Raw genomic sequence first — 44,741 nt, forward strand, 5'->3', positions numbered from 1 at the left:
GCTTCAATTTATTGATTTAAAACAATGTTGCCAATCGCTATAATTTTTTGTCATGTACAGAGTAAATAACCTATAATTTAGTGCAATCAAAAAATATTTATTGACAATATTATTAATCAACGTATATTAGACGCTAGCTAGAAAATAGATTTACCCTCTGCTTACCATTTCGATATCTCTTCTGTAGTTCTTCGTCCTGTTTGTCATTTTGTAATATCCAAATTTACCAGCTAGACCCGCCTAAAAAGGCGTTAATTTTCAAATTTTTATAGGACACATTATGTCAACAATGACTACAGGCACAGTTAAATGGTTTAATTCAGAGAAAGGCTTTGGCTTTATCGAACAACAATCAGGCCCTGACGTTTTCGTACACTTTCAACAAATCAATAACGCCGGTGGTTACAAATCACTGGATGAAGGCCAAAAAGTACAGTTTACCGTAGCACAAGGCCAAAAAGGCCTGCAAGCTGAAAATGTTACTGTAATCTAAAGCCTGATCAAAAAGTCGCGGCCTTTCTGGCCGCGACACTGCTTAACCGCAAACAGTTAGATCTTATACAACACAAATCAAACTGTATGAATCACAAAAGCGCATTAACTTTGTGCGTATCAGCTTAAAAATTCACCTTATCATTTTGGTTGATTTTAAACTCATGGCATTGCACACTGGTGTAGCATTTCTTTGCGGTGGAAGGCGTGCATAACCTAAACGTAGATGTTGCGGCGGTAAAGCTATTGTTTGCAATAAGGCGTTCGGTGAGCTTAAACAAGGAATCGAGCCGGCACACAACTTACGGAATACACGGATTGCCTGCTTTTACTTACCTCAGACTTCACAAATCACATCTAATTTATTCGTTTTTTTGGTCAGTTTCATCATTCTTTTCAGCATCATCACCATAATCACGCACCGTTTTATCTAACTTATTCTCGTTTGCGGACACCTTCATCATGAATACCATTCCGACAACAACCACTATCACCATCACTACTTCCATCACCATTCGCATCATTGTCAGCACCACTGTTATGAAATTAAGAGCTAGCGGCACATCATGATCCGCCATCTTGCAGGCTTACTCTACCAGCTTGTAGACCTCATTCGCCAGCCTGTCAACCTCTTTCAGAATTCTGCGATTATTTTAATGGTAATTTCCGAACGGTTTACGTATTAAGTCAACAAGAAGAATGGCTTAAGCTGTTGCGTCCCAGTTTATAGAAAATCTATCCTGCTATCCGATAAAGTAATATTAAAATAATAATCATCAGAATTACAGATAATCCCTGCCAAAAACGCAAAGGATTACGCTGTAGCAACGGAATATTATCTTCAGTGCGCATAAAGCTGGGATTCGGGGTATTCAGGTCGTATAAAAATTCCGATATTTCGTTATAACGCAGCTGTAGTGTAATAGAGGTGGCTTTTTTTAACGCGCCATCCATCCAGGTCGGCACTAATGGGTTATGATGCAAACTGGGTACATAACGTAAACTGGCCAGATAACCAATACTGGGGTTTTCCGGCATGTCCTGGCCAAATGGCAAGCTACCATTGAGCATTTCATAGGCAATTACCGCCAGCGAATACAAGTCTGATTTTACCGTACCCCGATGTTCGGTGTGATATTCAGGAGCAGTATAATTAAGCGTACCCAAAATATTATCGTTACTGTCAACACCCAGCGGCGCAATTTCAGCAATCCCAGCAATTTTTACCGAGCCAAAATCAATAATTTTTACCGTGCCGTTAGGAGCAAACATAATATTTTCCGGCTTCAAATCCTGGTGCAGCATCTCTTTACGGTGGAAGGCGTGCAAGCCTTTGGCAATCTGCTCCACTATTTTTCGAACCGTCACAATGTCGGCTTTGGGGTGGGCATCCATCCATTGCCTTAAAGTACGGCCATCCAAATATTCAGTAACATAATACACACAGCTTTTGGTGCGGTCGCTGCTGATAATTTTCAGCACGTTGTCATGATGGATGCGTTTACCAGCCCATTCTTCATGCAAAAAATGTTCGATAAAATGAGTGTCGTCGTCATACAAAATAGAAGGGGTTTTTAAAATGACCTGCTTACGGGTATGAGTATCCAGCGCCCGATAAATTTGCGTGCGTTTACTGGCGTGCAATTCCGCTTCTATGCGGTAGCCATCCAATAACATGCCCGGCTGCAAAAGCGGTGGGAATGGCAGGTTGGCATGGCGACGCAAGATTTCATCTTCTTTGGCATCGGGCAAACCGTCAACGCTAAGTAATTGGCAAGTTAGGTTGTCATCACTGTTATTGTCTTTGGCCTGTTGCACAATGCTAGCTGCACGCACCGATAATGCAGTGTCACCGATGAGTAGCTGCTTTAAGGTTTTATCGTCAATAAAATCATGGATACCGTCGGTGGTCATTAAAAACAAGTCGTCTTTTTCCAGGGGCAAGGTTTTGTAATCGACTTCAAGGCGCGGTTCTATGCCCATTGCACGGCTTAAATAGTTTTTATCATTGGCCAGATAAATGCGGTGGTCACGGGTCAGTTGTTCAAGATTGCCTTGGCGCAGGCGGTAAATACGGGAATCACCGACATGAAAGATATGCACGGTAGTAGATTTTAAAATGACAATACTCAAGGTACTGACCATGCCCTTGGTCGATTGGTAACGGATTTGCCCCTGGCTGTACAACCAGGAATTGGTCGCCGACAATATCTTTTGCCCTGCCTGTTTAACAGACCAGCTATCGGGTGTGCTGTAATAATCGCTTAAAAAACTGCCAATACAGGACTGGCTGGCCAGCTGGCCAGCCTCGCTACCACTCATGCCATCGGCAATCGCAGCAGTGATGCCTTTGTGGGTGAGTTGCGGTTCGTTGGGGATAATAGCACCGACAAAATCTTCGTTGTCGGCTTTGATGCCTTTATCGGTGGCAAAACCTACGCTGGCTTTGAGTGTGGATGTGGTCATATTACTTGTAACCCTTTAACAATAAAAATAGAACACAGCTGACACATCATATATCTCAACGATAGATTACCTTGTATAGCATGACAACCATGCTATCATTTCAGTATGATTGAATCATTCAAGGATCAAGCCACCGAAGATATTTTTAACGGCATCAACTCAAAAGCCGCTCGAAAAGTTTTCCCTAGAACCCTGTGGAACGTTGTAACAAGAAAATTGGATCAACTTGATTCTGTTCAATCACTGGATGAGTTGAAAATTCCACCTGGCAATCGACTTGAAAGTCTTTTAGGTGACAGAAAAGCCGAACACAGTATTCGCATCAACGAACAATATCGAATATGTTTTATCTGGGACAAATCAGGCCCTTGTAACGTAGTAATCACCGATTATCATTAAGGCATCATTATGGTTCGTATTCCAACCCACAGAGAACCCACGCATCCTGGCATCATGCTGCGGGATGAATTTCTTATACCCATGAACATCAGCCAACGTGACCTTGCCGACGCAATCCATGTGCCTTATCAACGCATCAATGAATTGGTCAACCAGAAACGCGGTATAAGCCCCAGCACCGCATTACGCTTGGCCAAGTTTTTTGGTATGTCGGCTGATTTCTGGCTTAACTTGCAAATCCGCTGGGATCTGTTCAAAGCACAAGCAGCAGAAAAAAATGAGCTGGAATTAATTCAAGATTTCCACCACTTACAAAAATTAGCTTAATTCAATCATCTCAATAGAGCCATCTTCCAAAACTTCTGCCATGTGGCCTTGCGGTTCGTCAATAAACTGCACGGCCAGCAACACAGTAACCGCTACCCCACCCATTACCAAGAAAAAAATTGACGGCGTAACAAACGACAGGATAGTCAAAAACAACACGCCGCCAACGTTACCATAAGCACCGACCATACCGGCAATCTGCCCCGTCATACGGCGCTTGATTAACGGCACGATGGCATACACTGCACCACAACCACCCGATACAAAGCAAGAACACGACATGGTGAGCAACACCACCACAACGATCGGCCACTCGGCAGTAATGGAAGACATAATAAAATAACCCAGCGCCATGCCGGCCATAAATACCGTTAAAGAAAATTTACGTCCAAACTTGTCGCTAAACCAGCCGCCCATAGGCCGCGCCACCAGATTGATAAAAGCAAAACAGCCGCCTAACAAGCCCGCTTGTATCATGGTGATGCCTTGCGTTTCATGAAAAGTTTCAAAAAAGAACATCGGCAACATTGATACTACGGCCAGTTCTGAACCGAAAGCAATCATATACGCCAAGTCTAAAATCGCCACTTGTTTAAACTTGTATTTATGAATCTCCTCAATAGGCTTTTGCAAATGCTCTTCATTAATATGCACGATTTTGTAAACGTTATAAGCAAACAGACACCAGATAGCAATATGGATGAAAACCGCTGTGGTATCTGATATCAGGCTAGTGAAATTAGCACCGCCAAATGAAGATACCTTCCAAGTGATCAGGCTTAACGCCGCATACAAAGGAATATTCATCAGCACGTAAAAAAACAGATCCCAGATACTGGACACTTCCATCGCACCGGCTTTTTTGGGTTTAAAGTAGGTTGAACCTTTGGGGGTGTCGGTCACGCTAAAAAAATACACCACTGAATACAGCAAGGCGATAACACCGGTGCAACCAATGGCATAACGCCAGCCGTCATCACCGCCGAACATCAACGCCAGTGATGGCAACGCGATAGCCGCAGCGGCCGAGCCAAAATTACCCCAGCCACCGTAAATGCCTTCAGCAATGCCCACTTGCCGTGCCGGAAACCATTCACCGACCATGCGGATGCCGATAACAAAACCCGCACCAATAAAACCCATTAAAAATCGTGCCAGCGCCAGCTCTTGAAAGCTGTCTGCCGTGGCGAACATAAAGCACGGGACACTGCCCAGCGCCAGTAAGGTTGAATAGGTACGCTTAGGACCAAATTTATCCACCAGAATACCGATAATAATACGCGCCGGAATGGTCAGTGCTACATTTAATATCAGAATGGTTTTGATTTCCGGCTGACTGAGATTAAGCGTTTTAGCTATCGACAGCATGAGCGGCGCATGGTTAAACCACACCACAAAGCTGATGAAGAACGCTATCCAGGTCATGTGCAGGATTTTAATGTTCCCCGAAAACGAGAACAGGTTGAGTTTGGGTGATGACATGATGAGTTGCTCCATCAAATAAAAGTTACGTTATTTTAGGTAAAGCAATAGTTATGCCATAAAGTGAATTTGTGATTAGAGCTGGATTGAATCAGTGATGCTGCGCCTAATTTGGTGCGTGTTACGCTTGTTTTCTAAAAATAATGCTGCACGGCAGGTAGAAAAGCCTCCTTAATTAATTAAGATAATTCACTTTGATAGCCGTCTTTTTGCACTATAACGGCGCTGTACGCACTGTTTTAATGCGTCAATACGCACGATTATCGCACCTACTTTAAAAAAAACTATTAATATCAGCTGCATATAGTTATGGCACACGAATTGCTTTATCTAAACAAGAGATCAATCGCGTTATTGGAGTAAAACATGAGTACAAAAAAATCGCTGGTCGTTATCGGTAATGGCATGGTCGGGCAGCACTTCTTAGCCAGCTTAGTCGCAAGCCAGTGCAAAGACAGTTATCACATTACGACTTTCTGCGAAGAGCCACGCGCCGCGTATGATCGGGTGCATTTATCGTCTTTTTTCTCAGGCAAGACCGCCGCTGATCTGGCTTTGGCTGATGAAGATTTTTTTGCCAATAATGATATTACCCTGCATCTGGGCGACAAGGCTGCGAATATCGACCGCAATAACAAGACAGTCACTTCAGCCAAAGGCTTGACTATTGCTTATGACACGCTGGTATTGGCGACTGGATCATACCCTTTCGTGCCACCTGTGCCAGGACATGATCGCCCCAATTGTTTAGTGTATCGGACTATTGAAGATTTAGAGGCGATGGCCAGTGCCGCGAAGACCAGCAAGGTCGGCGTGGTGGTAGGTGGTGGTTTATTAGGTTTGGAAGCCGCCAAAGCATTAACTGATTTAGGCCTGGAAACCCATGTTGTCGAATTTGCGCCGCGCTTAATGGCCGTGCAGCTTGATGAAGGCGGCGGTGCCATGCTTAGGCGCAAGGTTGAAGCTTTGGGCTTGCAGGTGCATACCGGCAAAAATACCACCTTGATTACCGATGGTGAGCAGTGTGTGAACAAAATGTGCTTTGCCGATGGTGAGGAGCTGGAAACCGATATTGTACTGTTCTCAGCCGGTATCCGTCCGCGTGATGACATAGCCCGTTCTTGTGGACTGGACGTTGGGCCACGCGGTGGTATCGTGATCGACAACCAGTGCAAAACCTCCGACCCTGCTATTTATGCCATTGGTGAATGTGCGTTATGGAACGGCATGATTTACGGTCTGGTTGCACCTGGCTATAGCATGGCGCGTACTGTTGTCGCTGATTTAGCTGGGGAAGAAGGCAGTTTTACCGGCGCGGATATGAGTACCAAACTCAAGCTGATGGGTGTTGACGTGGCCAGTATCGGTGATGCCCATGCCAAGTCGCAAGGCGCACTGGTGTACACCTATCAAAATGGTGCCAGCGAAGTCTATAAACGACTGGTGGTCAGTCAGGACAAAAAACAGTTGCTGGGCGCGGTGTTGGTCGGTGAGGTATCGGGTTACGGGACTTTATTGCAGTACTGTTTGAATGGTATCGAATTGCCGGAAAACCCCGACTCGCTGATTTTACCGCCACGCGGTGATGAATCGGTAGGCTTGGGGCCGGATGCCCTGCCGATGTCGGCACAAATCTGTTCTTGTTATGATGTGAGCAAAGGCGCAATCTGTCAGGCGATAGAGGCGGGCGCTATCACCCTGGGCGCTTTAAAAGCACAAACCAAAGCCGCGACTGGCTGCGGTGGTTGCGGAGCGTTGCTAAAATCGGTCATGGACTGCGAATTGACCAAGCACGGTATCGCGGTCAGCACCGATCTGTGTGAACATTTTCCCTACACCCGCCAAGATTTATATAACCTTGTAGTCGTCGAGCAAATCAAGACCTTTAATGACCTGCTGGAAACACACGGCAAAGGCAGTGGCTGTGACATCTGTAAACCCGCCATCGGTTCTATCCTGGCCTCGTACTGGAATGAATACGTGTTGGCCAAGGAGCATCTGGGCTTGCAAGATACCAATGATACTTTTCTGGCCAATATGCAAAAAGACGGTACGTATTCAGTCGTACCGCGTATTACTGGCGGGGAGATCAGCCCCGACATGCTGATTGCGCTCGGTCAGGTCGGTAAAAAATACCAGCTGTACACCAAGATTACCGGCGGCCAACGGGTTGACTTGTTTGGTGCGCGGGTCGACCAGTTACCGCACATCTGGAAAGAATTGATTGATGCGGGCTTTGAATCAGGTCATGCTTATGGCAAATCCTTACGCACGGTTAAATCCTGTGTCGGTAGTTCCTGGTGTCGCTACGGTGTAGACGATAGCGTCGGTTTGGCGATAGAGCTGGAGAACCGTTATAAAGGTTTGCGTTCCCCGCACAAGCTTAAATTTGCCGTTTCCGGCTGTACCCGCGAGTGTGCTGAAGCACAAAGCAAAGATGTCGGCGTGATAGCGACGGAAAACGGCTGGAATCTATACGTGTGCGGAAATGGCGGCATGAAGCCACGCCATGCCGATTTATTTGCCACCGGTTTGGATAAAGAAACCTTGATTAAATACATCGACCGTTTCCTGATTTTCTATGTACGCACGGCAGCGCGTTTGCAACGCACTTCCGTTTGGATGGAAAACATGGAAGGTGGCTTGGATTATCTAAAATCAGTGGTGATTGATGACAAACTGGGGCTGTGCGGGCAACTGGAACAACAAATGACCTATGTCATTGACACCTACCAATGCGAGTGGAAAACCACGATTGAAGATGAGAACAAGCTGAAACGCTTCCGCCACTTTATCAACAGCGACCAGCCCGATGATAACGTGGTGTTCGTGGAAGAACGCGGCCAAATTCGCCCTGCAGATGAAGAAGAGCGCAAGCATTTTAAAATCATGGAGGTGGCTTAATGATGCCCTGGAAAGATGTGTGCAGTAGCGATGATTTGCAACCGGATTCGGGTGTCTGCGCGTTGGTTGCCGGTCAACAAGTGGCGGTTTTTTACAGGGTCAAGGAACAGGCGGTTTATGCTATCCATAACTACGACCCTATAGGTAAAGCCAATGTGCTGTCGCGTGGCATGATAGGTGATGTAAAGGGTGAGCCTGTGGTGGCATCGCCTTTATATAAACAGCATTTTAGCCTGAAGACCGGTGTTTGCATTGAAGATGAACAGATTTCTGTTCCTGTGTATCCGGTGCGCCTCCATAACGGTCGAGTAGAAATACAGGTAGCACTGTCCAATAACGGTGAGATGAAAACGTCTATTCATGAAGAGGCCAGCGTATGAAAATCGACTACTACATCGCGGATGTCTTCACCACGCAACTGTTTAACGGGGCGCAAATAGCGGTATTTCCCTACGCCGACGGCTTAAGCGACAGCACCATGAAGCTGCTGGCCAGGGAGTTGAATCTATCGGAAACGGTTTTCGTGTTTCATCCCGACGCTAGCGACACCACCCGCAAGATGCGTGTGTTCACCCCTAAAAAGGAAGTCGATTTTGCTGGACATCCTATTATTGCCACCGCTTATGTTCTTGGCTTGTGTGGTGATATTGCCTTAACTGAGAAAATTACCAACATTGTTTTGGAACAGAATATCGGGCCGATTGCCGTCAGTATTACGGCAGTTGATGGCAAGCCAAGCTTTGTGCAGTTTGCCCGTAAAGTGACTTCGATCATTGACCGGTTTGCGCCGACTGATGATGAATTATCCAGCTTTCTAGGCATCAAACAATCGGAACTGGATCATAAAAAATACTCGCCGCGTTTGGTGTCGTGCGGCTTTCCGTATTTGATCGTGCCGGTGTGGAATTATGATAGCGTCAGACATGCCAAATTTAACAGTGCGGCCTGGAGCCAATCCATTGCGCCACAAACCGCTGCCCAAGAGATTTTGCTGTTTGCACCGAAAACACCGTTTGCAGATTCTGATTTTAATGCACGTTTGCTAGGGCCGCACATTGGCCTTTATGAGGATCCACCGATAGGGTCTGCTATGCCAGCATTTGCATCCTACCTATGTTCATTTGAACATACTCAAAAAGGTACGCATGTGTTTGCGGTTGATCGGGGGGATGCCGAGAGTCGGCGCAGTGTGATTAATCTGGAAATGGACAACAAAGGTTTAGAGCAACTGGCATTGCGGGTCGGTGGCGCGGCGGTATTGTTTGCCCAGGGTACGATTGATTGCGGGACTAAAATATCAGCGTAGGGTAGGCAAAGTTTTCCTGCCCACGCAGAATAAATAATCATTTACGGTGGGCAGTAAAGCGCTGCCCACTCTACGACAGTCAGGATTGACAAGTATTTATGCAAGCAGAAATTCGCCCGATGAACCTTGATGCGGAGTTCTTTACGCCTGAATTGTGTTATATCAATGAGCTGTCCAATACCGTTAATAATCCCGATGTATCGATAGCGCGGGCTAGAATTGAGCTGGGTAGAACAACACGATGGCATAGGCTGCATGGCATTACCGAACGTTATGTCATCTTGCAGGGAGAAGGGCTGGTTGAAGTGGGTGATTTGCCCGCACAAAAAGTTGTGGCAGGCGATGTTGTGTTAATACCACCGGAATGTCGGCAGCGTATTGCCAATATCGGTAGGGACGATCTGATTTTTCTCGCTATCTGTTCGCCGCGTTTTCAACAACAGGCTTACGAAGATATAGACGAATAGAGTACTGATTTCCAAACGCGAGCTTAGAAACCAATACTAAAATCAGCACTACGATTATGATTTTTTACCCACACCAAAGCTTATTTCCAAGGCATGTAATGCATTAACGCAATCTTGCGATGAATTAATTTCAGGATTATCGTGACACAATTGGTTTTTTGCTTTGGCTTCAGGAATATTGGCGGCATACCAGGCAACGCTTTGGTTGGCTTCAGGACTTGCGGCAGGCATATTTTTCGCTTCTAAGGCTGCCACAGTAACGGTAACAGCGGCTAAGGCAATCGCCGCTGTACGGATGATGATGTTTTTCTTCGTTGCTATGATTTGGGTAAGGTTAATTTTCTTCATGGTTTATCTCTTTAATTAAATAGGAAAGGGGATTAGCTCACAGCATGCTCAGTAATGTGGCAGTGGTAGTTTAATAAAGAATTAAGCTATTGAAAATGTGACATATTGCCGCGCGACATATTGACGCGCGGCAATATGTCACCCCCAAAAAAAGCACGACAATATAAATGTAACAGCGGACATTATCATTATGCTATTTGGACGATACAAAAAAAATCCCATCAAAATGGCCGACAAGGGTGTGGTCGACTGGACGTATTCAACTTGCGGTTATTGCTCTACTGGTTGCTCGATTGAAATCGGCACCAATGCAGTCGGCAAGCCTGTTGCCTCACGCGGCGTAGGTGGCGCGGATGTCAACCGTGGCAAACTGTGTCTGAAAGGCATTTTTGAATACGAGGTTTTTGAAGCCATAGGCCGCGCCTCCACCCCGCTAATCCGCGACCATATTCATGAGCCGTATTCAGTGAGTTCATGGGATCCGGCACTGGATAAAATGGCCTCGGAAATCAAGCGCATTCAGGCGACGTATGGACGAGATTCGTTTGCGGTAGTCTCCACAGGCCAAATACTCACCGAAGAGTTTTATACCCTTGGCAAGCTGGTACGCGGTGCAATCGGTACTAATAACTACGATGGTAATACCACCTTGTGCATGGCTTCTGCTGTGTCCGGCTATAAACGCTCTTTTGGTTCCGATGGCCCCCCTGGTTGCTACGAAGATTTTGAACACACCGATTGCCTGATCGCTTGGGGTTCTAATCTGCCCGAACAACACCCGATTATCTACTGGCGTATGAAAGATGCCATGGAAAAAAGGCGCTTCCCGCTCATTGTTGTTGACCCGCGCGTGACTATTTTTGCCCAGAATGCCGACATTCATTTGCCTATTACTCCAGGTACGGATGTGGTGCTGCAAAACGCTTTGATTCACGTTATTCTTAAAGAAGGTTTGGAAGATCTGGACTACATCAACGCCAACACCACCGGTTTTGACGAGCTGGCCAAAGAAGTCGAAAACTATGACCCCACCAGTGCGGCCAAACTGTGTGGCATAGACGAAGATACCATCCGCACGGTAGCGCGTTTGTACGCCAAAGCCAATCGAGCCATGAGCATCTGGACGATGGGTATTAACCAAAGTACCCACGGTTCCGATGGTGTGGTGGGTATCAATAACCTGAATCTGGTGACAGGCAATATCGGCAAACCCGGTGGCACAAGTTTATCGATTACTGGCCAATGCAATGCGATGGGTACACGCGAGTGGTCATCGTGCTCTGGCTTGCCGGGCTACCGCGCCTTGGAAAAAGCGGAAGACCGAGAAGAAATCGCCAAATTTTGGGGTATCGATCCTGAGTTCTTCCCCAAGAAACGCGGCCTAACCGAAACCGATATTTTCCCCGCGATAGAAACAGGGGAAATCAAAGGGCTGTGGCTGGTGGCCACCAATCCTATGACTTCGATGGCCAACACCGCACGTATCCGCAAAACGCTGGAAAAGCTGGAATTCCTCGTAGTGCAAGATGCCTATACCGATGTGGAAACCAGCCAATACGCACATGTTTTTTTACCGGCAGGGATATGGGCAGAGAAGGAAGGCGTGTTTACCAATACCGAGCGCCGCGTTAATATCACGCGGCAGGTAACACCACCTTTTGAAGATTCAAAATCTGATATGCAGATTTTTAACGAATTGGCTAAACGGTTTGATAACGGTCAAAAAATCCATTTCCCCGAACGTCCTGTCGATGTATTTGAGGAGATGAAGACGCTCTCCAAAGGGCGTTTGTGTGATATTTCCGGTATGAGTCATGATCTGATCGAGCAAGAGCGCGGCATACAATGGCCGTACACGGAAGAGCATGCGGCGCAAGGTGCAAAAGGTACGCAGCGCTTGTACACGCAACCGGCAACTTTTTGCTATGCCAATGGCAGGGCTAAACTGATTCCCTTGCCGTTTATCAACAACAACGAAGTGCCGGATGAGCAGTACCCGTTCTGGCTGAACTCTGGTCGTTTGGTGGAGCATTGGCATACCCGCACCAAGACCGGCAAGATTGGCAATAACAACAAGTTCAGCCCGATACCGTTTATGGAGATGAGTCCTGATGCAGGGCATGAGCTGGGCATCAAACATCAGTCTTATGTTCGGGTAACTTCGCGCCGAGGCGATGCGGTGGTTATGGTGATGCTGACCCATCGCGTACCCAAGAACATGGTGTTTATCCCGTTCCATTTTTATGATTGCGTTAATCGTTTGACTTTGGGCTTACTGGATCCGCATTCCAGACAACCGGCCTTTAAGCAATCGGCAGTGGCGATTGAGCAAGTTGACCAGGATTATGCGGCGCGGTTGAGCAAGGAGTCGCGGACTTATTAATGGTTGTGCATATTGATATGCATTAATAATACGCATATAATGAGCGCATTATTAATCCACAAAGGAATTATGTCATGCAAGCATTATATGATGTATCAGCAGCTAAAAAACCAACGAACGTCAGTGTAAACAGCGACTTAATAAAGAAGGCTAAAGCCTTAAACATTAATTTGTCAGCTGCAATGGAGCAAAAACTCATTGAGTTAATCAGGCAACAACAAGCGGCAGATTGGCTGGCATCCAACCAGACGGCGATTACAGGTTATAACCAACTGGTCGAAGAACACGGCGTGTTTGCTGACGAACTGCGGAGTTTTTAATGGCGCAATTCGATGTGTACGAAAACAGACATCCAAAAACCAGAGGGTTACTCCCTTTTTTGTTGGATGTGCAAAGTGACTTGTTATCTGATCTGGCCACTACAGTTGTCATACCCTTGTGCCTTGCAATAGGAGGGAAGCCATTGGCAATGGCTAGGCTTACGCCACGGTTGTTGATTGAAACCGACTATTATTTAGCATTAACGCCGCAGCTTGCCGGAATAAGCCGAAAAGAATTGGGGGCTGTCGTGGATAATGTTTCAGGTTATAGAAATGAAATTATTGGTGCACTGGATTTTTTGATAACGGGTATTTGATATTTCTGCCTAAACAACGGGGACGGTGTATAAGCGGAATAAATACAGATTTGTAGGTTGGGATGACGTAAGAAATCCCAACGAAACAACGCACCCAATGTTGGGGTTCGTTACCTCACCCAACCTAGATTAGGATTGATTATGTTTGAACCACGCCCAGACGAACCCCTATACGCTTTCCTTAGAGATCAGATCACAGAGGATGAAAACCGCTACGGCCAAAAAATTGAATTGACCGAACCGGACAGCGATTTGCGCTGCAAAAGCCTGAACATCAACGGCGATACGGCGATTGGTGAAAACCCCAACCGCTATAAACAGCACGGCTTTTATTTTAATTCCGATAACTGTATCGGTTGCCACGCCTGTGAATCAGCCTGTAGTGAAAAGAACGATGTGCCCGCGCACATTGCGTTTAGATCTGTGGGTTTTGTCGAGGCGGGTACGTATCCTGATTATCAGCGCACCAATATCTCAATGGCGTGTAACCATTGCGATGACCCTGTGTGTTTAACTGGTTGTCCCACCCGTGCCTATACCAAATTTGCCGAATACGGTGCGGTGCTACAAGACCCCGACATTTGCTTTGGCTGTGGCTACTGCACCTGGGTATGCCCGTACAATGCGCCGCAACTTGATCCCGTTAAAGGCGAAGTCTCCAAATGCAATATGTGCGTAGACCGCCTGGAAGTTAACCTGAAGCCCGCTTGTGTGGCTGCTTGTTTGGGCAATGCGCTGGATTTTGGTGTCATCGAAAATATCCCTGAAAACCGTATCCAGGCTAAAACTGAAATTCCAGGTTTCCCTAGCACTGACATTACCCACCCCAATATCCGCTTTCAGAACACGCATAACACGCACCGAGAAGTAACCCGCACCGACGACATGCCGCTGAAATATCACCGCGATGATGAGCTGGGTAAATTCAAGCCCGTTGTCGATGAAAAACAGGGCAGAGAACAGCACTGGAATTTCCGCAAACTACTGACCAGCCACGAAAGCGCCCATGTGCTTTTTACCTTATGTACACAAGCTACGGTAGGCGCGTTTTCCATGTTAATGCTGGGTAATTGGCTGGGGATTGATGCCATTGTTGCACTAAAAAATTCCAGCGCATTTGTTCCGTTAATTTTGTTGATCTTTGCCGTCAGCACCTTCGGCTTGTTTAAGTTGAATATGCACTTGGGCAAACCACATCGTTTTTACCGTGGCTTTAACAATTTGAAATTATCGCCGGTTAGCCGTGAAATTGCTGGCGTATCGATGTTTTATACAGGGCTGTTAGGCTATGTGGTTTTTGGCTTATGGGATGTGGGTTTACTGAATGTAATAGCTAACATATTTGCTTTTATTGGTGTGCTGAGCGGCGCTATCGGTCTGTATTATATGTACAAACTATATAGAATCCCTGCTCGGCCATTTTGGAATCATTGGCAAACAGGTTCTGCCTTTGTCGGCACGCTGCTCAGTTTTGGCGCATTGCTGATTGCCGTTGTCAGCGTTGCTCTTCTGCCATTAGCTGGTAGTCAGGGATTATTACAAGGCTTGGCGGCAATCATTGCTATCGGTTTAGCTGTTGAAGGCTACGGGCATATTGCCCATGCCCGTGATATGGAAGGCGCTAGCCACGAAGGGGCGGCTTCTTATTACCATCAGGTCACTGAATATGGCAAATCCTATAGCCTGCGCAATGGCTTGCTGGCCTTCAATCTGGTTTTAGTGACTGTCATTGCTGTGATGGGATTATCAGGGGTTATCGGTTATTTGGCTGGATTGGTGTTGGTGATTTCCATGCTGGTGATGGCGGCATTTGGGCGCTCCTTATTCTTTGTGCTGGTGATACCGACTACCATGCCTGGTGCATTCTTCTGGAAGAATAAGGGCTTTGTCGAACACGCCAGAGCAACTGGTTTGGCCGATGCACCGCAGCATGGCGTAGCTTATGAACGGCATCATGCGTTTAAAGTGGATGAGCTGATTAAGACCATTAAAGAAACTTCAGTTGCGGAGATGCTTGAACATATTAGGGGGATTTTTGGCAAATAACGTATCTCTATCAAAGAAATTCAGCCTATCTGTTTAACCTAAGGAACGTGCCTGAAATAACTTGAACAACTTAAACGCCACCACCGTTCGTACTGAGCCTGTCGAAGCATGAACTTGCTCAAGTTATTTCGTGCGCGTTCCTAAGCAGCTTTCGCTATCAACATAAAAATAGCGCCCTCTACCCTACCCTCTGTCTTGTGTTTTGTTAGCTATAACAACACACAAGACAATCAACCCACACAAGCTGTTCGGCAACAAATAACTTGCCATAATCTTATCAAGCATAGGTTAAATTAAGCGAACAGCGAGGCTAAAATCCCTTGTGGTAAAATCTGTTGTTTTGGGATTTATAAATAATGTCCAGTAGTAAAGCTAAAACAGTGAATAGACGCTTCTGCGTTGCGCCCATGATGGATTGGACGGATCGTCATTGCCGTTATTTTCATCGCTTGATTTCACAGCATGCGCTGCTGTACACCGAGATGGTAACAACCGGCGCGTTAATTCACGGCGATAACCACCGATTTTTACAGTTTAATACACAAGAACCCCCCTTAGCCTTGCAATTAGGCGGCAGCAATCCACAGGATTTAGCCACTTGCGCGAAAATGGCCGAAGATTACGGTTACGATGAAGTCAATCTAAATGTCGGTTGCCCCAGCGAACGCGTGCAAAATGGTCGTTTTGGTGCCTGTTTAATGCTAGAACCAGACCTGGTCGCCGAATGCGTAGCGGCAATGCAGCAGGCGGTTGGTATTCCTGTTACCGTTAAATCCAGAATTGGTGTGGATGAGCAAGATTCTTACGAAGCACTGGTTAACTTTGTTGCTACACTGACACAAGCGGGATGTGCAACTTTTATTATTCATGCCAGAAAAGCGTGGCTGAGTGGCTTGTCGCCCAAGCAAAATCGAGAAGTACCGCCGTTACGTTACGATATTGTCTATCAATTAAAAACTGATTTCCCTGATGCGGAGATTATTTTAAACGGTGGCATTACCACATTAGAACAAGCCGAAGCCGCTTTACAGCATGTCGATGGCGTAATGGTGGGCAGAGAGGCTTATCATAATCCTTATATAATGGCGGATGTGGACAGGCGATTTTATGGTGCAGTACGCGAACCACTAACGCGTGAAGCTATTTTAGACTTGTTGATACCGTATGTTCAGCAGCAATTGCAAGCGGGCATGCGTTTAAACACCGTAGCGCGGCATATTTTGGGTTTGTTTCACGGTATGCCGGGCGGTAAATTGTGGCGGCGGCAAATCAGTGAAAATGGCTGTAAATTTGGCGCGGATGAAACGGTTTTGTACAAGCCTGTTATCTTGGAGCATTAGTATTTTTGGCTACCGGCTAATCGACTGCCGTGTTCGATTAAACAGGTTATTTTTTGTTATCGCCCAAATTATTTGACATAAAAAGTCTATTTTATTTACATTGAACAGCGTAAATTATTTTAAATTGCGAGAAAAAATGATAGCTTGTCATTAAAACCGTAAATAAAAATAAACACATGTTTTGTAAAATATTGCACTATTTTACAATTTTAAAATTGCACAGAAAGTGCATAAAAATACGCTATTTTCCATTTTTCCTACCCGCTCAATGTCAGTTTTTATCCCATTCAAAATCTAATCTTGAAGGTGGCACAGAACATTTACAAGCCAGCTTTTCACCGATAAAACCTAAACAGTGATTACACCATTAACTAACGGATTAAAAAAAATGACGGATTACGATGTAGAAAAATTGAGTATAGCTGTGTCGGGCAACCAAAAAATTGTATAGTAAATAAACTTTAGCTATCACTACTATACAAGTCATTGCAAATAATTATAATATTAGCAAACAATTTGTAAAAAACAACAAATATATTGAATAAAAACACAAGAAAAAATCTTTTCAAATTATTATCCGCACACAACCGACCTTAGCTTTAGGTCACAAGATTTTTTTTTGTTGCTAATATGAAAACCTAAAAATGTATTTTTACTTTATTTTCAATATATTGTACACTTGTCACAGCGTAACAAATGCCCTGATTTTTTTTTAAAATTATTTTGTTTACGTGTTTTTTAGTTATGGCTTTGACATCACACCTTATATCGTGATAAAAATTACGCCGTTGTTTAAGGTTGATTCGACAACCAGCTCGTGACGAAGTGTGTTCGAGTTGCTCCCTTGAGGAGAGGGATTAAAAAAATATTAATAACTATAGAGGATTTTAAAATGGCTGAAGCACAAGAAAAAGATAACACTTGGGTATATGTTGGCGTTGCTATTGCATCAATTATACTGTTGGTCGTTCTGTTGAAGAAAGACGAAACAAAGCATTTGTCTAGTGGTGCTGTTGCTGCTTCTAATGCTGAAGTTGACGCTAAGTTGGCTGCTAAAAGATCAGCAACTTCAAACAAAGCTGAATAAGCTGGGTTAGAGTTGTCTACCCCCGCGCCATTAAGGTGTGGGGGTGGTTTTAACTCCTGCTAGTTTTTTCCCTCTTCCAGTACACGTATTTTTTCCTCCAGCAGCTTCATCTTCTTCACAAGTTCAGGTAATTTGCTGAGTGCAATTTGCTCTTTGTAAGCTGTTTTTTTATCCTTAGCGGGACTACCAAAAACCTGCGCTCCAGCTGGTATGTCGTTAGCCACTCCAGAACGTGCCATAACCACCGCCCCACGACCAATAGTAACGTGATCAGCAATCCCTGCACTACCCGCCAAAATAACATAATCCTCGATAGTACAAGAGCCTGATACACCAGTATGCCCACACATAATGACTCCCTTACCTACTTTATTGTTATGGCCAATTTGTACTAAGTTATCTATTTTACTGCCTGCACCAATCACTGTACTGCCTAACGCCCCCCGATCTACGCAAGTATTTGCGCCGATTTCCACATCATTACCAATGACTACATTACCAACTTGCGGCACTTTAACGTGTACACCCTCTCTAAATTTATAGCCAAAACCGTCTGCCCCAATAATAGCACCGGAATGAATAATGACGTTATCGCCAAGCTCTACATCGTCATAAATGACAGCATACGGATATATCTGGCAATTTTTACCTATTTTTACATTATTGCCCAAATAAGCATTTGCCAGTATCTTACTGCCATCATCGACGCGGGTGTTTTCACCAATGACAGCATAAGGCCCAATGTATACATCCCTACCTAAACTGACTGAGGCGGCCAGTACAGATTGGGGTGCGATATGCGCACAATAGACTCTGGCAGGGTGTAATAATTCAACTGCTTTAATAAAACTAATTTCAGGGTCGCTACAGACTAATAACGCCATATGCGCAGGGATATTCTCACCTGTGAAGCTTTCGGCGATAAAGCAGGCTGTAGCTGCCGAATGTTCAATATACTTGCTGTATTTGCTGCTGGTTAATTGAGTAACTTGCCCTGACTGTGCCGACGTAATGTCTGACGCAGAATAAATACTGGCAGATGGATCGCCGCCTTTAATGACAGCACCACAAAAATCAGCAAGTTGTTTTACGGTAATCGGCATGGTCATCTCGTCTGTTGAGTTGTTAACTGAAAAATATTACACCAGAATATGGGTATGTGTTCACTCCCCCTTTGAAAAAGGGGAGTGAGAGGGATTTATTTAAAAAAGCTCCCCTAACCTCTCTTTTTCAAAGAGAGGAACTAAATAATTACGAATATGGCACTTATTACGGCTAGAATAAAGGCTCGACTTAAAAACAGGCAAAGACTTAAAAATGCGCTATTCGCGCAACCAATGCCCTGACTTACCACCACTTTTTTCCACTAATTGCACAGATTGAATAACCATACCTCGATCAACCGCTTTACACATATCGTAGACAGTCAACAGGGCAATCTGCGTGGCATTAAGCGCCTCAATCTCCACGCCAGTTTGCCCATTGGTTTTCACTGTCGTTTGGCAACGAATACGATTTTTATCGGCCTCGATACCAAAACTAATTTCCACTTGTGTTAAAGGTAAGGGATGGCATAGCGGAATCAAGTCGGCCGTTTTTTTACTGGCCATAATACCGGCTATACGCGCTATAGCCAGCACATCGCCTTTTTTATGTTGATTAGTGATAATTAAATGCAGGGTTTCCGGCTGCATTTGAATATAGCCTTCGGTGATAGCAATACGATGCGTCACGGCTTTATGCCCGACATCGACCATATGCGCCTCGCCAGATGAATTAAAATGAGTTAATAACGTCATTGCTTGTAAAATAGGTGATGAAAAATAAATACCGACCATTATCTAACTTTTTATGACAGCGTGAATACTATGACAATTAAAATTCGCTATTTTGCAAGTTTGAGAGAACGGCTCGGTCGCTCAGAAGATACGGTGGATTTTTACGAAGCGCTAACTGTCAGTGATGTATGGTATCGCGCCAATGCAGACCAGCCATTACCTGTGAATGTTCTAGCTTCTGTCAACATGGATTATGTTGCTCTTGATAGCGTAGTACAAGACGACGATGAAGTGGCATTTTTCCCGCCTGTAACCGGTGGTTAACCGTGGCAGTTAAAGTTTGCACTGGGGCGTTTGAGCCTTGGCAAGAGATTCAGGATTATCAAAACGCACAGATTAGCGGTGGCTTTGGCGCAACCACTGTCTTCATAGGCACTATGCGCGATTTTAACGACGGTGATGACGTTAAAAGCATGATGCTGGAACATTACCCTGGCATGACCGAAAAACAACTGCAAAACATCGTATACGCCGCAAGGCAGCAATGGTCGATTATCGATGCACTTGTCGTACACCGAGTCGGCACGATTATGCCTAATGACGCTATTGTGTTAATTGCTGTATGGTCAGCGCACCGTGGCGCGGCATTTGATGCCAATCGCTATATCATTGAAGCGTTAAAAACAACCGCTCCGTTTTGGAAAAAAGAACAGTTAACAACCAAACAAGCGCGCTGGGTTAGTAAAAACACAGACGGTTACACGGCTGGTTAACACAAATTTAGGATTGGCATGCAAGGGCATTTAAAAAAATTACGCACAGCACTGAATACACCGGTTGACTATGCGCTACCATTAGGTGATCAGTTAATCCCGCTAAACCCGTTAATAGGGCGAACAATCCGCTTGGTTTATACCGGCAAGATTGTCTGTGTGCATTGCAATACGCCCATTAAAAAAAGCTTTAACCAGGGCTACTGTTATCGCTGTTTTATTAGCCTCGCGCAATGTGATATGTGTATCATGAAACCCGAAATATGCCATTTTGCCGCCGGAACGTGTAGAGAGCCCGCATGGGCTGAAAAATTCTGTTTTCAGCCGCATTTTGTGTATTTAGCCAATTCCAGCGGCATTAAAGTAGGAATTACACGACACAATCAAATTCCTACCCGCTGGATAGACCAAGGCGCTGTGCAGGCATTACCTATTTTTAAAGTAGCGTCGCGGCAACAATCCGGCTTTGTTGAGATGGCGCTGGCTCAACATGTCAGCGATAAAACCAGCTGGCAAAAAATGCTTAAAAATGACATAGAACCGATTGATTTGATCGCCAAACGAAACGAGTTACTGGCAATTTGCGCTGTGGAACTGGCAGACATCACTCAGCGTTTTGGAGTAGATTCGCTTACATTATTACCCGATGAACCGGTAGTTGATATTCATTTTCCAGTGGATAATTACCCCACCAAAATTAAATCTTTTAATTTTGACACCAATCCCGAAGTAACTGGCGTTTTACATGGCATTAAAGGCCAATATTTGCTACTGGATACAGGGGTAATTAATATCCGTAAATACACGGGCTATGAAGTGGCGTTTTTTCAGTAACACTCAAATGCGAGCTACTCAGTAATAAGTTCATTACCATTCATCAGCGTATTACCGCGCAAATTCGCCACCGCCGTATTAGCAACACCATGAACATGGATATGCCGCTTAATGACAGTAGAATAATTCTCATGCAAATGGCCATGAAAAATGGTTTTTACATTCATCGCCGCCGCTAAATCACCCACCACATGAAAGCCATGCCGATGTGAGCCAGGGGCTTCATGCGAGACCAAAATATCGGCTTTTAAAGCTTTTAATGCCTGAAATTCATCATGCCAAATTGCCGATTTATATTTTAACGACAGCTCAACACTTTTATTATTAATTTTTTGAGAATTAAGATAGTGCGCCTTGTCTTTCCATTTGGGCGGCATAGGCGGATACCAGACGCGACCTAAAAAAATACCACCCAAGCCAACAATTCTGAATCCTGCAACCTCTACGACTTTTAAGTGCAGGCTTTTATCTGCTAACGCTGAATGGAACAGATTTTTATATTTGGTAGGCGTTTCAAAATCATGATTACCTGGAATCCACCAGATTTCAGTAATATCGGCGATTTCACGTAAGCAATATTCTAACGGCTTGTCCAGATCGTAATCCCCTAATAACACCACCGCTTCCGGCTCATATTCCTGCACAGCCGCGACCAATGGTTTAAAATTACCATGCGGATCGCCTGCGAATAAAATTCTGTTATTTGGGTTCACTTGAGTTTATCTTCTACTAACCAACGCCTACACCTAAAAATAATCCGATTATTGTGCCATATTACCCGTGCGATAGTGCAAGCCCAATCACGCCGTCTCTGTACGAGTTTATCAGGCGTTGTACGTATTCGCCCATTTTAACGTTACTGCAATACAAATTGATAGGTTTCCTATATCTTTATATTATTTTAGGTTAGAATAGACGGTTTTCGATGCTGGTCTGTGCGTGTATAGCAACGGTGACTTTTACGCTAGCACGATGGCCTTGGTTAGTTTCAAGCTCATGTTTCATAAGTCTTATGATTTTAATCGCTGCGGCTAAAGCGAATCTTTATCCATAAGGATTATATCTGTGTTGTTTCAAACCCCAGCACGAACTTTTCTGGATATTAAGACCAGAGTAGTCACCAAAAAGTTTTTTATGCCCAACTTTTAGAGTAAACACATGACAGATTTATCGCTATATAGAAACATCGGTATTTTCGCGCACGTCGATGCCGGTAAAACCACCACCACCGAGCGGATTTTAAAGCTCACCGGTAAAATTCATAAAATCGGTGAAGTGCATGATGGCGAAACCACTACCGACTTCATGGATCAAGAACGTGAGCGCGGCATTACCATTCAGTCTGCTGCCACCACCTGTTTTTGGAAAAACTACCGTTTTAATATCATCGACACCCCAGGTCACGTTGATTTTACTATCGAAGTTTATCGTTCATTAAAAGTACTAGACGGCGGTATCGGTGTTTTCTGCGGTTCTGGTGGTGTTGAGCCGCAATCAGAAACCAACTGGCGTTATGCGAATGATTCCGAAGTTGCCCGCGTTATTTATATTAATAAATTAGATCGTATCGGCGCTGATTTCTATCGTGTTATCAAACAAGTTGAAGAAGTATTGGGTGCAGTACCTGTGGTCATGACCTTGCCTATCGGTACCGAAGACCAGTTCGTCGGCGTGGTAGACTTATTGACCGAAAAAGCCTGGGTATGGGATAACTCTGGCGATCCAATGAACTATGTCATTCAAGACATTCCAGCAGACATGGTAGCGGATGCCAAAAAATGGCGTGAAAAAATGATCGACCAAGTGTCTGATCAGTTTGATGATGTCATGGAAAGATATTTGGAAGGCGAAGAACCTGATATTGAAACCATTAAACGTTGTATCCGCAAAGGTACCATTAATCTGGATTTCTTCCCAACCTTCTGCGGCTCTTCTTTCAAGAACAAAGGTGTACAGTTGGTATTAGACGGCGTGATTGATTATCTGCCTAGCCCCACCGACGTTAAGCCACAGCCTGAAGTGGATTTAGAAGGCAATGCAACCGGTCTTTTTGCTATCGTTGATGCTAACAAACCGTTACGTGCGTTAGCGTTTAAGATTATGGATGACCGTTACGGCGCGTTGACTTTCTTGCGTATTTATTCTGGCAAACTGGAAAAAGGCACTAACGTACTGAATACCTTTACCGGCAAAACCGAGCGTATTGGGCGTATCGTGGAAATGCACGCCGATTCACGTAATGAATTAGACTCTGCACAAGCCGGTGACATCGTTGCGGTATTGGGTATGAAAAACATTCAAACCGGCCATACCTTATGCGATCCTAAATTCCCAGCGACTTTAGAGCCGATGGTATTCCCTGATCCCGTTATCTCGCTGGCGATTTCGCCTAAAGACAAAGCGGCATCTGAAAAAATGGGTATCGCGTTAGGTAAAATGATCCAGGAAGATCCATCCTTCCACGTTGAAACCGACGAAGACAGCGGCGAAACCATCCTAAAAGGTATGGGCGAATTGCATCTTGACATTAAAGTGGATATTTTAAGACGTACCCACGGTGTTGACGTTATTGTCGGTAAACCGCAAGTAGCCTACCGCGAAACCATTACCAAGTCTGTTGAAGATGAATACACCCACAAGAAACAATCCGGTGGTTCTGGCCAATACGGCAAGATCAACTACCGCATCGAGCCAGGTGAACCAGGCAGTGGTTTTGTATTTGAATCAGCGGTTACCGGTGGTAACGTGCCGCGCGAATACTGGCCAGCAGTTGAAAAAGGCTTTAAGAGCATGTTGGGCAAAGGCGTTTTGGCCGGTTTCCCCTGTTTAGACTTCAAAGTCGTGTTAACCGACGGTGGCTTCCACGCGGTGGATTCGTCCGCGATTGCCTTTGAAATTGCTGCGAAAGCCGCGTTCCGTCAATCGATTCCGAAAGCCGGCCCACAATTGATCGAACCGATCATGAAAGTGGATACCTTTACACCGGATTCGCATGTCGGTGACGTGATCGGCGACCTTAACCGTCGTCGTGGCATGATTAAATCGCAAGATGCCGGTATTACTGGCGTGCGTATTAAATCTGACGTGCCGTTGAGTGAAATGTTCGGTTACATCGGCGATTTGCGTACCATGACTTCAGGTCGTGGCCAGTTCTCGATGGAATTCTCGCATTATATGCCGTGTCCTAAAAACGTGGCCGATGAAGTGATTAAAGAAGTCACCGAGCGCAACAAAGCCAAGTAGACTTGCCGACACTGAAGCCGAGCAGCCCCCTGTTGCTCGGCTTTGTTTTATCTGACCACTTGCTTTTTGTGCTAGCCAACGATGTCTAGTCGTTACTAAACAGGCAAGTCCGTTGTATACACACCGCTCCATTGCTTAGATAACGCCATGTCGATTTCTGAAATAGCCAGTGAACTCAACCAGCGTAGAACCTTCGCTATCATTTCTCACCCTGACGCGGGTAAAACCACGCTCACCGAAAAATTGCTGCTGTTTGGCGGCGCTATTCAGTTAGCCGGTTCAGTCAAGGGTCGCAAAGCCGCTCGCCATGCTACCTCCGATTGGATGGAGATGGAAAAAGAGCGCGGTATTTCGGTAACCACCTCGGTGATGCAATTTGTGCATAACGATTGTATTATCAATCTGTTAGATACGCCTGGTCACGAAGACTTTTCCGAAGATACCTACCGGACACTCACTGCTGTCGATTCTGCCTTAATGGTGATCGACGTGGCCAAAGGCGTAGAAGAGCGCACCATCAATTTGATGGAAGTGTGTCGATTACGCACCACCCCGATTCTAACCTTTATCAATAAGCTCGATCGCGAAGGTCGAGAACCCATTGAATTAATGGATGAAGTTGAGGACGTGTTAAAAATAAAATGTGCGCCGATGACCTGGCCAATAGGCATGGGCAAACGCTTTAAAGGCGTTTATCATTTGTATAAAGATGAAATTCATCTGTTCAGCGCCCAGCACGGCGGCAAGATTGCGGCAGCCGAAGTCATCAAAGGTTTACACAATGAAAAACTCGATGCTTTATTAGGCGACCAAGCGCAAGAATTACGCGATGAAATCGATTTGGTCAAAGGTGCGAGCCACGAATTTAATCTAGACGAATATCTGGCGGGGAAATTATCGCCGGTATTTTTTGGCTCGGCGATTAACAACTTTGGTATTCTCGAATTATTGGATGCACTGGCTGAGTTTGCTCCGTCGCCACGGCCACGCGAAGCTGAACAACGCAGCGTTGCGCCCGAAGAAGACAAGTTCACCGGTTTTGTCTTTAAAGTGCAGGCCAATATGGATCCGGCACATCGGGATCGAGTAGCATTTTTGCGGGTGTGTTCCGGCAAGTTTGAAAAAGGCATGAAAATCCATCATGTCCGTCTGGGTAAAACCGTGCAAATCTCTAACGCTATCACCTTTCAGGCCGATACCCGCAAGAGCGTGGAAGAGGCTTTTCCGGGTGATATTATTGGCTTGCATAACCACGGCACCATTCAGGTCGGTGATACCTTTACTCAGGGCGAAACCCTTAAATACGGCGGTATTCCGTATTTCGCGCCGGAACTGTTCCGTCGGGTGATTTTAAAAGATCCACTGCGTGCCAAAGCGCTGCAAAAAGGTTTAATTCAATTAACCGAAGAAGGCGCAACCCAGTTGTTCAGGCCGTTAAAAAACAACGACTTGATTTTGGGGGCGGTGGGTATTCTTCAGTTTGATGTCACGGCGTTCCGCTTGAAAGGCGAGTATAACGTGGAATGCGTGTACGATAACGCGCCTATTTCTACAGTACGCTGGGTAACCTCAGACAAGCCGCTTAAGCTGGAAGAATTTAAACGCAAAGCCTTTGAAAATCTGGCCGAAGATGGCGGCGGGCATTTGGTGTATGTCGCCAACAGCCGTGTTAATTTGCAGCTAACCGAAGAACGCTGGCCGGATATTAAGTTCAGCGCTACGCGCGAGCTGTAACTGTTGGGGTGACGATAGGAATCCCAATATCGTGGGTGTCTGTGTCGCTGGAGTTCATTGCCTCACCCCGCCCTACAATTGAAATACGCTGTAAATGGATTTTCCTGCTTTTTAGCCGTAACCCGTTGTCAAATCCATGCCAGCCATGTGCTATTACGGCTAAAACTGGTACATCGAGACGATTGATTTGTATATACTATGCGGTACACCAGACTCACTGTTTTTTTATTGCACTAACTCGAAGGTTGGCAATGGTTAGCTTACTCACTATGGCAGTCTACACTTATTGGTTTGTAAGCACTTTCAGCTAACCCGTTCCGACAGGATCCTACATGAACAACAGTTTAATACCAGAAGTGACCGGACAAAATGACATTGACCCTACAGAAACCAAGGAATGGATAGAAGCGCTGCAATCGCTGATAGCAAAGGACGGTAGTGAGCGTGCGCATTTCTTGATCGAGCAACTGGTGGCAGTGACTCGACATGCCGGATTTGATATTCCTTTCAGTGCCAATACTGCTTACCTTAATACAATCCCCGTAGCTCGTCAGGCTTCATTTCCTGGTGATCAGTCGATTGAGCTAAAAATCCGCTCCTATGTGCGCTGGAATGCCATGATGATGGTATTACGCGCCAACAAGCATACCAACGTCGGTGGCCATATAGCGAGCTTTGCCTCCGCTGCAACCTTATACGATGTCGGCTACAACCACTTTTGGCGGGCGACTTCCGAGCAGCACGATTGCGACTTGATCTTTACCCAAGGCCATCTTACCCCAGGGGATTATGCGCGTTCTTTTCTGCTAGGGCGTTTCACCGCAGAACAAATGGATAACTTCCGTCAAGAAGTCAACGGCAATGGCTTGTCATCTTACCCGCACCCGTGGCTAATGCCGGATTTCTGGCAATTCCCGACCGTGTCTATGGGCCTTGGCCCCATTATGGCGATCTACCAAGCCCGCTTCATGCGTTATCTGCAAGACCGTGGCTTTGCCGACACCTCGGAACGCAAAGTGTGGAGCTTTTTGGGTGACGGCGAAACCGACGAGCCTGAATCATTAGGCGCAATTGGCCTTGCTGGGCGTGAAAAGCTGGACAATCTGATTTTCGTGGTCAACTGTAACCTGCAACGTTTAGATGGTCCTGTGCGTGGTAACGGCAAAATTATCCAGGAGCTGGAAAGTGAGTTCCGTGGCGCAGGCTGGAATGTCATCAAACTGGTATGGGGACAACGCTGGGATGCGTTACTGGCCCGCGACAAAGATGGTTTGTTGGCAGCAAGGATGATGTCGTGCGTCGATGGCGATTATCAAACCTTTAAAGCCAAAGACGGCGCGTATGTGCGCGAGTTTTTCTTTAATACCCCCGAATTAAAAGCGATGGTCGCCGATTGGTCTGACCGTGATATTTGGGAATTAAACCGGGGTGGCCACGATGCCACCAAAGTCTATGCAGCGTTCCATGATGCAGTGAACCATAAAGGGCAGCCAACGGTAATTTTAGCCAAAACCATTAAGGGTTACGGCATGGGTTCTTCCGGTGAAGCGCAAAACATTTCCCATCAGCAAAAGAAAATGAGTGACGATTCCTTGCGGCATTTCCGTGATCGTTACGAATTACCGGTTAGCGATGAGCAATTGCACGATTTGCCGTACCTCACCTTCCCAGAAGGCTCGAAAGAACTGGCCTATATGAACAAACGCCGCGCTGATCTGGGCGGCCATATACCGGCCAGACGCAGCAAATCTTACGCACTGGATGTGCCCGTACTCAACGACTTTAAGAGTTTATTAGAAGCCACCACCGAAGGCCGCGAAATTTCCACCACGATGGCATTTGTGCGCTTGCTCAATATCCTGACCAAAGATAAGAACATCGGCAAGCGCATTGTGCCGATAGTGCCGGATGAATCCAGAACCTTTGGTATGGAAGGCATGTTCAAGCAGTTGGGTATCTGGTCGCAGGTGGGGCAATTGTATACCCCGCAAGATGCCGGCCAGTTGATGTTCTACAAAGAAGACAAACACGGCCAGGTGTTGCAGGAAGGCATCAACGAAGCCGGTGGTTTGTGTGACTGGATTGCGGCAGGTACGTCGTACTCCACCCACAACGTGCCGATGATTCCGTTCTTCATCTACTATTCCATGTTTGGTTTCCAACGCGTCGGCGATTTGATCTGGGCAGCGGCTGACCAGCGTACCCGTGGCTTTTTAATGGGCGGCACGGCGGGCAGAACCACCTTAAACGGCGAAGGTTTGCAACATGAAGATGGCCACAGCCATCTCATGGCGGCCACCGTACCGAACTGCATGTCTTACGACCCGACGTATGCTTACGAGCTGGCAGTAATCATTCAAGACGGCATGCGCCGTATGTATGTGGAACAAGAAGACGTGTTCTATTACATCACCGTGATGAATGAAAACTACGCCCATCCTGCCATGCCCAAAGGCGTGGAACTCGATATACTCAAAGGCATGTACTTGTTTCAGGCCGGTGGCAAGAAAAAAGGTGTGCGCGTACAACTGTTAGGTTCTGGCACTATTTTCCGCGAAGTCGAAGCGGCGGCTATCATGCTGCGTGACGAGTGGGATGTGGAATCGGATGTGTGGAGTTGCCCAAGCTTTACTGAACTTGCCAGAGACGGCCAAAGTTGTGAACGCTGGAATCGTTTACACCCCACCGAACCGGCACGGATTTCCCATGTGGCACGTTGTTTGGACAATGCCAAAAACCCTGTCGTGGTAGCCACCGATTATATCCGCGCCTACGCTGAACAAATTCGCGGCTTGATTGCAGCGCCGTATACCGTGTTAGGCACCGATGGTTTTGGCCGTTCGGATACCCGCGAAAATCTGCGTAAGTTTTTCGAGGTAGACCGTTACCATGTCACCATCGCTGCGCTGAAAAGCCTGGCCGATATGGGGCAGTTTGATGCCGCCAAAATCGATGTCGCCATTGCAAAATACGGCATTAACCCCGATATAAAAGCGCCTTGGTTAGTTTAAGGGAAGGAACAGACAATGCTGATTGAAATAAAAGTCCCGGATGTGGGCGCACCGCAAGTTGACGTGATTGAAGTGCTGATACAAGCCGGTGATAACGTGGTGTTGGATCAGTCAATTGCAACGCTGGAGGGTGACAAAGCCAGTATGGAACTGCCGTCCACCGCCAATGGCGTGGTGCAGCAAGTGCATATTAAGCCAGGCGACAAGGTCTCAGAAGGCACATTGATTGCCACGGTGCTGGTGGCGGAAGTCGCCGCTGCCGTGGCAGCACCTGCACCTGTTAAAGCGCCTGACGTTGCACCGCCTGTTGTTAAGCTCACAGAACCTGCACCGATTACCCCGCCCACAGTATCCAGCAGTGCTCCTGTCCAACCCGCGACCAGTGTCAGCAATGTTTCCGTACATGCGTCACCGTCAGTAAGGATGTTTGCGCGTGAGCTAGGCGTTGATTTGGGCAAAGTGACGGTTGCCACTGGCCGGAAAGGCCGTATTTTAAAAGACGATGTAAAATTGTTCGTTAAGCACGCCTTGGCAGAAGGCGTTGTTGGCACCGCTGGTGCGGGTATACCCAGTATCCCTGCGGTGGATTTCTCAGTATTTGGCGGCATAGAAGTCCAAAAACTCAGCAAAATTAAACGCCTGACCGGACAAAATCTGACCCGCGTCTGGCTAAACCTGCCGATGGTCACTTACCACGATGAAGCTGATATTACCGAGATGGAAGCTTTTCGAGTCAGCTTAAACAGCGAAAAAGCCAAAGATGAGATTAAGATCACCGCGTTATTGTTTATCATTAAAGCACTGGTAGCGGCGATGAAGCAGTTCCCAAGCTTTAATGCCTCCTTGTCCAGTGACGGCGAAAGTATCATCCTCAAAAAATATTTTAACATCGGCATTGCTGTCGATACGCCCAATGGCTTAGTCGTACCGGTATTACGTGATGTTGATAGCAAAAGCATCAACCAATTGTCTGTGGAACTGGCAGAAAAAAGCACTAAAGCACGGCAAGGTAAATTGCTGCCTAATGAGATGCAAGGCGGTTGTTTAACTATTTCCAGCTTGGGCGGCATTGGCGGCACCGCGTTTACACCGATTGTAAATGCACCAGAAGTGGCTATCCTTGGGGTAACCCGCGCCAAAATGCAGCCGGTGTGGAATGGCACAGAATTTATACCGCGCTTGATGCTGCCATTGGATTTAACCTACGATCACCGTGTGATCGATGGAGCAGAAGGCGCGCGTTTCATGGCCGTGGTTAAACAAAACTTAAGCGATATTCGCCGTTTATTACTGTAAGCTGAGGGATAATGATGGACAGCAATTCTACGCAAACTGATATTGTACACGCAGAAGTTCTGGTATTGGGCGGTGGCCCTGGCGGTTACACGGCGGCGTTTCGTGCCGCTGATTTAGGTAAACAAGTGGTACTGGTTGAGCGCTATCCGGTCATCGGCGGCGTGTGTTTAAACGTTGGCTGTATTCCGTCTAAAGCTTTGTTGCACATGGCGCAGATTATCCATGAAGCCGACGAATTTGCCGAGCGCGGTATCGTATTTGAAAAACCGACGCTGGATATCGACAAGATCAGGGACTGGAAACAAAACGTCACCAACACCTTAAATGCCGGTTTAGCGGGCTTGGTTAAACAACGCAAGATCACTTTGATACATGGCCTGGGGCAATTTACTTCGGCTAATACGGTAGATGTACAAACTGAAACTGGGGTTCAAACCATTCAGTTTGAGCAAGCCATTATCGCTGCTGGCTCACAGCCGACAAAAATCCCTGTATTTCCCAATGATGATCCACGCTTAATGGACTCAACCGGCGCATTAGCCCTAAAAGACATCCCAAAAAACCTGTTGATCGTCGGTGGCGGCATTATCGGCCTGGAAATGGCCACGGTCTACCATGCCTTTGGTTCTAAAATCAGCGTGGTGGAATTGATGGATCAAATCATTCCTGGCTGTGACAAAGATTTGATTACGCCGTTGTTTAGACGCATTAAAAAGCAGTACGATAATATTTGGCTAGAAACCAAAGTTGCATCGATAGAGTCACAAGCCGATGGCTTAAAAGTGACGTTTGAAGGCAAGAACGCGCCTGAGCCCCAGGTGTTTGATGGCGTATTGGTCGCCGTAGGCCGACGGCCAAACGGTAATCTGATCGGCGCAGACAAAGCGGGTATCAGCGTCAATGCACAAGGTTTTATTCCGGTTGATAAACAACAACGCACCAACATCCCGCACATTTTTGCGGTCGGCGATATTGTCGGCAACCCAATGCTGGCACACAAAGCCGCGCATGAAGGCAAAGTGGCGGCAGAAGTGACAGCAGGCCATAAAGCCGGTTTTGATGCGCTCACTATTCCATCAGTGGCTTATACCGATCCTGAAGTCGCCTGGATGGGCTTGACCGAAAATCAGGCTAAAGAACAAGGTATTGAATACGACAAGGCGGTGTTCCCTTGGGCGGCCAGTGGACGTTCACTCAGCATTGGCCGTAAGGAAGGCTTAACAAAATTACTGTGTGATAAGCAAACTGGCCGTGTGTTAGGTGCGGGTATCGTGGGTACGAATGCCGGTGAACTAATTGCTGAAGCCGTATTGGCCTTGGAAATGGGTGCCGATGCCGATGACATCAGCTTGACCATCCACCCGCATCCAACTTTATCGGAAACTTTAGGCTTTGCTGCCGAGATTATCAACGGCACGATTACCGACATTTACATCAAAAAAGACAAAGCCTAGGCTTTTGCTTTTACACTGAGAGAATTAACTACTGAGACTTTTCTGTTTAACGAAAACTCCAAAGTACCCCAATGATAACAAAAATAGCTACGCTGCTTACACTGGTATTACTCGTCGTCATTAATTTTAGCATTTGGAGCTATATTAATTACCCGCTGCAATTTCAGCCCTGGACTAAGACCACGATGGGGGTGACTTTTGACCCCATGCGTAAAGATGATACCCAAAAAACCAAAATCTTTCACGACCCGGTTGAAATTGAGGCTGATTTAGCGCTACTCGCCAATAAAGTACATGCAGTGCGTACTTACAGCGTGCTAAAAGGCTTGGATAAAGTACCAGAACTGGCTGCTAAACATGGACTGAACATAACCGTTGGTGCGTGGATTGGTGGCGATTTAGAAAAAAATCGTCAAGAAATCGAGACACTTATTAAGATCAGCCGTGAAGACAATCCTAAAATTGTCCGCGTTATGGTGGGTAACGAAGTCTTGTTACGCAACGAAATCACCGAAGATTTGCTGATAGACTATATCCGTGAAGTTAAAAAACGCACCTGGCGGCCTGTAAGCACATCAGAAACCTGGGACAAATGGCTAATCCACCCAGAATTGGTGAAAGAAGTTGACTTTATTGGTGTACATATCCTGCCCTACTGGGAAGGCATTGCTGCTAATGAAGCGGTCGATTATGTATTTGATCGCTATAACACCTTAAAACAGGCTTACCCCAACAAACCTATTATTATCACCGAAGTGGGCTGGCCTTCCGACGGCCAACCGTTTAAACACGCGACTGCTTCCAGAGCCAATCAAGCGCGTTTTTTGCGTGAGTTTTTAAATCGCGCCGCCAAAGAACAGATTGCTTATTACGTTATTGAGGCCTTCGATCAACCGTGGAAAATGTCAGATGAAGGTTCAGCTGGTGCCTACTGGGGGATTTTTGATGCCGAACGCAAAGCCAAATATTCAATGGATGGCGTGGTATTCTCCTTGCCTGCCTGGGAACATTGGGCGGTAGGCGCTGCGCTGTTCAGTGTTGTGTTAATGGGCTTGTTTTTATTTACGCGCACTAATTTAAAATTACCCGGTCTGCTGTTTTTTGGCCTGATTGCTAACCTCGCCGCGTCAGTTATTTTTTGGACGCTATCCATAGGCGCTCAGCAATACCAAACGCCTGTCACTATTGTGTTCTGGGTATTGCTGGTATTAATGCAAATGTTGGCAGCGGTCATTCTTTTAATTGAAAGCTTGGAAATTGCCGAGGTCGTTTGGCATAGAAAAACCGCACGCACGTTTACGCCATTAGAACCGACATCTGAATTTAAATACCCCAAGGTATCCCTGCATTTGCCCATTCATAATGAACCACCCATGATGGTGCGTAAAACACTGGAAGCGCTAGATCGAGTGGATTATCCGAATCTTGAAGTGTTGGTGATGGATAACAATACCAAAGATCCAGCGATTTGGGAGCCGGTACGTGAAGATTGTCAGCGCTTGGGGGCTAAATTTCGGTTTTTCCATTTGGAAAACTGGCCAGGCTTCAAAGCGGGCGCTATCAACCATGCGCTAGAGCAAACCGCCAGCGATGCCGAAATTATTGCCGTTATCGACAGTGATTATATGTTGTCCCCCGATTGGCTTAAATGTATGGTGCCCTATTTCGATAATGACAACGTCGGCTTTGTGCAATCGCCGCAAGATTACCGTGACCGCCACCTAAATACCTTTAAATCTTTTTGTTATTGGGAATACGCCGGATTTTTTAATATCGGTATGGTGCAGCGCAACGAATATAACGCCATTATTCAACACGGCACCATGACTATGATTCGAAAATCTGCCCTGCAAGAAGTGGGCAAATGGGCGGAATGGTGTATTTGTGAAGACAGCGAATTAGGTCTGAGATTATACGAAGCCGGTTACGATTCGGTGTATTGTAAAGAGTCGTTTGGCCAAGGTGTTATGCCCGATACTATGTCCGGCTATATGACGCAACGCTTCCGCTGGGTATATGGCGCAATGCAGATTATTAAAGGCCATTGGCGAAGCTTCTTGCCTACTAAAAAATCACCGTTAACATCGGCGCAGCGCTATTACTTTGTTGCCGGTTGGTTGCCTTGGTTTTCGGATGCGCTGGCATTGCTGTTTACCACGACGAGTTTAATTTTAACCGCCGTGTTACTTTACGATCCATTACACAGCGAATTGCCAGTTAATGCCTTTTTATTACCAACGATTGGTTTGTTCAGCTTTAAAATCATCCGCAGTTTATGGCTTTATCAAGCACGCGTGCCCTGCTCTATCTGGCAATCACTGGGCGCATCGTTATCGGGGTTATCGTTAACGCACACAGTGGCCAGAGGGACTATTCAAGGTTTGTTTACCAACGGTAAACCGTTTATGCGCACGCCTAAATTTGAAAAACAAGGCGCACTGGTCGCAGGTTTATTAACCATACGCCAAGAGCTGCTATTGTTGACATTGCTGGGTACGGCGATTTGGTTTATGTACCACTTGGAGCATTTTGATAACTTGAGTGGTCGGTTGTGGATAGCGGTATTATCGGTGCAATCTGTACCGTATTTGGCGGCGTTAATCACCTTGCTGGTGAGTATTGCGCCAGCTTATGGGCTGGGTGGAAAAGCGCTCGCAGAAGAAGATGATGTGTAAATTACGCACTGTTACGATGAGACAAGTGGCAATATTATTGCTGTAACTTGGGGTTACTAACGTTACCCGGCTACCAACTTAAAACGGGACAAAATGTAGGTTGGGTTGAACGCTTTTCTCAACCCAACATTCCCAAGGCCTTGTAAAATGTTGGGTTGCCAAACAGCAGGCAGCCCAACCTACTTGAATGTTATTGTTTTTTTGTCCGACGTTAAGTTGGTAGCCCGTTACCCCAAGCTACTGATGATAGATTAAACTCGCTGTATTACCAAGCAAACACTATTTCTGCGCGGTAAAAATACAATAGGCCGTCAAGTTTTTAGTAAATAAATAATGCTGGGCAACACCGACTAAATAATTAGCCGTTTGGCCTTTGGTGCGCAATCTTAACCATTCGCCTAGTTTTTGCAAAGGCCGCAAACGTTTGGCAACATTACGCATATAATCAATGGAATCCATTGTTTGCGGTGTTAGATCACGCAGGGCTACACTGTGAAATCCTTGCTGTTCCAACATGCCACCAAACTCATCACGCAGACATAAATTAGGCACGGCCCAACCGTTTAAACAGATCATGATTTCTCGCCATTCTTCATCATTAAATTCACGGCGGGTAAAAAAGCCATCACACACCACCACGCGACCGCCTTTGCGTAACACACGCATGGCTTCTTTTAAAAAATCGCTTTTATTTAATGCGTAGCAAGAGCTTTCTAATGCCCAAACCACATCAAAGGATTCATCTTCAAAGGGCATTTGGCAAAAGTCAGCAACTTCAAAATCAACTAATTCACCCACACCTTGCCGTGTTGCGTGTTGCGCACCGTAAATAGCTTGCTGGCCACTGACCGTCATCCCCGTGGCGCGATTGCCGTAATTTTTTGCCATCCAAATACTGCTACCACCGACACCACACCCTGCGTCTAATACACGATCACCGGGCTTAATACCGGCAGCATCGTACAGTATCTGGTTTTTATTTAATAAGGCTTGGTGATGCTGATACGGTGTGGTTTTATCCCAATAGCCATAGTGGTACGCCAGGTTATCCCGATTGCACCAAGTGAGCAGATAATCCCAATAACATTCGTCATAATATTCGGCGGTTTCTTTACGTAATGCCTTGCCGGATAGATCGGCATCGACAGATAACTCTCGATTGTCTTGATTGGATATCAGGGTGTGCATGAGTTGAAATAAGCCCTTTGTGCTGTCTAGGAGGCTGGGCATTATATCAGCCAAACAACATGGGAGGGCTATTTTTGCGCAACATTGGCGGGCGATAAAAGTGCGAGACGTGAAATTATCAGGTTTTTTTCAATTCAACATCAGCCAAAAATTTTAAATGTTGAATTGCCAAGCAGCAGACTGCACAAGCTAATTGAATATTATCATTTTTGTCCTGTTAAACGGGTGGCCGAAAAATCGAAACAGCATTGAGTGTATTATAGATATGGCTAACAATGCGGAACATTGATAAAATTACCGCTCGTTATCACGCGATCTTCTGCCATCCACAGTCAAAACAATCGGCTACCCGTTTACAGCGTTTTCACAATTCAATAGTTACAGCGTAACCGTTCGCACTGAGCTTGTCGAAGTGTGCCGTTCATGCTTCGACAAGCTCAGCACGAACGGTGGCTGTAACTGTCCTAAGTTGAAAACACTGTAAGCTGGAACACATTTTATAGGTTGGGGTGAGGTAACGAACTCCAACGATACGGCGCATTATGTGTTGGGATTTCTAGCGTCACCCCAACCTAGACCAGTAGCATTACATTTTGTCCCCTTATTAAATGGGTAGCCGAACAATCTCTTTAAAATGCAGAGCCTATAAGCGCATTTAATTCACCGTTTTACACACCCAGCACTATCACTCATTTACCGATTTAAAGGCTACCTATGTCCTTCCACAGAACACTGTTTTATTGTGGCACAGCTGTATTTTTTTATTTGTCCGCTATGCCTGCCTTTGCTCAACAAACCACACGCGCTAACCTATCATCGGGGCAAAGACAAGCAAATGATCAATCGGTGGATGCCCCCAGTATCAGTGCCGATGGCCGTTATGTAGCCTTTACTTCGCTGGCATCTAACTTAGTGGCGGCCGACACCAATAATGCGCATGATATTTTTATTTCCGATCTTCTGACCCATAAAACCACGCGGATTAGCCTGGATGCGAACGGTGTGCAGGGTAATAAATCGAGCTGGTTACCGCGTATCAGTGCCGATGGTCGCTATGTTAGCTTTTCTTCTGAAGCGTCTAATTTGGTAGCCAATGATACCAATGACGTTATTGATGTTTTTGTTTATGATCGCTCAACTAAAAAAACCATCCGCGCCAGCGTATCATCCGATAACAAACAGGGTAATGATAACAGTGGCTGGAACAGTGCGGCTATGAGTGCCGATGGCCGTTATGTAGCATTTGATTCCGATGCCACTAATTTGGTTGCAGGCGACACCAACCAAGCCAGTGACATTTTTGTTTATGATCAATCCACCCAACAAACCACCCGCGCCAGTGTGGCATCCAACGCTATGCAAGGCAATAATAACAGTGGCTGGAATAGCCCCAGTATGAGTGCGGATGGCCACTTTGTGGTGTTTGACTCCGAAGCCTCAAATCTGGTAGCAAACGATACCAATGATAACGTGGATGTGTTTGTTTATGATACTTGGACCAAGCAAACCAGCCGCGTTAGCTTAGCCAGCAATGACACACAAGGTAATGCGTGGAGTTGGCAACCCAGTGTTAATGCCGATGGCCGTTATGTCACATTTGAATCATCAGCATCTAATCTGGTATCGGGTGATAGCAATGAAAACAGTGATGTTTTTATGTATGATCGATTGAATAAAAAAACCACGCGCATTAGTTATTTGCCAACGGGTGTGCAAGGTAATGACGAGAGTTTTGATAGCAGTGTGAGCGCCGATGGTCTTTATGTGGCATTTCGATCGTATGCCAGTAACCTTGGTGCTGGCGATAATAATGACAGTGCGGATATTTTTATTAATGACCTGGTTAAAAAACAAGTAACGCGGGTCAGCGTTGCTTCGAATGGCGAACAGGGTAATGATGGCAGTTGGCGACCTTTTGTCAGTGCCACAGGGCGGCATGTGGCATTTTTATCAGATGCAACCAATTTGGTCGCAGGCGATTCTAATTATTTAACAGATGTTTTTGTTGCTGATCGTTTGCTCAATACTGCACAGACTAGCGATGTAAAAATAGCTGTTAAAAAGAAACCACTCACGCTAAAAAACAATAGCACCGGCATTTACAGTTACACGATTACCAGCACAGGCTCAAATGTTGCTGATGTGAGCTTATTGCATATTACATCTGGGTCTGGGCGTGTTATTAGCATTAAACCCAGCCAAGGGACATGTACACGCTATAGCTCAGAAATTTTATGCCATCTTGGCACGCTGGCCACAGGTAAAAGCATAACTGCCGATGTGGTGATGAAAGCAAGCAATAGCCCTGTTATCCAGCAAATCACCGTCACTGCCACCCCGCTAGATAACAGTCCACTTAACAATACTGTTTTGTTATCAACCCCTGTACAGCCGTAGCTTTCATTGAAGAAAGCGGCTAAAAATATAACAAACGGGCAACACGCTTAAAGCACACTAAAAGCCATTGTTAAGACCCACGATCTACCAGCTTGCGCCTTCTCCAGCGGGAGAGGCTTGAGACGAGTTCAGATATAAATGCGCTTTACATTTTATGATCACTCATAATCCGGTCGAGTGGGCTACTGACACCCTTCCCGCCTTTGTTGAGGACGTGGGTGTAGATCATTGTGGTGGAAACGTCGGAATGTCCCAATAATTCCTGTACGGTACGAATATCGTAACCACTTTCCAGCAAATGGGTAGCAAAGGAATGTCGAAACGTGTGTGGTGTAGCGGGTTTAGTCAGATTGGCATCGCGTACGGCTTGTTTAACTGCCCGCTGTATGGCTTGTTCTTGTACATGATGGCGACGTTGTATTTGGGTGCGTGGATCAGTTGAAATTTTGCCTGCAGGAAAAATATACTGCCACATCCAGTCTTTGGCGGCGTTTGGATATTTACGTTCTAAGGCATACGGCATGTACACTGCGCCAAACCCCTGTGTCAAATCGTTTTCATGTAATCGCCGCACTGCTACAAGATGAGTTTGTAACGCTGTTGCTAAAGAAACAGGCAGCATGGTGACGCGATCTTTAAAGCCCTTGCCATCGCGGATTAGAATCTCATGACGTTTAAAGTCGACATCTTGTATGCGTAAGCGCAAACACTCCATAATGCGCATCCCCGTTCCATACAGTAAGCTTGCCACCAGCCAATGCGTTCCGGTTAGTCGCGACAAAATCGCCTGGATTTCATCACGGTTTAATACGACGGGCAAGCGCCTGGGTGTTTTGGCATGTTCAACATTATCCAGCCAGGGCAATTGCAGCTCTAATACTTCTTTATAGAGAAATAATATCGCGCATTTGGCCTGATTTTGGGTAGAAGCAGACACCTTTCCCTTAACGGCTAGATGTGTTAAAAATTGTTCTACTTCTGCTGCCCCCATGTCACGCGGGTGCTTTTTACCAAAATGCAGAATGAAGCGTTTAATCCAGTCCGTATATGCTTGTTCAGTACGAATGCTGTAATGCTTAAGACGAATTTTTCCTCTGACTTGATCGAGTAGTTTTGGCGCTTGTGCAGGTATATTTTCTGAAGGGTATTGCATTTAATTTAGGATATGCTAAATTCTTTTACATCAATGAAATTAAAACTATTTTAACTTTTTAAAATTATTTAGACAACTTAATGACGTAATGTTTTGCGTCAATTAGGATGTCTAGTATTAGTTAGGCTATGAATGTTACGATGGAGACAGTATGTGAAAAAGATAGATGAACTATTTATTGAGCAAGAGAAGGCTTCAAAATTGATGATAGTAGCATCCTCATTATTATGGGTTGGGGTGCTTGTTTTATATCGCCTTTCGGTGGATGATTTTAAGTTAGATGCAGCATTAAAAAATACTATTGCGGATGTTAAATTTTTTAGTCTAACTGCATTTACAATAGTCACAAATATTTTTGCTGCAATAATATTCACTTACTTTTATAAAGCTAAAGAGTCTAACAGGCTAAAAACATTAAATGAAATATCAAACCCTAGTTTCATGCTAGAAGTTCTTAAAGATATTGCTCATTATAAGGGAGTATACTGTGCAGACCATGATGTACAAGTTAAGTTAAGAAGATTTCCAGCTACAAACGACATTTTAATGTGTGATTTAACATATAAATATAAAAAGTCTCATATTAAGAAAGATGTAAAATTTACTATTTATAGAATAACACAAAGCACTAATAAGCGCAGTTTACCATTAATAGCTGACGAATGCTTAAATAATGAATTTGTTTGGTATAACGACGAAACAGACTTTAGTTACGCGGTTAATTCCGGAGACTATACGATTGGTAATCTACTTATCGAAGGGATGATTCACGATTTGAACCGTGAAGAAAAAAATAATGGTGAAATAATTATATTTACATGCAGCTTAGATAAAGAAATTGAGTCAATGGCAATGATTACTTACAAAGTAACCATTCCTGTCGAAAAAGAAAGCGTGATAACAATTACAGCTGAGTTTCCATCTAATAAGGGAGGAATTACCTTTGATTACTCTGATCTATCACCTGAAATAACAGTTTCGGCATTTACAAGAACAGGTATAAAATCTAATCCCGTTGATTTAAGCTCAGATGGTGGTGTTAAAAAATTTGAGCATAATGGGTGGCTTCTTCCAAAAGATGGATATGTATTTGCATGGTGGAATGTACCCTAACTCGTGATAATTGTGGAAAAGCTATTTATTCAGCACTACTTTCTTTTTTCTTTATTCAAGAAAGGAATGAGAATATACGTACTCTTAACGACATCATACGCAACTTAAAAAAAGATGGGCTAAGTTTCTCAATGTATATTCCGTGGTTTTTCTTCATAAACCCATTCTGGTATACATACCATAAAAATTTAATAGCTAAAAAAAATATTGAACCATTAAAAAAACAAAAAAACGGGGTAATGCTGCACTATGTTACTTGTAACCAGTTGTATGGCATACAAGACTCTTGGTGTCATTTTGTTTGCGAAATATATGATTCAGGAAAAAGAATAAATTTTATTGATCCATATAAAAAGCATATTGTTATTGACTACCCTAAACATAAAACAACGAAGATAGATTTTGAATCGTTCTTATCTTCTAATCATATTATGCTTTACATTTATAGATGACCATATGAAAATTGCCTATTTTGGTTACGACTTCTTTTGGAAATGCTTAGAGTATCTGTTAAACAATGATAATGAAATCATTAAGGTTTTTACATACAAAACGGATAATACTTATAACTTTAATTATAAAATAACTGACTTATTATCAAATAAGTCCATTCCTGTTCAATTCGGCAAGGCAACAGAAAACGATATACAAAAACTTGTCGATTCAGGTTGTGAACTCATAGTATCAGCGGCCTACCCTTATAAAATTCCTATCATAAATGATCTTAAAGGAATAAATATTCACCCTACCTTACTTCCGCAAGGAAGGGGACCTTGGCCGCTTCCGTACATTATACTAAATAAACTAGTAGAAAGTGGGGTAACTATCCATAAACTAAACGAAAAATTTGATTCAGGGGATATTTTGATTCAGGGTTCGTACCCAGTTTCAGAAAAAGATAATTTAGAATCCATATCATGCAAAAGCCAAATAGTCGCAATTGACATACTTCAGCGACTTATGTTTGATTTTGACAAGTATTGGATAAACTCGAAGCCACAAGGTGAAGGAAGTTATTGGGCGTTTCCCAGTGATGATAAACAAACCATAAAATGGAATGATAGTGTTGATAATATAGATAGGATTGCTCGTGCTTTCGGTAAGTTAGAATCAACAGCAAATTTTGCTGAAAAAATCTGGGTCATTAGAGATTTGAGTGTTTGGAAACAAAATCACAATTACGAAATAGGCAGTGTTGTTCACGAAACAAATAAAGAGGTGGTTGTAGCAGCATCAGATGGGCTTGTCTGTCTAAGGTTTTTTTCTGAATATTTGGTTTAACGTAGCTTTTGAGGAATATGGATAAATATTATGCTTAAAGTAATAAAGGTGTTAATTTCTTATTTTGTCTTGATACTTGATATGGGCGGAGGCGGTCAGCCAAAAAAGTTTAAAGGTATACCGAGCAAAAATAAAAAACTTTAACCTGATAGATATTTCCCTAATTTTACAAATCTCATGGTTAATGTATGTGTTTTCGTTATGCACTGAATAGCTTCCTATGTTTGGTGGCCTAACATTACGCTCAAGCGGGACGCGCCTTTTCGTGGCGGTTTTGAAGGTTTGTTATTTTTTTGGCTTCAGTGGCTTCGCCAATCTTCCGTGACAGGCGCGCCCCTTAGCTTTACGTTAGGCATTTTTAGGAAACCATATGGACATCAATAGACTAGCTCCTGCTATCGCGACGCATGAACTTCTCATCAAAGCGCCAGCGCAAAAAATTTGGAGTCTTGTCGCAGAAATTGACCACTGGCCTAAGTGGAATCCAGCAATAAAAAGCGCAAAGCTAAATGGTTCTTTTGATATTGGAACAACCTTCAACTGGAAGAGTGGCGGAATAACCATCGTTTCTACGCTTCAGGAAATTCAGACGATGACGAAACTTGTATGGACGGGCAATGCAATCGGAACCCGTGCAATTCATGTCTGGAGCTTCCAGTCTACATCAGATGGCGTGTTAGTTCGCACGTCAGAATCATTTGAGGGGTGGCTTGTAAAACTCATGCGTAAATCAATGCAGAGAACCCTCGACGAATCATTAGTAGCTTGGCTTAATCAACTTAAATGTAAGGCAGAAGCCGGGTAGTTGTTTGGCGACCCAACGTCCATTCGGCCTAACATTACGCTCAAGTGGGACGCGCCTTTTCGTGGCGGTTTTGAAGGTTTGTTGTTTTTCCGGCTCCGGTGGCTTCGCCAGTCTTCCGTGAAAGGCGCGCCCCTTAGCTTTACGTTAGGCAGCACGAAGACCACTTTCCGCCGAGAGGAGATCACATGGACGAAACATCGAACTCCAACGACCGCGCGCAGTTTCTGTACGAGGAAGGAATGCGATACAACTGGCGCGGGCCTGATTCCGGAGCAAACGCTGCCGTAGCCAGAGCTTCATTCGAGCAAGCCACCAGACTTCGTCATCCAAGGGCTATGCGAGAACTCGCTGAAATGATGTTTGTTGGTTCTGGCGGTGCTAAAGAGCAGGAACGCGCACTTCAATTGAAGTTTCATGCCGCTAGGCTCGGCGAGATCGAAGCGCTTGAAGAACTCTCGGCGCTGCTGGGTAGCTACGCTGAAGAACAGGTCAAACCATCCGAACGAAACCGGGCCGAGCTTGCAGCCAAGAAGGCAGAGCAGGCAGGCGAGTTGCTGCACTATCTCGGTTCCTATATCGCTGGGCTAGCGCCCCTGTCTCACCTGAGTGTTGGTCAAGCATGAGCGCAGGCATCCAAAAATCAGTCCGTCGCAGAAGCGTGCGGCCTAACCCTTCCATCGAGAGGGACGTCCAAGAGCTATCGCTCTTGGCCGCCCCTCATGTCAAACGTTAGGCGGCAGAAAATGCGAAACGCACAGCCCTCGGCCAGCAGCGCTTTAAGGTGTCACCGCATTCGCGCCTGGTCAGCACCGAAGCAACTGGAGCAGTTCAGTCAGGAGGTTGGGCCGTCGCTTGCACTCAAGGGTCGGTCTAGAGGTTCGCGCGAGGCTACTTCGGCTTTTCGGTTACGCGCCGTCTTCTGTGTTTCGCCACCAAGCGTTTGCTTCTCAGCACGCACTTTTCTTCGTCCCCTGTGCTCACTCGGTGCGCCGGGCACTCTGCGCAAGTCTCGCGCGCTTGTCGGCTCGCAGCCCGATAAGCCTTCGGTCAAGCCCCCGCGTGTCCTCTACAGTGCGCTCAGGCTTCTGGCAGCAAGCTTCCGTGCTTGTCAGCCGCCTAACCCTTCCATCGAGAGGGACGTCCAAGGGCTAGCGCCCTTGGCCGCCCCTCATGTCAAACGTTATGCCTTGTAACTGGTATATGTTGCTTCGTGTAACCTAAGAAGTTACAATTTGAAGCATGATTAAAAGCTTCAATCACAAAGGCCTGGAAAAATTCTTTACCACTAGCACTCAAAGTGGAATCCAACCTATTCATGCCAAGCGGTTACGTTTAATTTTGGCATTGTTGAACGATGCTCATCAGTTGAGTGATTTAGATGCTCCAGCTCTACGCTTACATCAATTGAAAGGTGATCTTGAAGGTTTTTGGTCTGTTACAGTTCAAGCGAATTGGCGGGTTGTTTTTCGCTTTGAGGATGGCAACGCCTACGTTGTCGATTATCTGGACTACCACTAATGAGTCGTGTTTATGCGAATGTATGATCCCCCACATCCTGGCGAAATGCTTTATGAACTCTGGTTGCAACCATTAGGATTGACTATTACCCAAGCAGCCCAACAATTGAATGTCACCCGAAAAACTGTTTCTTCTATAGTTAATGGTAAAACGGGTGTCAGTCCTGAAATGGCAGTTCGATTGGAATTGGCGTTTGGGAAAAGTGCCGAATCATGGCTTTCTGCTCAATCGGCTTATGATTTGTGGCAATTGGAAGCTAAGCGCGAAACTTTGGGTGTTCATCGCGTGGCTGCTTAGCTGTTGTGGCACAGGGGCTTTTTAGTTCTGTGTTGGTTTAGCAGCATAACGGGGCGCTCAACCAGACTGGCCTTGATACCCCAGTTTTATTTACAGCTCTCTGGCCAGCCGGTTAGCTTACGTTATACCTTTGTTCCCGTTTGGGGCGTTTTTCTTGTTATCGGTACAGTCTTTTGGTGGGCTTCTTTTCGTAAAGTGGTTGGCCGCCGTGGGAAAATTATCTTCCCTGCCCGTTTGGCACGTTCAGGTTTGGCCGAAACATCGGCGGTGCTACACAGTAGGAGTGTGTTTACACCTTGTGCGGCAATGGTAACTTGCAGTTACTTATATAGTGCGTGGGCCGCACAAGGTGTAAGCCGCGAGTCCTTGGTTTATTGGCTTTCGTGGTTTCGGTTGGCATTTTTGTCCGGTGGTTGTTTGGCCTTTGTGCATATGTTTGGCCTTATAATCGGGTAGCCAGGGGCATCTAACCCCCAGCCCCCACACCACCCACCATGCGGGTCCGCA

Annotated in this window: 39 protein-coding genes; 29 read left to right on the plus strand and 10 right to left on the minus strand. The window is 45.4% G+C overall.

From position 1 onward, the window contains the following. Positions 1-280: 280 nt before the first annotated feature. Positions 281-493: a cold-shock protein gene (locus CRENPOLYSF2_RS06685; RefSeq protein WP_272867697.1), complete on the plus strand. Its 213-nt coding sequence runs from the start codon at positions 281-283 to the stop codon at positions 491-493. 361 nt (positions 494-854) lie between these two features. On the opposite strand, the gene CRENPOLYSF2_RS06690 is transcribed toward CRENPOLYSF2_RS06685, so the two are convergent. Both CRENPOLYSF2_RS06690 and CRENPOLYSF2_RS06695 read right to left on the minus strand, forming a co-directional pair. After that, on the minus strand, positions 855-1,070 hold the full coding sequence (locus tag CRENPOLYSF2_RS06690) for a hypothetical protein (RefSeq protein ID WP_087143178.1): 216 nt from the start codon (positions 1,068-1,070) through the stop codon (positions 855-857). 157 nt (positions 1,071-1,227) lie between these two features. After that, complete coding sequence (locus CRENPOLYSF2_RS06695; protein WP_087143179.1) at positions 1,228-2,958, minus strand: bifunctional protein-serine/threonine kinase/phosphatase; 1,731 nt, start codon at positions 2,956-2,958, stop codon at positions 1,228-1,230. A gap of 105 nt (positions 2,959-3,063) precedes the next feature. Between CRENPOLYSF2_RS06695 and CRENPOLYSF2_RS06700 the strand changes: the two genes are divergently transcribed. Together CRENPOLYSF2_RS06700 and CRENPOLYSF2_RS06705 are read left to right on the plus strand one after the other, a co-directional pair. Further along, positions 3,064-3,357 (plus strand): type II toxin-antitoxin system RelE/ParE family toxin, encoded by a 294-nt coding sequence (locus CRENPOLYSF2_RS06700; protein WP_087143180.1) that lies wholly within the window; start codon positions 3,064-3,066, stop codon positions 3,355-3,357. Positions 3,358-3,366: 9 nt separating this feature from the next. Continuing rightward, the gene (locus CRENPOLYSF2_RS06705; RefSeq protein ID WP_087143181.1) at positions 3,367-3,684 is read left to right on the plus strand and encodes a HigA family addiction module antitoxin; all 318 of its coding nucleotides are present in this window, start codon (positions 3,367-3,369) and stop codon (positions 3,682-3,684) included. Here CRENPOLYSF2_RS06705 and CRENPOLYSF2_RS06710 read toward each other — a convergent pair. Then, positions 3,676-5,166, minus strand: a complete 1,491-nt coding sequence (locus tag CRENPOLYSF2_RS06710; RefSeq protein WP_087143182.1) for a NarK family nitrate/nitrite MFS transporter — start codon at positions 5,164-5,166, stop codon at positions 3,676-3,678. The two genes, CRENPOLYSF2_RS06705 and CRENPOLYSF2_RS06710, sit on opposite strands and share 9 nt — an antisense overlap. A 366-nt stretch (positions 5,167-5,532) precedes the next feature. On the opposite strand from CRENPOLYSF2_RS06710, the gene nirB reads away from it, so the two are divergent. From nirB to CRENPOLYSF2_RS06730, 4 genes are all read left to right on the plus strand, one after another. After that, entirely contained in the window at positions 5,533-8,070 is a 2,538-nt protein-coding gene (gene nirB / locus CRENPOLYSF2_RS06715) for a nitrite reductase large subunit NirB (protein ID WP_087143183.1), read from the plus strand. Continuing rightward, positions 8,070-8,450 (plus strand): nitrite reductase small subunit NirD, encoded by a 381-nt coding sequence (nirD, locus tag CRENPOLYSF2_RS06720; RefSeq protein ID WP_087143184.1) that lies wholly within the window; start codon positions 8,070-8,072, stop codon positions 8,448-8,450. The genes nirB and nirD overlap by 1 nt, the downstream gene beginning before the upstream one ends. Continuing rightward, on the plus strand, positions 8,447-9,376 hold the full coding sequence (locus CRENPOLYSF2_RS06725) for a PhzF family phenazine biosynthesis protein (RefSeq protein ID WP_087143185.1): 930 nt from the start codon (positions 8,447-8,449) through the stop codon (positions 9,374-9,376). The genes nirD and CRENPOLYSF2_RS06725 overlap by 4 nt, the downstream gene beginning before the upstream one ends. A gap of 98 nt (positions 9,377-9,474) precedes the next feature. Further along, positions 9,475-9,843 (plus strand): cupin domain-containing protein, encoded by a 369-nt coding sequence (locus CRENPOLYSF2_RS06730; protein ID WP_087143186.1) that lies wholly within the window; start codon positions 9,475-9,477, stop codon positions 9,841-9,843. Positions 9,844-9,897: 54 nt separating this feature from the next. On the opposite strand, the gene CRENPOLYSF2_RS06735 is transcribed toward CRENPOLYSF2_RS06730, so the two are convergent. Further along, complete coding sequence (locus tag CRENPOLYSF2_RS06735) at positions 9,898-10,191, minus strand: EexN family lipoprotein (RefSeq protein WP_087143187.1); 294 nt, start codon at positions 10,189-10,191, stop codon at positions 9,898-9,900. 190 nt (positions 10,192-10,381) lie between these two features. On the opposite strand from CRENPOLYSF2_RS06735, the gene CRENPOLYSF2_RS06740 reads away from it, so the two are divergent. The 6 genes from CRENPOLYSF2_RS06740 (at position 10,382) to CRENPOLYSF2_RS06765 (ending at position 17,684) form a co-directional block, all read left to right on the plus strand. Then, complete coding sequence (locus CRENPOLYSF2_RS06740) at positions 10,382-12,574, plus strand: molybdopterin oxidoreductase family protein (protein WP_087143188.1); 2,193 nt, start codon at positions 10,382-10,384, stop codon at positions 12,572-12,574. Positions 12,575-12,648: 74 nt separating this feature from the next. After that, entirely contained in the window at positions 12,649-12,894 is a 246-nt protein-coding gene (locus CRENPOLYSF2_RS06745; protein WP_087143189.1) for a type II toxin-antitoxin system CcdA family antitoxin, read from the plus strand. Continuing rightward, complete coding sequence (locus CRENPOLYSF2_RS06750; RefSeq protein ID WP_087143190.1) at positions 12,894-13,211, plus strand: CcdB family protein; 318 nt, start codon at positions 12,894-12,896, stop codon at positions 13,209-13,211. Before CRENPOLYSF2_RS06745 ends, CRENPOLYSF2_RS06750 begins: the two co-directional genes overlap by 1 nt. A 141-nt stretch (positions 13,212-13,352) precedes the next feature. Beyond that, the gene (locus CRENPOLYSF2_RS06755; RefSeq protein WP_087143191.1) at positions 13,353-15,257 is read left to right on the plus strand and encodes a DmsC/YnfH family molybdoenzyme membrane anchor subunit; all 1,905 of its coding nucleotides are present in this window, start codon (positions 13,353-13,355) and stop codon (positions 15,255-15,257) included. Between the two features lie 356 nt (positions 15,258-15,613). After that, positions 15,614-16,597, plus strand: a complete 984-nt coding sequence (gene dusA, locus CRENPOLYSF2_RS06760; protein ID WP_087143192.1) for a tRNA dihydrouridine(20/20a) synthase DusA — start codon at positions 15,614-15,616, stop codon at positions 16,595-16,597. Between the two features lie 892 nt (positions 16,598-17,489). Beyond that, the gene (locus CRENPOLYSF2_RS06765) at positions 17,490-17,684 is read left to right on the plus strand and encodes a hypothetical protein (protein ID WP_087143193.1); all 195 of its coding nucleotides are present in this window, start codon (positions 17,490-17,492) and stop codon (positions 17,682-17,684) included. Positions 17,685-17,743: 59 nt separating this feature from the next. Here the strand turns inward: CRENPOLYSF2_RS06765 and lpxD are convergent, their stop codons facing one another. Together lpxD and moaC are read right to left on the minus strand one after the other, a co-directional pair. Continuing rightward, the gene (gene lpxD, locus CRENPOLYSF2_RS06770; protein ID WP_087143215.1) at positions 17,744-18,787 is read right to left on the minus strand and encodes a UDP-3-O-(3-hydroxymyristoyl)glucosamine N-acyltransferase; all 1,044 of its coding nucleotides are present in this window, start codon (positions 18,785-18,787) and stop codon (positions 17,744-17,746) included. A gap of 219 nt (positions 18,788-19,006) precedes the next feature. Beyond that, a complete protein-coding gene (gene moaC / locus CRENPOLYSF2_RS06775) occupies positions 19,007-19,483 on the minus strand; it encodes a cyclic pyranopterin monophosphate synthase MoaC (protein WP_087143216.1) in 477 nt (158 codons plus the stop codon). Between the two features lie 69 nt (positions 19,484-19,552). Between moaC and CRENPOLYSF2_RS06780 the strand changes: the two genes are divergently transcribed. From CRENPOLYSF2_RS06780 to CRENPOLYSF2_RS06790, 3 genes are read left to right on the plus strand one after another with little or no spacing between them, the layout of a single operon-like run. After that, positions 19,553-19,786, plus strand: a complete 234-nt coding sequence (locus CRENPOLYSF2_RS06780; protein ID WP_087143194.1) for a MoaD/ThiS family protein — start codon at positions 19,553-19,555, stop codon at positions 19,784-19,786. A gap of 2 nt (positions 19,787-19,788) precedes the next feature. Then, a complete protein-coding gene (locus CRENPOLYSF2_RS06785) occupies positions 19,789-20,235 on the plus strand; it encodes a molybdenum cofactor biosynthesis protein MoaE (protein WP_087143195.1) in 447 nt (148 codons plus the stop codon). An 18-nt stretch (positions 20,236-20,253) separates the two neighbouring features. Further along, positions 20,254-21,069: a DUF2797 domain-containing protein gene (locus CRENPOLYSF2_RS06790; RefSeq protein ID WP_087143196.1), complete on the plus strand. Its 816-nt coding sequence runs from the start codon at positions 20,254-20,256 to the stop codon at positions 21,067-21,069. A gap of 14 nt (positions 21,070-21,083) precedes the next feature. On the opposite strand, the gene CRENPOLYSF2_RS06795 is transcribed toward CRENPOLYSF2_RS06790, so the two are convergent. Then, positions 21,084-21,782, minus strand: a complete 699-nt coding sequence (locus tag CRENPOLYSF2_RS06795; protein ID WP_087143197.1) for a metallophosphoesterase family protein — start codon at positions 21,780-21,782, stop codon at positions 21,084-21,086. A 445-nt stretch (positions 21,783-22,227) separates the two neighbouring features. Between CRENPOLYSF2_RS06795 and fusA the strand changes: the two genes are divergently transcribed. The 6 genes from fusA to CRENPOLYSF2_RS06825 all read left to right on the plus strand — a co-directional run bounded on the left by fusA (position 22,228) and on the right by CRENPOLYSF2_RS06825 (position 34,482). Next, positions 22,228-24,312, plus strand: coding sequence for an elongation factor G (fusA, locus tag CRENPOLYSF2_RS06800; protein ID WP_087143198.1), 2,085 nt, complete (start codon positions 22,228-22,230; stop codon positions 24,310-24,312). 153 nt (positions 24,313-24,465) lie between these two features. Continuing rightward, positions 24,466-26,046 (plus strand): peptide chain release factor 3, encoded by a 1,581-nt coding sequence (locus CRENPOLYSF2_RS06805; protein WP_087143217.1) that lies wholly within the window; start codon positions 24,466-24,468, stop codon positions 26,044-26,046. Positions 26,047-26,378: 332 nt separating this feature from the next. After that, the gene (gene aceE / locus CRENPOLYSF2_RS06810) at positions 26,379-29,057 is read left to right on the plus strand and encodes a pyruvate dehydrogenase (acetyl-transferring), homodimeric type (protein WP_087143199.1); all 2,679 of its coding nucleotides are present in this window, start codon (positions 26,379-26,381) and stop codon (positions 29,055-29,057) included. Positions 29,058-29,072: 15 nt separating this feature from the next. Next, a complete protein-coding gene (gene aceF / locus CRENPOLYSF2_RS06815) occupies positions 29,073-30,353 on the plus strand; it encodes a dihydrolipoyllysine-residue acetyltransferase (protein WP_087143200.1) in 1,281 nt (426 codons plus the stop codon). 11 nt (positions 30,354-30,364) lie between these two features. Beyond that, complete coding sequence (lpdA, locus tag CRENPOLYSF2_RS06820; RefSeq protein ID WP_245807930.1) at positions 30,365-31,807, plus strand: dihydrolipoyl dehydrogenase; 1,443 nt, start codon at positions 30,365-30,367, stop codon at positions 31,805-31,807. Positions 31,808-31,878: 71 nt separating this feature from the next. Further along, positions 31,879-34,482, plus strand: a complete 2,604-nt coding sequence (locus CRENPOLYSF2_RS06825; RefSeq protein WP_087143202.1) for a glycosyltransferase — start codon at positions 31,879-31,881, stop codon at positions 34,480-34,482. Between the two features lie 279 nt (positions 34,483-34,761). Here the strand turns inward: CRENPOLYSF2_RS06825 and CRENPOLYSF2_RS06830 are convergent, their stop codons facing one another. Next, the gene (locus CRENPOLYSF2_RS06830) at positions 34,762-35,712 is read right to left on the minus strand and encodes a class I SAM-dependent methyltransferase (protein ID WP_245807931.1); all 951 of its coding nucleotides are present in this window, start codon (positions 35,710-35,712) and stop codon (positions 34,762-34,764) included. Positions 35,713-36,384: 672 nt separating this feature from the next. On the opposite strand from CRENPOLYSF2_RS06830, the gene CRENPOLYSF2_RS06835 reads away from it, so the two are divergent. Further along, positions 36,385-38,067, plus strand: a complete 1,683-nt coding sequence (locus CRENPOLYSF2_RS06835; RefSeq protein WP_087143204.1) for a TolB family protein — start codon at positions 36,385-36,387, stop codon at positions 38,065-38,067. A 145-nt stretch (positions 38,068-38,212) separates the two neighbouring features. Here the strand turns inward: CRENPOLYSF2_RS06835 and CRENPOLYSF2_RS06840 are convergent, their stop codons facing one another. Next, on the minus strand, positions 38,213-39,220 hold the full coding sequence (locus tag CRENPOLYSF2_RS06840) for an integron integrase (RefSeq protein WP_087143205.1): 1,008 nt from the start codon (positions 39,218-39,220) through the stop codon (positions 38,213-38,215). A gap of 153 nt (positions 39,221-39,373) precedes the next feature. Between CRENPOLYSF2_RS06840 and CRENPOLYSF2_RS06845 the strand changes: the two genes are divergently transcribed. From CRENPOLYSF2_RS06845 to CRENPOLYSF2_RS06875, 6 genes are all read left to right on the plus strand, one after another. Next, positions 39,374-40,333, plus strand: coding sequence for a hypothetical protein (locus CRENPOLYSF2_RS06845; protein ID WP_140396820.1), 960 nt, complete (start codon positions 39,374-39,376; stop codon positions 40,331-40,333). Between the two features lie 456 nt (positions 40,334-40,789). Next, positions 40,790-41,614 (plus strand): methionyl-tRNA formyltransferase, encoded by an 825-nt coding sequence (locus tag CRENPOLYSF2_RS06855; RefSeq protein ID WP_087143208.1) that lies wholly within the window; start codon positions 40,790-40,792, stop codon positions 41,612-41,614. A 370-nt stretch (positions 41,615-41,984) separates the two neighbouring features. Then, positions 41,985-42,419: an SRPBCC family protein gene (locus CRENPOLYSF2_RS06860; RefSeq protein ID WP_087143209.1), complete on the plus strand. Its 435-nt coding sequence runs from the start codon at positions 41,985-41,987 to the stop codon at positions 42,417-42,419. A gap of 185 nt (positions 42,420-42,604) precedes the next feature. Then, positions 42,605-43,042: a hypothetical protein gene (locus CRENPOLYSF2_RS06865; protein WP_087143210.1), complete on the plus strand. Its 438-nt coding sequence runs from the start codon at positions 42,605-42,607 to the stop codon at positions 43,040-43,042. Positions 43,043-43,658: 616 nt separating this feature from the next. Then, a complete protein-coding gene (locus CRENPOLYSF2_RS06870; protein WP_087143211.1) occupies positions 43,659-43,937 on the plus strand; it encodes a type II toxin-antitoxin system RelE/ParE family toxin in 279 nt (92 codons plus the stop codon). A gap of 12 nt (positions 43,938-43,949) precedes the next feature. Beyond that, positions 43,950-44,234, plus strand: coding sequence for a HigA family addiction module antitoxin (locus tag CRENPOLYSF2_RS06875; protein ID WP_087143212.1), 285 nt, complete (start codon positions 43,950-43,952; stop codon positions 44,232-44,234). A gap of 324 nt (positions 44,235-44,558) precedes the next feature. On the opposite strand, the gene CRENPOLYSF2_RS19020 is transcribed toward CRENPOLYSF2_RS06875, so the two are convergent. Next, positions 44,559-44,741, minus strand: a 183-nt coding sequence (locus tag CRENPOLYSF2_RS19020) for a hypothetical protein (RefSeq protein WP_217884080.1), incomplete at its 5' end; no start/stop codon positions are given.

It is taken from the genome of Crenothrix polyspora (assembly GCF_900163755.1).
GTDB lineage: Bacteria > Pseudomonadota > Gammaproteobacteria > Methylococcales > Methylomonadaceae > Crenothrix > Crenothrix polyspora.

Coding starts and splice junctions, on each gene's coding strand:
- CRENPOLYSF2_RS06685 (WP_272867697.1), top strand. CDS start 281: ATGTCAACAATGACTACAGGCACAGTTAAATGGTTTAATTCAGAGAAA.
- CRENPOLYSF2_RS06690 (WP_087143178.1), bottom strand. CDS start 1,070: ATGGCGGATCATGATGTGCCGCTAGCTCTTAATTTCATAACAGTGGTG.
- CRENPOLYSF2_RS06695 (WP_087143179.1), bottom strand. CDS start 2,958: ATGACCACATCCACACTCAAAGCCAGCGTAGGTTTTGCCACCGATAAA.
- CRENPOLYSF2_RS06700 (WP_087143180.1), top strand. CDS start 3,064: ATGATTGAATCATTCAAGGATCAAGCCACCGAAGATATTTTTAACGGC.
- CRENPOLYSF2_RS06705 (WP_087143181.1), top strand. CDS start 3,367: ATGGTTCGTATTCCAACCCACAGAGAACCCACGCATCCTGGCATCATG.
- CRENPOLYSF2_RS06710 (WP_087143182.1), bottom strand. CDS start 5,166: ATGTCATCACCCAAACTCAACCTGTTCTCGTTTTCGGGGAACATTAAA.
- nirB (WP_087143183.1), top strand. CDS start 5,533: ATGAGTACAAAAAAATCGCTGGTCGTTATCGGTAATGGCATGGTCGGG.
- nirD (WP_087143184.1), top strand. CDS start 8,070: ATGATGCCCTGGAAAGATGTGTGCAGTAGCGATGATTTGCAACCGGAT.
- CRENPOLYSF2_RS06725 (WP_087143185.1), top strand. CDS start 8,447: ATGAAAATCGACTACTACATCGCGGATGTCTTCACCACGCAACTGTTT.
- CRENPOLYSF2_RS06730 (WP_087143186.1), top strand. CDS start 9,475: ATGCAAGCAGAAATTCGCCCGATGAACCTTGATGCGGAGTTCTTTACG.
- CRENPOLYSF2_RS06735 (WP_087143187.1), bottom strand. CDS start 10,191: ATGAAGAAAATTAACCTTACCCAAATCATAGCAACGAAGAAAAACATC.
- CRENPOLYSF2_RS06740 (WP_087143188.1), top strand. CDS start 10,382: ATGCTATTTGGACGATACAAAAAAAATCCCATCAAAATGGCCGACAAG.
- CRENPOLYSF2_RS06745 (WP_087143189.1), top strand. CDS start 12,649: ATGCAAGCATTATATGATGTATCAGCAGCTAAAAAACCAACGAACGTC.
- CRENPOLYSF2_RS06750 (WP_087143190.1), top strand. CDS start 12,894: ATGGCGCAATTCGATGTGTACGAAAACAGACATCCAAAAACCAGAGGG.
- CRENPOLYSF2_RS06755 (WP_087143191.1), top strand. CDS start 13,353: ATGTTTGAACCACGCCCAGACGAACCCCTATACGCTTTCCTTAGAGAT.
- dusA (WP_087143192.1), top strand. CDS start 15,614: ATGTCCAGTAGTAAAGCTAAAACAGTGAATAGACGCTTCTGCGTTGCG.
- CRENPOLYSF2_RS06765 (WP_087143193.1), top strand. CDS start 17,490: ATGGCTGAAGCACAAGAAAAAGATAACACTTGGGTATATGTTGGCGTT.
- lpxD (WP_087143215.1), bottom strand. CDS start 18,787: ATGCCGATTACCGTAAAACAACTTGCTGATTTTTGTGGTGCTGTCATT.
- moaC (WP_087143216.1), bottom strand. CDS start 19,483: ATGACGTTATTAACTCATTTTAATTCATCTGGCGAGGCGCATATGGTC.
- CRENPOLYSF2_RS06780 (WP_087143194.1), top strand. CDS start 19,553: ATGACAATTAAAATTCGCTATTTTGCAAGTTTGAGAGAACGGCTCGGT.
- CRENPOLYSF2_RS06790 (WP_087143196.1), top strand. CDS start 20,254: ATGCAAGGGCATTTAAAAAAATTACGCACAGCACTGAATACACCGGTT.
- fusA (WP_087143198.1), top strand. CDS start 22,228: ATGACAGATTTATCGCTATATAGAAACATCGGTATTTTCGCGCACGTC.
- aceE (WP_087143199.1), top strand. CDS start 26,379: ATGAACAACAGTTTAATACCAGAAGTGACCGGACAAAATGACATTGAC.
- aceF (WP_087143200.1), top strand. CDS start 29,073: ATGCTGATTGAAATAAAAGTCCCGGATGTGGGCGCACCGCAAGTTGAC.
- lpdA (WP_245807930.1), top strand. CDS start 30,365: ATGATGGACAGCAATTCTACGCAAACTGATATTGTACACGCAGAAGTT.
- CRENPOLYSF2_RS06825 (WP_087143202.1), top strand. CDS start 31,879: ATGATAACAAAAATAGCTACGCTGCTTACACTGGTATTACTCGTCGTC.
- CRENPOLYSF2_RS06830 (WP_245807931.1), bottom strand. CDS start 35,712: ATGCCCAGCCTCCTAGACAGCACAAAGGGCTTATTTCAACTCATGCAC.
- CRENPOLYSF2_RS06835 (WP_087143204.1), top strand. CDS start 36,385: ATGTCCTTCCACAGAACACTGTTTTATTGTGGCACAGCTGTATTTTTT.
- CRENPOLYSF2_RS06840 (WP_087143205.1), bottom strand. CDS start 39,220: ATGCAATACCCTTCAGAAAATATACCTGCACAAGCGCCAAAACTACTC.
- CRENPOLYSF2_RS06855 (WP_087143208.1), top strand. CDS start 40,790: ATGAAAATTGCCTATTTTGGTTACGACTTCTTTTGGAAATGCTTAGAG.
- CRENPOLYSF2_RS06860 (WP_087143209.1), top strand. CDS start 41,985: ATGGACATCAATAGACTAGCTCCTGCTATCGCGACGCATGAACTTCTC.
- CRENPOLYSF2_RS06865 (WP_087143210.1), top strand. CDS start 42,605: ATGGACGAAACATCGAACTCCAACGACCGCGCGCAGTTTCTGTACGAG.
- CRENPOLYSF2_RS06870 (WP_087143211.1), top strand. CDS start 43,659: ATGATTAAAAGCTTCAATCACAAAGGCCTGGAAAAATTCTTTACCACT.
- CRENPOLYSF2_RS06875 (WP_087143212.1), top strand. CDS start 43,950: ATGCGAATGTATGATCCCCCACATCCTGGCGAAATGCTTTATGAACTC.